The following is a 55857-nucleotide window of genomic DNA, read 5'->3' on the forward strand; positions in this document are numbered from 1 at the left end:
CCTGCCGACCTTGCCAGCTTAAGCGGGGCTTAACCCTTCTCCTCGACGATGACCCGAAACGGAACAGCCGATTCCGGCTAATTGCCTGGCCTGCCGAGGTTTCATGTCCGCAACCATCCTCGTCGTCGACGACGATCCCGTGCAGCGCAGGCTGCTCGATGCGATGCTGAAGCGCTTCGGCTACGACGTCGCGCTGGCGGAAGGTGGCGAGCAGGCGCTGGCTGCCCTCGTCGACGAATCGCGGCGCATCGACTGCCTCATCCTCGACCTCGTCATGCCCGGCCTCGACGGCATGGGCGTGCTCGCGGCACTGCGCGAGCGCGGCAGCGAGGTGCCGGTGATCGTGCAGACCGCCAACGGCTCGATCGAGACCGTCGTCGCGGCGATGCGTGCCGGCGCGGTCGACTTCGTGGTCAAGCCGGCCGGTGCCGAACGCCTGCAGGTCTCGCTCAAGAATGCCCTCAAGCTCGGCGCTCTCGAGCACGAGATCCGCTACATGAAGCGGCGCGCCTCCGGGCAGCTCGGCTTCCGCGACCTCGCCAGCAAGAGCCAGGACATGGGCCGCGTCGTCCAGCTCGCCGAGCGCGCCGCTCGCTCCAACATCCCGATCCTGATCGAAGGCGAGTCCGGCGTCGGCAAGGAGGTGCTGGCCCGCGCCATCCAGGGCTCTAGCGACCGCAAGGGCAAGCCCTTCGTCACCGTCAATTGCGGCGCGATCCCGCACAACCTTGTTGAATCCATCCTGTTCGGCCACGAGAAGGGTGCCTTCACCGGCGCGACCGAGCGCCATATCGGCAAGTTCGTCGAGGCCAATGGCGGCACGCTCTTCCTCGATGAGGTCGGCGAATTGCCGCTCGATGCGCAGGTCAAGCTGCTGCGCGCCATCCAGGAGAGCGAGGTCGATCCGGTCGGCGGCAAGAAGTCGGTGCGCGTCGACATCCGTATCATTTCGGCGACCAACAAGAGCCTGCTGGAGCAGGTCAAGCGCGGCGAGTTCCGCGAGGACCTGTATTACCGCCTCAACGTCTTTCCGATCACCCTGCCGCCCTTGCGCCGCCGCCGCGAGGATGTCGCCGATCTCGCCCGCGGCTTCCTCGCCCGCTTCGCCGCCGAGGAAGGCCGCAAGCTGCGCGGCATCAGCGCCGAAGCGCTCTCCCTGCTCGCCGACTATGACTGGCCCGGCAACGTCCGCCAGCTCGAGAACGCGATGTTCCGCGCCGTCGTGCTCTCCGATGGCGACGAACTCACCGTCGCCGAATTCCCTCAGATCGCCGCCCAGATGGACGGCTTCGACGTCCGCATTCCGCCGGCGCCGGCCTCCGTCGCCAGCGAGCCGCGCGGCGAGGCGCCGCCGCGCGTCATCCAGGTGCCGGTCCGCGATCCCAACGCGCTCGATCTCGTCGCCGGCTCCGATATGCGCACGCTCGACGAGCTGGAGCGCGAGATCATCCGCTTCGCGCTCGCTCACTATCGCGGCCACATGTCCGAGATCTCGCGCAAGCTCGGCATCGGCCGTTCGACGCTCTATCGCAAGCTCAAGGACTACGGGCTGATCGAGGGCGAGGACGCCGCCGACGGCGTCGACGCGGCTTAAGCCGGTTCACAGCGAAACGCGCTCTGCAGCCGACAGGGGACGGGTTGCAGAGGGCGAAATATCGGCCGCTGTTGCAGGGCGGCATCTTGTCGAAGCAGGTCGAGTCACGCAGTTATCGGCGTGGATCGGCAAGGACCGGGGAAGTTCATCGATGTGCCTTCGCCGCCTGGCGGAAACCGTCTCAACCGCCGCTCTGGGCCTTTCGCTCGCGCTCGTCGCCGCGACTGCGCAGGAGACGGCAAGCGGGATCGGTCAGCCGCTGCCCGAGCAGCCCGCTCTGGTCATTCTCAAGACTGACGCCGAGCCGCAGCAGCTCGACATCCCTGCCCCGGCGCAAGTCACGCTCGATCTGCGCCCATCAGCCGACCTGCAATCGGCCGAAGCTGCCGAGACCAAGGAAATCGTCACCGGCGCGCTCTCGACGAGGCCGGACCGGATCGAGGCCGAGCCTGATCTCGACCCGCCGGAGATGCCGCCGGTCGATCCGGCCCTGACGAAACCGGCAGAGGCACCGCAACCGCAACTGGCCAAGCCGTCTGCCCCGCAGATCGATCTGCCACCCCTGCCTGAGGTTGCGGTCGCGCTGCCGGCCGGGCTCGAACTCTCCGGCCGGATCGCGGCCCAGGCCGAGATCGCGGCGGCCCTGCCGCGTCTCTCCGCCCGCGAGCGCGCCGACATCGTCGCCGCCTACGCCGCCAACGAGAACCGCCCGTTCTGGATCGACGGCAAGGATCTCGGTGCCGCCGGCAAGCAGCTCGTCGCCCAACTCGGCCGCGCCGGCGATGACGGCCTGCGCACCGGCGACTATCTGCTCCCGGTCTTCGAGGCCAGCGACAAGGACAGCCTTGCCGCCGCCGATATCAGGCTTTCGGCGCTCGCCGTGCTCTATGCCCGCGACGCCCGCGGCGGCCGCATCGACCCGCGCCGCCTCTCCAAGCTGATCACGCCGAAGCTCGAACTGCCCTCGGCGACGGAGGTCCTGTCGGAACTGACCGGCGCCGCCGATGCCGGCACGGTGCTTGCCGCTTATAATCCCCGGCATACGGGCTACCGGCACCTGAAGGCCAAGCTCGCCGAATTGCGCGCCGACAAGCCCGAGACGCCGGTCGCCCGCATCCCGGCCGGCCCCGCTCTCAAGGTCGGCATGCGCGATGCCCGCGTGCCGCTGGTCCGCGCCCGGCTCGGCCTCGGCGCGAGCGAAGAGCCGATCTATGACCGCTCGACCGCGCTGGCTCTGGCGGACTTCCAGAAGCAGGCCGGCCTGCGCGCCGACGGCGTGCTCAGCGACCAGACCGTCGCCGCGCTCGCCATGCCGCGTTCGACGCGGCTGGAGAGCGACATCATCGCCCAGATGGAGCGCTGGCGCTGGCTGCCGAGCGATCTCGGCGAGAACCGCATCGTCGTGAATATTCCCGAGTACAGGATGCGCGTCATGCACGGCGACAAGCTCGCCTATGAGGCGCGCGTGATCGTCGGCAAGCCGGAATCGGCGACTCCGGTCTTCTCGCACCGGATGGAGCACGTCGTCGTCAACCCGTCCTGGTTCGTGCCGCCCTCGATCCTGAAGAAGGAGTTCCTGCCCGGGCTCGCCAACGATCCGAATTATGCCGCCAGGCGCGGCTATGTCGTGACGCGGGCCAAGAACGGCAGCATCTCGGTGCGCCAGCCGCCGGGCGAGCGCAACGCACTCGGCTGGATCAAGTTCATGTTCCCGAACGACCACGCCGTCTACCTGCACGACACACCGAATCGCAGCCTGTTCGGCGCCGGCAAGCGCGCCTTCAGCCATGGCTGCGTTCGCGTCGAGAACCCCTTCGCCCTCGCCGACCAAGTCCTCGGACCGGAGTGGACGAGCGAGCGGCTGAAGCGGCTGATCGGCTCCGGCGAGCGCACGATCAAGCTGCCGCAGCCGCTGCCGATCCACCTCGTCTACGAAACCATCGTCGTCAACGAGGCCGGCGCCGTCTCGACATTCGACGACATCTACGGTTTCCACAGGCTGGTCAGGAACGCGCTCGAACAACGTTCCTGACCGACTCCGCAGCGAAAAAGTCCCATTCGGCACGGTTTCGCCACGATCAGCCGGTAGCGAGCAATCTTGCTTGCCGGAATCCGGCGGGGGAGTTGTCTCGCCGGTAACCTCCCGTTAAGCCTTCTCGGCAACTGTTCCTTCACGTTTACCGCTCCGGCTCGCCCCGGCGCTTCGAGACGGGTCTGACAGAGTGAGCAGGTTGAAGGCCGAGATCGCAGCACGGCTCCCGCGTCCTTTGCGGATGAGCGCGCGCGCCGGCTTCCTGCTGGCCGCCAGTGCAAGCTTCCTGATCCTTGGCGTTCGCGGGACGCAGAACGCCGTCGCCAACGGCGACACCCGCACCATCACCATCAAGCACATGCACACCAAGGAGGAGACGACCGTCACCTTCAAGCGTGACGGCCGCTATGATTCCTCGGGGCTGGAGAAGCTCAACTGGGCACTGCGCGACTGGCGCACAGATGAGCCGATCCGGATGGATCCGCGCCTGTTCGACATCGCCTGGGAGGTCCATCGCAAGGTCGGCTCCGACCAGCCCTTCCACGTCGTCTCAGCCTATCGCTCGCCCGGCACCAATTCGATGCTGCGCCGGCGCTCGCGTGGCGTCGCCAAGCACAGCCAGCACATGCTCGGCAAGGCGATGGACTTCTATCTGCCCGATACCCCGACCGCCCGCATGCGCGAGACCGCGATGCGGATGCAGCGCGGCGGCGTCGGCTTCTATCCCGGTGCCCATACGCCCTTCGTCCATCTCGACGCCGGCTCCGTCCGCTCCTGGCCGCGCATGACCCGCGACCAGCTCGTACGCCTCTTCCCCGATGAGAGGACCGTACATCTGCCGGCCGACGGCAAGCCGCTCAGCGGCTACGAGGTCGCCAAGGCCGAGATCCTCTCCGGCGGTGGCTCCGTGATGGGCTATGGCGCCGGGGATTACGACGAAGGCGCGATCATGGCCTCGAGCAGCGGCGGCAAGAGCTTCTGGGCCGCACTGTTCGGCGGCGACGACGAAGAGGCTGACGCCCGTCCGACCCGCGGCCGTGCAGCCGCACGCCGCACGCCGACCCCGCAGCCGACCGTCATGGCCTATGCCGGCGACAGCAACAGCGGCGATGGCGGCCGCTTCGCCGTCTTCAACGCGCAGCCGGCCCAGCCCGAGCCCACCGGCCGGGCAGTCTTGCGCGACCGCTCAAACCGCGCGACGACGACCCAGCCGCCCGAGGAGACGCAGGTCGCAGCGCTGGCTCCCGCGCAGGCCGCTCCGCCCGAGCCGCCGAAGCCGGCCCCAATCGCGACCGCGCTGCCCGTCGCGCGCCCGACTGGCCTGACGCCGCCCGCGCCGCCTCTCCCAGCCGGCTCGCCACAGCTTGCCGCCATCGCGGCCGAGGCCACTGCCCTGCCGCTGCCCGCAGCCGAGCAGAAACTGATCCTCGCCTCGCTGCCGCCACGCCGGCCGAGCGATCTTCCGGGCCCCGCGCTCGAAACCATCCTGACCGGTCGGCCGGTCTCGGCGCCGCTGCCGCCGTCCCGCCCGGTCGCGCTGGCGAGCCTGTCGACCGAGGGTCTCCGGCTTGGCGAGGCCGACGACGACGCCGTTCCCGCCGGCGCCAAGCTCGTCAGCGTCAGCCACCCGCTGCCCCCGATCCGCCCGCGTCCGCCAGGCGCCGCACCGGAGCACTCGGGCACGACGCAGATCGCCGCGCAGCCGCGCACACCGATCACCGCCGAATACGACGCCGACCGTGCCGGCCTCGATTCGCTCTTCGCCGCGGTGGCGGCGCCGAGCGCTTCGCCGACTCGCCGCGCGACGGTCGCGACCGCCAAGGCAAGAGTCGGTTCGGAAGCTCAGGCCAAGGGTTGGGTCGCTGGTGCGAATCCAGCCGCGGCGCTCGGCTTCTCCGCGGCCGAACCTAGCGATGTCGGCACCAGTGGCTTCACCGGGCCGGCGGTCAAAGCTCTCCCGACGACCTTTGTGCAGAATTAACCGACGGGTCCGGCTTGCATCTTTCGTCATCACGTTGACGTAGCGCGCCCCGAAGAAAACACGCAGAATGCAACTCGCCGCTGCATCTTGCCGCGGCCGTAATGCACTGGCGGGGGCCTCATGCTCGACGGTTTGCACTCGAAATTGCCGGGCGTTCGGCGCTCGCTGTGGCTGGGCTCCCTGCTGGTCTGCGCCTTTGCCGTTTCCTCGAACACCACGCTCGCACAGCAGCCGGCGCCGACCGCCGTCCCGGTCGGCACCGTCGCGGCCGAGAAGCGCGCGATCACGCAGACCGCCGATTTCGTCGGGCGCATCGAAGCGGTCAACCGCGTCGATATCCGTGCCCGCGTCACCGGTTACCTCGAGGATGTGCTGTTCAAGGACGGAACGACCGTCGCTGAGGGCGCGCCGCTCTTCCGCATCGAGCGTGCCCCGTTCGAAGCAGCAGTCGAGCAGGCGCAAGGCGCGCTGGAGCGAGCCCAGGGCACCCTGCAGAACGCCACCCTCCAGCGCGTGCGCGCCGAGGACCTCCTGCGTACCAACGCCGGTTCGGTCGCGATCCGCGACCAGCGCGTCGCCGAAGAGAAGGGCGCGCAGGGCGACGAGACCACCGCCGCCGCCAATCTGAAGACCGCCCAGATCAATCTCGGCTACACCGAGATCAAGGCGCCGATTGCCGGCCGGATCGGCCGCACCAAGCTGACCAAGGGCAATGTCGTCGGGCCTGATACCGGCGTGCTCGTCCAGATCGTCAGCGACGATCCGATGTACGTCACCTTCCCGGTCAGCCAGCGCGAATTCCTGGCCCTCAAGACGAACCGTTTGCCGACGGACGGCTCCGCTCCGCTCGTCTCCCTCAAATTCTCCGACGGCTCGACCTATGACCAGAAGGGCCGCGTCGACTTCATCGACGTCTCCGTCGAGCGCGGCACCGACACCGTGCTGGTGCGCGCGACCCTGCCCAATCCGAACGGCAAGCTTCTCGACGGCACGCTGGTGCGCGTCGCCGTCCAGGCGCCCCAAAGCGAGGAGAAGGTGCTGGTGCCGCAATCGGCTTTGATTGCCGACCAGCAGGGCTCCTACGTCTTCGCCGTAGAGGACGGCAAGGCGGTGGCCAAGCGCATCAAGGTCGGCGCCGAGGTCGGCGCCTATGTCGTGGTCGATCAGGGCCTGGCCGGCAATGAACAGATCGTCATCCAGGGCCTGCAGAATCTCCGGCCCGGCGTGCCGGTGCTCGCCTCGCCCGTGACCCCGCCGGTCGGCCGGAGCTGAACCGATGCTGAGCTCCGTCTTCGTCGACCGGCCCCGGCTGGCGATCGTCATCGCGCTCGTCACCACGATCGCCGGCCTGATCTCGCTCTTCGCGATTCCGGTCGCGCAGTATCCCGACATCGTGCCGCCGCAGATCTCGGTGCGAGCCGTCTATCCTGGCGCCTCGGCCGCCGTGGTCGAGCAGACCGTGGCCCAGCCCATCGAGGCCCAGATCGTCGGCACCGACAAGATGCTCTACATGAAGAGCGTCAGCGGCAATGACGGCAGCTATTCGCTGCAGGTCTCGTTCGAACTCGGCACCAATCCCGACATCAACAACGTCAACGTCAACAACCGCGTCCAGCTCGCTCTGTCGAAGCTGCCGCAGGAGGTTCAGCGCAGCGGCGTGACGGTCAAGAAGCAGTCCTCGGCGCTGCTCGGCGTCATCGCGGTCTACGCGCCGAAGGGCAATTACGACACGCTGTTCGTCTCGAACTACGTCACGATCAATCTGCTCGACGCGATCAAGTCCACCGCCGGCGTCGGCGACGCCTCGCTCTTCGGCGCGCAGGACTACGCCATCCGCGCCTGGGTCCGCACCGACAGCCTGACCGGCCTCAACCTCACCACCGGCGACATCATCGCCGCCATCCAGGGCCAGAACGCGCAGGCCGCGGTCGGGCGCATCGGCGCGCGTCCGATCTCCGATGACCAGCAATTGCAGCTCAACATCCAGACCAAGGGCCGCCTGACCTCGCCGGAGGAATTCGGCAAGATCGTGCTGCGCACCAACGCCGACGGCTCGGTGCTGCGGCTCTCGGACGTCGCGCGCCTCGAGCTCGGCGCGGCCAATCTCGACCGCGACACCAGGCTGAACGGCGGCCCGGCCGTACTGATCGGCGTCTACCAGGCGCCGGGCGCCAACGCCCTCACCGCCCTCGAATCCGTCAAGAAGACGATCGGCGATCTCGAGAAATCCTTCCCCGAGGGCCTCGCCTGGAAGGTCGTCTACGATCCGACCGCCTTCGTCACCGCCACGATCCACGAGGTGCAGAAGACGCTGATCGAGGCCTTCGTCCTCGTCGTGCTCGTCGTTTACCTGTTCCTCGGCAATCTGCGGGCGACACTGATCCCGACCATCGCCGTGCCGGTGAGTCTGATCGGCGCCTTCATCGTGCTCAACGCGATCGGCTATTCCGCCAACACCGTCTCGCTGCTCGCCGTCGTCCTCGCCATCGGCATCGTCGTCGACGACGCGATCGTCGTCATCGAGAACGTCGAACGTGTGATGGAGGAGCACCCCGAGCTGACGCCGGCGGAAGCGACCAAGCGCGCCATGGGCGAGATCGTCGCGCCGATCATCGCGATCACGCTGGTGCTGCTCTCGGTCTTCGTGCCGGTCGCCTTCATCCCCGGCATCTCCGGCGAGCTCTTCCGGCAATTCGCCGTCACCGTCGCCGTCGCGATGGTGCTCTCGGCGATCAATGCACTGACGCTGTCGCCGGCGCTCTGCGCCATCCTGCTCAGGCCCCATCACGGGCCGCGGCGCGGGCCGATCGGCTATGTCATGCGCGGCATCGACTGGACGCGCGACCGATACGGCGCAGGCGTGGCACGCCTCGTGCGCATCTCGCTCATCAGCCTTGCCCTGACCGCAGCCTTCGGCGCCGGCATCTATGCGATGGGGCGGATCACGCCGACCGGCTTCCTGCCGGAGGACGATCAGGGCGCCTTCTTCGTCGTCGCCCAATTGCCCGACGGTGCCTCGATCGGGCGGACCTCGGCACTCGCAGCCGAGGTCGAGGGCATCCTCAAGACCGAGAACGCGATCGCGGACTATTCCACGGTCATCGGCCTCAACTTCATCGACAACTATTCCCAGCCCAATGCCGGCTTCTTCGTGGTGACGCTGAAACCGTTCGACCAGCGCACCAGCCCGGAGGACACGGCCCCGGCGGTCATCGCGCGGCTGGCCCAGAAGTTCCGCGCGGTGCGAGACGGCAATGTCGTACCGGTCGCTCCCCCGCCGATCATCGGCCTCGGCACTGGCGGCGGCTTCAGCTACGTCCTGATGGACATGGGCTCATCGGACCCCAAGGCGCTCGGCCGGGCGCTGCGCGGCCTCACCGTCGCCGCCAACCAGGACCCGCAATTGCGGCGGGTGTTCTCGACCTTCTCGGATTCGGCGCCCTCGATCTATCTCGATATCGACCGCGACAAGGTCCAGATCCTCGGCGTCGCGCTCAGCGATGTCTTCCAGGCCCTGCAGGCTTCGCTCGGCGGCTACTACGTCAACGACATGAACCTGTTCGGCCGCACCTGGCAGGTCCAGGTCCAGGCTGAGGGCACCGACCGCGCCTCGGTCAACGACATCTACCGCATCAATGTCCGCAACAAGTCCGGCGACATGGTGCCGCTGCGCTCCTTCGTCGAGGCCAGGGTCGAGGTCGGCCCGCAGGCGCTGATCCGCTACAACAACCGCCTGGCGGTGACGCTCCAGGGCTCGCCCGCCCCGGGCGTCTCCTCCGGCCAGGCGCTGAAGGCGATGGAGACGGTCGCGGCCAAGACCCTGTCGTCCGGCTATCGCGGCGAATGGACCGACGTCTCCTTCCAGGAGAAGCGAGCCGAAGGGCAGACGGGGATGATCCTCGCCTTCGCCCTGCTCTTCGCCTACCTGTTCCTGGTCGCGCTCTACGAGAGCTGGACGATCCCGGTGCCGGTGCTGCTCTCGGTCGCGGTCGGCGTGCTCGGCGCCTTCGTCGCGATCGTCCTCGCCAAGCTGACGCTCGATCTCTACGCCCAGATCGGCATCGTCGTCCTGATCGGCCTCGCCGCCAAGAACGGCATCCTGATCGTCGAGTTCGCCAAGGAGCTGCGCGAGAAGGGGCATCCGCTCCTGCACGCGGCGACCGAGGGCGCGCGCCTGCGCTTCCGCCCGGTGATGATGACGTCCTTCGCCTTCATCCTCGGCCTCCTGCCGCTCGTCATCGCGGAAGGACCGTCGAAGCTCGCAAGGCGCGACGTCGGCACGCCGGTCTTCGGCGGCATGCTGTTCGCGTCCATCCTCGGCATCTTCGTGATCCCGGCGCTCTATGTCGTCTTCCAGGGTCTGCGCGAGCGCCTGCGGCCGGGAGCTAGGCCGAAGGTCGAGCAGACGCCGACGCCGGCCGAATAGCGGGGCCTACTCCCGGTCGATCGGCCAGGCCTTGAAGACGTCGAGCACCTCGCAGGCGGCGGCCTGGCGCGCCAGCGCCGGCCAGCGTTCCGCCGGGGCGAATTCCGGGATGACGAAGCGGCAGAAGCCCCAGGCGATCGCTGCGGCGATGTCGCCCGGCCTGAGCTCAGGCCCCGCCCCGATCTCGCCACGCTCGGCCGCCCGGTCGAGCAAATCGAGCGCCGTATGGAGCTGCGCCAGGATGCGTTCCTGCCAGCCCTCGTAGCGCTTCTCCTCCGGCCGCTTGCGCTCGTATTCGACCGAGACCGCCTTGTCGGCCGCGACGATGCCGATGCCGGTCAGGCTGAGGTCCCTGACCCGTGCCGCCCTGTCGGCCGGACGCAATGAACGGCCGGCAACATCCTCGAAATGCTGGATGATCAGCAGGGATTCACTGATCACCGTGCCATCATCGCCGACCAGCGTCGGCGCCTTGATCAGCGGGTTGATCTTGCGGAACTCCGGCATGTGCCGGAACACCGAGACCGAACGATGCTCGAAATCGAGGCCGAGCAGGGTTCCGGTGATGGCGGCGCGCCGCACATAAGGGCTGTCGAGCATTCCAACCAGCAGCATCGCGATCTCCCATCGTCGTGGGCGGAACACTGGCTGCTGGCGGCGCCCTTGCCACGTGAATTCGCGTGAAGCGCAACTTCACGCCATTTGATGCTCGTCGGCGGGGTAGTCCTCGGGCGCCAGTTCGCCTGCAGCAATTTTCGCCTGAACAGCCGCCTGGCAAGGATCCCAGGCCGGCGTGTTGCCGAAGCGCTCGAGCATCAGGTCGATCAGCACCCGCACCTTGCCGGGCACATAAGGCCCCGGCGGGCGCACGACATGAAGCGCGCTCTCGCGCATCGGATAGCGCCAGAGGATGTGCTCGACCGTCCCGGCACGGATCGCGTCGCTGGCGATGAAGGTCGGCAGGACCGTGATGCCCAGCCCGGCTTCGGCCCAGCGCAGGAGCGTGTCGCCATTGTCGGAGCGCAAGCGGCTGGAGGGGCGCACGGAGACCCAGCGCCGGTTCACGCGGAAGCCCCAGTCGACGACGCTGTTGCCCGAATAGACCAGGCATTCGTGGTGGGCGAGATCGAGCGGCGTCTCCGGCCTGCCGCAGCGGGCGAGATAATCCGGACTGGCCAGCACCGCGCCCTTCACTGGCGCGATGCGGCGCGCGACCAGGCTGGAATCCTTGAGCGTCCCGATCCGGATCGCGGCATCGAAACGCTCGCCGATCAGGTCGACCTGGCGATCGCTGGCCTCGACATCGAGCCCCAGCCGGGGATGGCGCTGCGCGAGTTCCGCCAGCACCGGGGCAAGGTGGCGATAGCCGAAGGAGAGCGGCATCGACAGCCTGAGCCGGCCAGTGACGCCATCGCTCTGCTGCGCCACCGCCTCGCGCGCCTCGGCGAGCTCGGACAGGATGCGCTCGCCACGCGCCTTGAATTCCAGCCCGGCCTCGGTGGCGGCGACACCGCGCGTCGTCCGGCTGAGCAGCCTTGTACCGAGATCGGACTCAAGCCGGGCGATGCGGCGGCTGACGATCGATTTCGCCAGGCCGAGACTATGGGCGGCCCGGCCGAAGCCGCCGGCGTCGACAACGGCGACGAAGCTCCGGATATCGTCGATCTCGGACATGAAGCGTTCCTGCTTGAGCAACAGAGTGGTGCCCAATATGGGCATTCTGGTGCGGCAAGTGAACCGCTACCTCTCCCTCATCGAAATCCCGCTCTCGCAGGAAGGGCGCCTGAAGGGGTGCTCCGAGAAAACCACCCGTTTCTTCGGCCTGCCGGTGTGACACGCGTTCACAGATGAGGAAGCCATGCTCGACAAGCTTAAGCGGCGCCGTACGCAATATGCCCTCGGCAAGAATCTGCCGATCTCCGAAACGCAGGTGGATGGCCTGATCCGGGAGGCGATCCGCCTGTCGCCCTCCAGCTTCAACTCGCAGAGCTCTCGCGCCGTCATTCTCTTCGGCAGGGAGAGCGACAAGTTCTGGAGCATCGCCAAGGAAACGCTTCAGGCGATCGTACCGGCTGCTGACTTCCCCGCGACAGCCAAGAAGATCGAGGGCTTCGCGAGCGGCGCCGGGACGGTGCTGTTCTATGAGGATCAGGAGCCGGTGAAGGCCCTGCAGGCGAACTTCCCGCTCTACGCGCACAACTTCCCGATCTGGTCGGAGCATTCGACCGGCATGGCGCAGCTGGCCGTGTGGACCGCGCTCGCCGACGCCGGTATCGGCGCCAGCCTCCAGCACTACCATCCGCTCGTCGACGCGGAAGTGGCCAAGACCTGGAACATCCCTGCGTCCTGGAAGCTCACCGCGCAGATGCCTTTTGGCTCCAACGAGGCAGCCTTCCAGGAGAAGACCTTCATCGATGACGAGCTGCGGTTCCGCACCCATCGGTGACCGCAGCTCGGAGACGAGCAGCGCCAGGTCCAAGCTCATCGCCTGGGCAACATCCTGAAAAGCAAAAACGCCGCCCGAGGATCCCTCGGGCGGCGTTTTGATGTTCGCTAGCTCAGTATCAGGCGCTCTCGCCGACCGCTTGCAGATAGAGTTCGAGGATCGCTTCCTCTTCCTGGCGCTCGTTGAGGTCGCGCTTGCGCAGCGCAATCACCTTGCGCAGGACCTTGACGTCATAGCCATTGGCCTTGGCCTCGGAATAGACCTCCTTGATATCGTCGGAGATCGTCTTCTTCTCTTCCTCAAGCCGCTCGATGCGCTGCACGATGCTCTTGAGCTGGTCGCCTGCAACCGGATCGTCCATTCTCATAACCCTTCTTCGAAATTCGGCCGCAGGGGTTCGCAAGGATGGGCGGCAAGGTCAAGCGAGAAGCGGCCTGAGTTCACATCTCTCGTGCCGCAGAGAGCGCTCCCGGCAGCAATCTGGCCAGCCTGAAACCCCAGGCGCGGGCCGCATGCGGCTCGCCGATCAAGTCCTGGCGGATCTCGATCAACGCGTCGAGCAGGCCGCGGCGCGTCGCATGGCGGTCGATCGTGTCGCCGGGCAAGCCACCATTATAGGGCTCGTTGTCGCCGACGATCAGATCGCCCTCGGCCTGCAGCGCCGCGATCAGCGCCTGCGCCAGCCGGCCCTCCCTGTCCCAGAGCACGCCGGCATGCCAGGGCCGCGGCACGCCCTTCCAGAACGGCGTGAAGGAATGCAGCGAGACGATCGCCGGCGGATGGCCCGCTGCGATCGCCGTTCCGACCGCAGCATCGATCGCCGCATCATAGGGCGCATAGTAGCGCGCAATCCGTTCAGCGATGCCGGCGTCGTCGATCCGGGCATTGCCGGGCACGATCGCGCCGTCCGAGATCCGCATCACCAGGGTCGGGTCGTCGCGGCCGCGATTGGGATCGATCAGCAGCCGCGAGAAATTGCTGAGCACGGCGGGAGCACCCAGCGCTTGCGCCATCGCCCGCGTCATCTCGGCGGCGCCGATATCATAGGCGATGTGGCGTTCGAGCTGCTGCGGCGGCAGGCCGAGCAGATTCAGTTCGGGCGGGATCGCATTGGTGGCGTGATCGCAAAGCAGCAGGATGCCTGCGGCCGGATCGCCGGCGATGATCTCGACATCGCCGGGCTGCCGCACCGGAGCATTGCTCTGCAAGCCCTCGTCCGCACGCATCATGACCTCGGACTACATCATCAAATCGCGGGTGACGCCCACGCCGACGCGGCATAGAAGGGGCTGAGACGAAAGTCGATCGCCGACGGCAGATTCGCAAGAGGAAGACGCTTGGAGCAGCGGCAGGACGCAATCGCAGGGCAGCGGCAGGTTGCGCGGCGGATCTTCGACGCTGCCGTGGCCAGGGCCCATCCGCAGAGCTGGCTTGCCGCGCATCTGCCCCCTCCGCCACCGAACGGCCGCCTGATCCTGCTCGCCGCTGGCAAGGCGGCCGGCAGCATGACGGTGCTGGCGGAAGCCCATTATCTCGACACGCTGAAGCTCCCGCCCGAGCGCTTCCTCGGTCATGCCGTCGCCCGCCATGGCTACGAGGCGCAGACCCGCCATATCCCGATGCTCGCAGCCGGCCATCCCGTGCCCGACGAAGGCAGCATCGCCAGTGCGACGCGGGCGCTCGAGCTTGCAGCCTCCGCCACGGCCGACGATCTGGTGCTGGTGCTGCTCTCCGGCGGCGGCTCGGCCAATTGGGTCGCGCCGGCCGGCTCCCTGACGCTTGCCGAGAAGCAGGCTGTCAACAAGGCGCTGCTCCGTTCCGGCGCGCCGATCGGCGAGATGAACATCGTCCGCAAGCGGCTCTCGCGCATCAAGGGCGGCCGGCTCGCGCTCGCCGCCGCACCGGCGAAGCTGCTCACGCTCGCCGTCTCCGACGTGCCGCATGACGATCCCGCTGCGATCGCTTCGGGCCCGACCGTGCCCGATCCCAGCAGCATGGCCGATGCCCGCACCATCGTCGCCCGCTACGGGCTGACGCTGCCGCCGGCGGCGCAGGCGCTGCTAGCCGACGATGCCAGCGAGACGCCGAAGCCCGGCGATCCCGCCTTTGCCAACAGCGAATACCGCATCGTCGCCCGCCCCGCTGACGCCATCGCCGCCGCGGTCAAGGCCGCCGCCGAAGCCGGATACGAGCCGATCGACCTCGGCCCCGATCTCGAAGGCGAGGCGCGTGAGGTCGCCGCCGCCCAGGCGGCGCGTGCGAGGGAACTTAAAGCCGCGGGCCGCCGCGCCGCGCTGATCTCAGGCGGCGAGCTCACCGTCACCATCGCCGGCAATGGCCGCGGCGGGCCGAACCAGGAATTCGCCCTGGCACTGGCGATCGCACTCGCCGGCGAACCCGGCATCGTCGCGCTCTCCGGCGACACTGACGGCACCGATGGCGGCGGCGGCGAGGCGACCGACCCGGCTGGTGCGCTTGTCGACGAGACCACGCTGGCGCGCGCCAGCGATCTTAGCCTCGATCCCGCCCAATCGCTGGCTCAGAACGATTCGACCGGCTTCTTCACCCCGCTCGGCGATTTGTTGCAGACCGGCCCGACCCTGACCAATGTCAACGATTGCCGCGTGATTCTGATCGATCCATGAAACGGGCCATGAGCCGAAGCGGATTTTGTCTTCCAGCAATGCTTGCCGCCGGGCTGCTTTTGGCCGGCGCCGGCCCGGCGCTGGCGGACTTACGCATGTGCAACACCACCGGCAGCCGCGTCGGCGTCGCGCTCGGCTATCGCGATGCGCAGGGCTGGATCACCGAAGGCTGGTGGAACCTGGCGCCGCGTGCCTGCGAGACCCTGCTGCGCGGCACGCTCGCGGCGCGCTTCTACTACGTCCATGCCGTCGACTATGACAAAGGCGGCGAATGGACCGGCAAATCCGTCATGTGCACGCGCAACAAGGAATTCACCATTCGCGGCATCGAGGATTGCCTGGCGCGCGGCTATGAGCGCTCCGGTTTCTTCGAGGTCGACACCGGCGAGCAGAAGGGCTGGACCATTCAGCTCACCGACACAGCCGGCGCGGCGCCGCGGCCATGAGTGCGGCGCGGCAAATCGCTTGCCCTAATCGTTTGAATCGGCGAGGCCTGCAGTGAGCAGGCACGATATGGCTTCTCAGGGGAAAATGGCGCGATGAAGCGGGAACGGCGGATCAAGATCATCGCGACGCTGGGGCCGGCCTCGTCCACCTCGGAGATGTGCGCGGCGCTGTTCAAGGCCGGTGTCGACGTCTTCCGCATCAATATGAGCCACACCCAGCGCGAGGACCTGCCGGCCAGGATCGCGATGCTGCGCGGGCTGGAGAAGCAGTTCCGCCGGCCGGTCGGCATCCTCGCCGACCTGCAGGGGCCGAAGCTACGCGTCGGCCAGTTCGGCGGCGATGGCGGCGTCATGCTGGAGAAGGACGCCCGCTTCACCCTCGACGCCGATCCGGCGCCCGGCACGGTCAAGCGCGTGCACCTGCCACATCCGGAGATCCTGACGGCGCTGGAGCCCGGCCATCATCTCATCCTCGACGACGGCAAGATCCGCCTCGTCGTCGAGAAGGCTTCGCCGAAGCAGGCCGTGACCAAGGTCGTCGTCGGCGGCCGGCTCTCCTCGCGCAAGGGCGTCAGCCTGCCCGACACCACGATCCCGGTCTCGGCGATGACGGACAAGGACCGCTCGGACGCGGAAGCCGCGGCCGAGGCTGGCGTCGACTGGATCGCGCTTTCCTTCGTGCAGCGGCCGGAGGACATGGCGGACCTCCGCAAGATCGTGCAGGGCCGGGCGCTGGCGCTCGCCAAGATCGAGAAGCCGCAGGCTGTGCTGCGCCTGCAGGAGATCATCGAAGCCTCCGACGCGATCATGGTGGCGCGCGGCGATCTCGGCGTCGAGATGCCGCTTGAGAAGGTGCCTGGCACGCAAAAGCGCATCACCCGCATGGCGCGGCGCATGGGCAAGCCGGTCGTGGTCGCGACGCAGATGCTCGAGAGCATGATCACCGCGCCGGTCCCGACCCGCGCCGAGGTCTCCGACGTCGCCACCGCCGTCTTCGAGGGCGCCGACGCCGTCATGCTCTCGGCCGAGAGCGCTGCCGGCCAGTACCCGATCGAGGCGGTTGCAATGATGAACCGCATCGCCGAGGAGGTCGAGAGCGAGTCGATCTACCGCTCCATCCTCGAATCGCAGAAGGCCGAACCGGAAGCGACCGGCGCCGACGCCATCGCCAAGGCCTCGCACGAGATTGCCGACGCGCTGCACCTCAAGGCGATCGCCGCCTGGACCTCCTCGGGCTCGACCGCCTTCCGCATCGCCCGCGAGCGACCGAACTCGACCGTGATCGCGCTGACGCCGAACGCAGCCACCGCCCGCCGCCTCACGCTGGTCTGGGGCGTCCATGCCGTCGTCACCAAGGACGCCAGCGACATCGACGACATGGCCTTCCGCGCCTGCAAGTTTTCGGTGCGCGAGGGCTTCGCTGCCGAGGGCGACCGACTCATCGTCGTCGCCGGCGTTCCCTTCGGCACGCCGGGCGCGACCAACATGGTCCGTATCGCCTTCGTCGCCAAGGAGCATGTCGAGCAGGCTTGATCTGCTCGGCATTCCCCTGCGGCCGCCCCTGCTCTACTGCTTGAGCGGTCAGCCTCTGCGAGCCAGCGACGCCCATGGCCCTCACCGACATCGCCACCCGGACCTATAATCACAGCTGGCGGCTCGACCCGATCATCCGCAGCCTGCTCGACACCGATTTCTACAAGCTGCTGATGCTGCAGATGATCAGGAGCTTCCATCCGGAGGTGCAGGTCACCTTCGGCCTGATCAATCGCTCCAAACAGATCCGCCTCGCCGACGTGATCGAGGAAGCCGAGCTGCGTGCCCAGCTCGACCATGCCCGCGAATTGCGCTTCACCAAGAAGGAACTGATCTGGCTCGCCGGCAACAGCTTCTACGGCAAGACCCAGATGTTCACGCCGGACTTCATCGCCTGGCTCGCCGAGTTCCGCCTACCGGATTACGAGCTGCGCAAGGTCGACGGCCAGTACGAGCTGACCTTCGCCGGCCCCTGGACCCATTCGATGATGTGGGAGATCCCGGCGCTCGCCATCGTCAACGAACTGCGCTCGCGCCAGGCGCTGAAGACCTGGGACCGCTTCGCCCTCGACGTGCTCTATGCCCGCGCCAAGTCGAAGCTCTGGGACAAGGTCGAGCGGCTGAAGAAGCTGCCGGACCTGCGCATCTCCGATTTCGGCACGCGCCGCCGCCATGGCCATCTCTGGCAGCGCTGGTGCGTTGAGGCGCTGAAGGAAGGCCTGGGGCCGACCTTCACAGGCACGTCCAACGTCCTGCTCGCCATGGAGAACGACCTCGAAGCGATCGGCACCAACGCCCATGAACTGCCGATGGTGCTGGCTGCGCTGGCGGACAGCGACGAGGAGCTGAAACGGGCGCCCTATCGCGTGCTCGACGAATGGCGCCAGGTCTATGGCGGCAACCTCCTGATCGTGCTGCCGGACGCTTTCGGGACCACGGCTTTCCTGCGCGACGCGCCCGCCTGGCTCGCCGACTGGACCGGCTTTCGCCCCGACAGCGCCCCGCCGATCGAGGCCGGCGAGCAGATCATCGCCTGGTGGCAGTCGCAGGGCCGCGATCCCAAGACAAAGCTACTGATCTTCTCCGACGGCATGGACATCGACTCGATCGAGGAGGCCTATCGGCATTTCCATGGCCGGGTCCGCACCGGTTTCGGCTGGGGCACCAACCTGACCAACGACTTCGTCGGCTGCTCGCCGGTCGGCACGCCCGATCTCGACCCGATCTCGCTGGTCTGCAAGGTCGTCAGCGCCAATGGCCGCCCGGCGGTGAAGCTCTCCGACAACCCCAACAAGGCGACCGGCGATGCAGCCGAGATCGCGCGTTACCTGCGCGTCTTCGGTGGAGCGGATCGGAAGGCGAAGGCGGTGAGAGTTTAGGTCGCAGCCTTGTAGGCGAAGAGTGTGTCTGCCTTCGCACCGACACTCAACCCCGGGGCGCCCGCGCGCTCTGCCAAAACGGCATACTCGAATGCCAAGCGATCAATGATCGCCTGAGACCAGCTCTGCCGAACGCACCCCGCCTGGAGACAGTAATGTCGATGCCGCTTCGGCATGGTCCCGGGCCTGCAGGGCCTCTCCCCAGTCTCTCAAGCTGATCAGCACCGGCTCCAGCGTTCGGCCGAAATCTGTCAGCTCGTACTCAACCCGCGGCGGCACCTCCGGGTAGACAGTGCGGCGCACTATGCCGTCGGCTTCGAGCTCGCGGAGCTGGATCGTCACCATCCGGGGGGTGGCGTTGGCTGTCAGGCGGCACAGCGCATTGAAGCGCAGCCGGCCCTCGAGAAGGTGAAACATCAGCACCGGCTTCCAGATCCCACCGAGGACGCTGAGCGTCGCTTCGACTGCACAACCGGTCCGCGTCGCCTTGCGGCGCGCCTGCCTGACACTATCATTCATGATAGTACATGTTCCTTTTGATCGTACTTACGAAGATATCCTTATAGACCTAGCTCTAGCGCGCCAACCCTGACCAAGGAGACGACGTTGCGCGCTTATCGACTGAACGGACCGAACGCCCCGCTGACGCTGCACGACGAACCGGTATCAAAGCCGGGGCCCGGGGAAGTGCTGGTCGACCTCAAGGCCGCCACCCTCAACTATCGGGACCTGATCGTGCAGGAGGGGCGCTATGGCGGCGACCAGAAGCGCGATCTCGTCCCGCTTTCGGACGGCGCGGGCATTGTCGTGCAGATCGGCGACGGCGTGTCTCGCGACCGGCTCGGCCAGCGTGTCGCGCTCGGCTTCATGCCCGGCTGGCTGGACGGGGCATTCTCGGCCCGCAAGCAGGCGACCGCACTCGGCGGCGGCTTCGTCGATGGCGTGCTTGCCGAGCAGATTGTCGTTCCAGCTGCCGCTGCAGTCGCTTTCCCGGATGCCTGGTCGTTCGAAGAGGCTGCCGCCTACCCTTGCGCCGGAGTCACCGCCTGGAACTGCCTGTTCGGGGGCCGTGGTCTGCGCCCCGGAGACAGCGTCCTGGTCCAGGGCACCGGCGGCGTCTCAACCTTCGCACTGCAGATGGCCAGAGCTGCCGGGGCGCGGGTGATCGTCACCTCCAGCTCCGATGAGAAGCTCGCCTGGGCGCGCGGGCTCGGCGCACATGCGACCATCAATTACTGCACCACGCCGAACTGGGGCGAGGTCGCAGCAAGCATGGCTGGCGGCGAGGGCATCGATCTCGTTGTGGAGGTCGGCGGCTCCGGTACGCTGAACCAGGCGCTTCGCGCCGCCAGGCCCGGAGGCGAAGTTGCGCTGGTCGGTGTTCTCACCGGATTTTCCGGAGAGATCGACACCGGCGCGATCCTGATGAAGGCGATCGACGTTCGCGGAGTCTATGTCGGCTCCGTCGCTGATCTTGAAGCCGCGGTGGCCACGGGCGTCAAACCTCTGATCGACGAGATATTCCCCTTTGAGGTGGCACAGGCAGCCTTCGACCGGCTGCGCAGCGGTCAGCATCGCGGCAAGGTTGCGATCAAGATTGCAGCCTGAACATTCGGACCGAAGGGCACGTCCGCTCCCGTTACCACGGGAGCGGACTCTGAGCGACCTTCTAGACCTCGAGCAGCAGCGGCCTGTGGTCTGAAACCTCAGGGCTTTCGACGACCTCGAAGGCGAGAACATCGACCATCTCGTTCACCAGCATGTAGTCGGCATGGCGGCCGGGCTTCTTGTAGTGCGATGTCCGCGTGCCGGAATGGCCGCGGCCGACAACGAGATCGGTCAGTCCCATCCCTGCCAGAACCTCGAAGGTCTGGCTGCCGGGTTCCACATTGAAGTCGCCGCAGACGACGAGCCTGTCGCCCGGCTGCGCCACCGCCTGCGTCAAGGCAGCCAGGCGATGCGCCTGCTCGAGACGTTCCGGCGTGTCGATCTTGCCCTGAAGGTCTCTCAGCCCGTGCATGTGCGCGATCGTGATCGGCCAGCCACGATCGAAGTCATGGAGCCGAATGACATGGGCATTGCGCGAGCGCGGATGCTCGCCATAGCCGTCAGGCGAAAAGCCCTTGTGAACGAAGCCCTGCGCCTGCGCGACGATCGGGAGCTTGCGATGCACGAAAGTCGCGAGCCCCCATTGCGATGGAACGGTATCCTCGCCATCCCACAGCACGCCCTGCGCCGCCGGGCAGAAGATCGCGACATGCTCCGGCAGGGCCGCGGATACGTCGCGGAAGAAATTGGCGCGCTGCGGCAAGACATGGTCACCGTCGCGGTAGGTCAGCCACTCCTTCGACGTCGCTGGCGTATGGACGACCTCCTGAAGGCAGAGCACGTCGGGCGCTTCGTGCGCGAGATAGGCTTCCGCCTCTTCGTGAAGCGTTCCACCCCAGCCGTTCAGACACATGATACGCAAGGCGATGCTCCGTCGGATGCGGGCCCTATAGGCTGCACTTCATCGACGGACCAGATTGCCTGGTGGCGGGGAGGTCTGCTCGCAGCGCGAGACTGCTCTCCCGCCAGCAAGCCTCGCATCCGCGCGCAACCAAGCCCGTCTACCCGATCCGGAACACCTTCCCCGTCCCGGCCTCGCGGTAGAGATCAACCCGCTCGCCATTCCAGTGATAGTCGAGATGCCGGCCCTGGACGGGATTATTGGCGAGGTCAGGCCAGAACAGCCCGGCGCACTCCCCTCCCCGGCGGCGCACGCTCGGATAGACGACGCCCTCCGACTTGGCAGTGCGCAGCTTCGCTCCCAGTGCCTGGCCCGCCACATAATCGTCCGACTGCAATAGCGCGCTCTCCCCTGCCCGCTCGCTGCGCAGATCATGCAGGGCGGCGTCGACCGACAGCACCAGCTCGCGGAACTGCGAGGTCCAGCCCGGCGGTTCCTGCGTCCGCGCCATGAAGCGGCCATGGTGGTGGATCGTCTCGAACAGCGCCGTCTCGAAACTCTCGGCGACATAGAGCACGCCGAAGCTGCCATCGCTGAAGCGGCTCGGCCGGTCGCGGCTGACATGGGTGAACGGCGCCATCAGCCAGCTCGCGCCTGCCCCAGAGACGCGGCGGGCCGTCGGCACCAGATCGAGATTGCCGATCGTCTCCATCAGGCGCGGATTGGTCTTCATCTCCGCCAGGATCAGCAGCGGCCAGTCGACCGGATCGGCGATGTCCTCGAACAGGTCGATCGGCGGGAAGGCGCTGCGGATGATGCGGATTGCCGCCGGCCATGCGACCTGCGCGACCGGAAAATCATCGGCATTCACCAGAGCCCGCGCTCCGCATCGAGATAGCGCCGCACCCGCATCAGGTCGGTGAGCTCGCCGCCGAGCATCACCTCCAGTGCCGACTGGCCGGTGAAGGCCTCGTTCCCCGCCTTGATCCAGGCATAGCCGCGCTGCGGCTCGCGGAAGATCAGGCGCAGCGCCTTGTGGATGCCCATCAGGTTGGAGAGCCGCGCTTTGGCGTCGCGGTCGATGCGGCCGATATCGCCCGCCTTCCAGCGCCGATAGCTGCGCACCGGCTGGTCGAGCAGCACGGCGGCCTCCTCGTCGGTCAGCCGCCAGAGCCGGAACAGGTTCACGGCGGCGCGGAACATCGCCGCGGCCTCCGCCTCGGTGATCGCCGCGGGCGAGAAGGTATCCGGGGCAGTTGGGACCGGCGAGAGCTGGCTCATCGGGAAATCTCCATTTGGCAGAATATAAGTAAAATGCTGCCAAATGGCAAGATCATGGTTGCGCGTCATTCTCGGACGGAGCGAAGCGCAGATCCAGGAAGCTCAAGACGAGAAGGTGTTGGTTGGGAGACTCATTCGGCTCGAGATGCTCGGGTCAAGCCCGAGCATGACGGGTATGGCATCTCACGCGTCGCGGCCGTCAACCTCGAGCTTGAGCGATTCGACGGCGTCCTTCACCGCTTCCAGCTGCGGGTAGACCTCGAGCGCACGCCGATAGGCGACCATGGCACGCTTGTCGTCGCCCTGCTGGCGCAGGATCGTGCCGAGCCCCATCATCGCGCCGTAATGGCGCGGCTCGCGCTTCAGCGTCTCGGCGATGTCGAGCATCGACCGAATCGGATCACCCTGCAGGAACAGCGCATTGGCCCGCTGATTCCAGCCCTCGGCCCAGTCGGGCTCCAAAGTGATGACCCGGTCGAGCAATTCGATCGCCAGCGGCAATTCACGGGCCTTCAGCGCGTCCTGCGCCCTCGTCATCAGGAGATCGGCCGTGTCAGAACCCGAACGGGCCCAGCGCCGCTGGATCAGATTGGCGATACCCTTGGCCTCTTCGGCCGTCTTGGCCGCGGCGAGTCGCTCAAACAGGCGGTCGAGCGTGGCGGCCGGGCTGCGCGGCGGCGGCGCTTCCGGCAGGTTCGGCTTGTCGTCGCGATCGGCATTCGGCACCGCGCCGTCGCGCAGCGGTGCCTGCTGGGCGACCACTCCCGGCATGGCTGCGAGAAGCAGCCCCGGAATCAGGATGGCACGGGCAAGACGAGACAACCTCATGCCCCCAAGGTGGGCGCGATGAGGCTCAACGTCAATTCACGGCCCAGCGAGATCAGCGCAGGACGGAGCTCGATACACGCCAAAAAAGCGGGCCGCACGATGTGCAGCCCGCTCTTTCAATCTCGACAAGGAAGCTGGTGGCGCGGCCCTGAAGCCGCGCGACGCCTCAGCCCTGACGCGCCTTGAAGCGCTTCTGGACCTTGTTGATGATGTAGACGCGGCCCTTGCGGCGCACGAGCTGGTTGTCGCGATGGCGCGCGCGCAGCGACTTCAGCGAATTGCGGATCTTCATAGCCCGTACTCCCATCGGCCCGCCTCTCGGCGAAACCGGTCAAAAAACTGAAGGCGACGCGAACCGGAAGCCGGCTCTCATCGAGCAAACGACATGCGCGCCTGATGCGATGGCCGGCTGTATAAGGATTTTACCGGGATTGGCAAGGCCCCGGCGCGTTTTTCCGCGACGCGATCGCATGCGTCATGCTCTCGTCGCAATCGCATGGCCGCCCTAGTATCCCGGCTGACGCATACCTAGATTGCGGCGGCGGCAGACCTATCAGGGAGCTCTCTCGATGTTCAACGCCAAGTCCCTCCTCGATGCCCTCGTCAATGCGGGCAGCCAGGCTGGCGCCCAGGGTGGCCAGGCCGGCGGGCTCGGCGGCGTGCTCGGCAACCTCGCCCAGCAGATCCAGCAGGGCGGCGGCGCCGGCGGCCTCGCCGGCATGGCTGGCCAGATCTTCGGCCAAGCCAGCCAGGGTGTGCAGGACGCCGCCCGCAACACCGGGCTGCAGCAAGGCGCGACTGACATCGTCGGCCAGCTCTCCGGCGGCAAGACACCCGAGCAATTGATCGAGCAAGCCAAGGGCATGCTCGGCGGCAACCAGCTCGCCGCCGGCGCCGTGCTCGGCGGCCTCGGCGCGCTGATCTTCGGGACCTCTGCCGGCCGCTCGATCGCCGGTTCCGCGGCCAAGATGGGCGGCCTCGCTTTGATCGGCGGCCTCGCCTACAAAGCCTATCAGAACTATCAGGCCGGCAAGCCACTGCTCGGCGCCGATCAGCAGGCTGCGCTGCCGGCCCCGGCTGGCTCGGGCTTCGAGCCGGAAGCGGCGAAGAACGAGCATGCGCTGCTCTTCATCCGCGCCATGATCGCGGCCTCGGCCTCCGACGGCCATATCGATGATGCCGAGCGCAACGCCATCATGGGCGGCCTGCGCGAAGCCGGTCTCGATGCCGAAGCCAATGAATGGCTTAGCCAGGAGCTGGCCAACCCGGCGAGCGTCGATACGCTGGTCGAAGGCGCCGAGAGCCCCGAGCTCGCCGCACAGATCTATACGGCCGCGCGGATCGCCATCAATCCGGACACCCCGGCCGAGAAGGACTTCCTCGCCGGCCTCGCCGGCTCGCTCGGCCTCGATGCCGAGCTGGTCGCCAACATCGACGCGGCGGCGAGCGCCGCCAAGGCCTGACTACTGACGCAGAGCTGGAGTGCGCCGGGCATGGATTGACCGCCCGGCGCACCCGGCCATCCAATGCGGGATGCAATCATCATCCCCGCATTGGTCGACGCGCCTGCCGTTCTACTATGGCTGGATCGTCATCGGCATCGCCTTCGTCACCATGGCGATCGCCGTCAGCGCGCGCACGGCCTTCTCGCTGCTGCTGCCGCCGCTGATCGACGAGTTCGGCTGGGACCGCGGCCTCGCTTCCGGCGCGTTCTCTTTCGGCTTCCTGCTCTCGGCCGTGACCAGCACCTTCGTCGGCCGCGTCATGGACCGGCACGGTCCGCGCGTCGTCATCGAGATCGGCGTCGCGATGCTGGCGGCGGGCCTATTGATCGCGCCCGCGATCGGGGCCGCCTGGCACCTCTATCTGACGCTCGGCGTCCTCGTCGGCTGCGGCGCCAACCTGATGAGTTTTTCGGCGCAGTCGCTGTTCCTGCCGAACTGGTTCGTGCGCCGACGGGCTTTTGCGATCAGCATCGCCTTTTCCGGCGTCGGCGTCGGCGCGCTGCTGCTCCTGCCCTGGCTGCAATCGATCATCAGCCGGGATGGCTGGCGCGCCGCCTGCTGGATCATGGGCCTGCTCGTGCTTTTCCTGCTCGGCCCGCTCAACCTGCTGGTCCGCCGCAAGCCGCAGGATCTCGGCCTGCAGCCGGATGGTGAAACCGGCCCGGCCGGCGCCGTCGCCGCGCAGCGAAAGGCTGCCGTGGTCGATCCAGCCTGGGTCGCGATTGAATGGACGCTGGCGCGGGCGCTGCGCACGACGCGCTTCTGGTGGATCATGATCGGCTATTTCTGTGCCCTGATCGCCTGGTATGCGGTGCAGGTCCACCAGACCAAATACCTGATCGAAGTCGGCTTTTCCCCGCTCACCGCCGCCTGGGCGTTGGGGCTGGTCAGCGCCGTCGCCATCCCCGGCCAGATCGGCCTCGGCGCCCTGTCAGATCGCATCGGCCGCGAATGGATCTGGATGGCCGGCTGCCTCGGCTTCGCCATCTGCTATGCCGCGCTGATCGCGCTGGAGCATACGCCCTCACCCGTATTGCTCTATGTGATGGTGATCACGCAGGGCCTCCTAGGATATGCGATCACCTCGGTACTGGGCGCGATCGTCTTCGAGATTTTCGAAGGGCCGCATTTCGGCGCGATCTTCGGGACGGTCACGGTGGCGCTGCTCGGCGGCGGCGCAGCCGGCCCCTGGCTTGCTGGCATTATCCACGACGCCACCGGCAGCTACCGCCTCGCCTTCCTGCTGGTCATAGCCTGCTGCTTTGTCTCGGCGGCCGCGATCTGGCAGGCCGCTCCGCGCAAGGTCCGGCTGGTGCCGGGGCGCGTGAAGCCCTCCGGCTGATCAGGGCGCGCGCTTGACGCCCTGATCGTCCTCGAACACCGGCCGGAAGAAGCTGCGCTCATAGCTGATGATGAAGCGGTGCCTATCGTTCTCCGCGACGACCGCAAGGCATTCGGCATCCTTGGACGCGGCCTCGCGATAAGCCTCGTATGTGGCGAATGACGGGAAGCTGAACATCGCCAGTGCCACGTTGGAGGTCCCCTCCGACGGCATGAAATAGCCGTGATGCTTGCCGCCGAATCTTTCGACGAGCCTGATCCAGGCCTTGCCATAGGCCTCGAAGGCCGGGAGCTGGTAAGGGTCGACGATGTAGCGCAGATGGCAGGTAATCATGCTCAGGCAGCCTTCGCGTTCTTGAGGAACTCGCCCATCCGCCCAAGCGCCCGCTCGATATTCTCCAGCGAGTTGGCGTAGGAGAGCCGGATATAGCCTTCGCCATGGACACCGAAATCCGGCCCACCGATCGTGGCGACGCCGGCGTCCTCAAGCAGGGCCGAGGCCAGCTTCTTCGCCTTCCAACCGGTCTGCGAGACGTTCGGGAAGGCATAGAAAGCGCCCTTCGGCACGATGCAGGAGACGCCCGGCAGGGCATTCAGCCCGGCGACCACCGCCTGCCGACGCCGATCGAACTCCGCCAGCATCATCGCGACTGCATCCTGCGGCCCGGTCAGCGCAGCGAGCCCCGCCCATTGCGCCGGAGCGTTGACGCAGGAATGCGAATTCACCGCGAGCTTGCGGGCATTGTCGTAGAGCGGCTTCGGCCAAACCGAGAAGCCCATGCGCCAGCCGGTCATGGCATAGGTCTTCGACCAGCCATTGAGCAGGATCAGCCGGTCGCGGATCTCCGGGTAGCTCAACAGGCAGACATGCTTCTCGCCGTCATAGAGCATCTGGTCGTAGATCTCGTCCGACATGACCGCGACATCGGGGAACTTTGCGAGGCCTGCGACGAGCTTGTCGACTTCGGCCTTGGGCGTGACGCCGCCGGTGGGGTTCGCCGGCGAGTTGACGATCAGCAGCCGCGTCTTCGGCGTGATCAGCGCCAATGTCTCCTCGGCCGAGAAGGCAAAGCCGTTCTCCTCGCGGATCGGCACCGGCACCGGCGTCGCGCCGGTATATTCGATCATCGAGCGATAGATCGGGAAGCCGGGATCGGGATAGAGGATTTCGGCGCCGGGCTCGCCGAACATCAGGATCGCCATGAACATGGTGACCTTGCCGCCCGGCACGATCATCACCTCCTCAGGCGAGACATTGACCGAGAAGCGCTTGTGCAGATCGGCCGCCACAGCCTCGCGCAAAGGCAGGATGCCGTTCGCCGGGGTGTAGCCATGATGGCCGTCGCGCAGCGCCTTCACGGCGGCCTCGACGATATGCTCCGGCGTCGGGAAATCCGGCTGGCCGATGCCGAGATTGATGATGTCCTTGCCCTGGCGCTGCAATTCGGTGGCGCGGGCGAGCACGGCGAAGGCGTTCTCCTCACCGATGCGGCCAAAGGAAGGGACGACGTGCAGCGTCATGGCGATTTCCTCTTCGCTCGCGGCCGGTCTTGCGCCGCCGCGTGTCCAAATCTGTCTTGGCCGCAAAGCCGGCAGCCGCGCAAGCCCGCTTCTTGCGTCCCGGGCCGGACAGGGACGCATTTGGAACACTTGCAAACTGCGCCGCAGCGACCTTTGCTGGCAGCGGTGCCCACCAAGCGATTGGCACGGCGCCACAAGCTGCTGTATGCAGAATACAGCAGCTCCGGCAAGCGCCCTTGCCGATCCGCTTGCGACCGACATGACCTGTCGGTCAAATCGATTTAAAGACGATGCCGAAGCGGCGCGAAAGTCGCCCGGCCGCGAGAGGGAATGACGGGATGGCCAAGACGCCTAATGGGAAGAAGCCGGTGCGGAAGATCAAGCCGGAGCAGTTGCGCTCGAAAGCCTGGTTCGACAATCCCGCCAATGCCGACATGACCGCGCTCTATATCGAGCGCACCATGAATTTCGGCCTGTCGCGCGAGGAACTGCAGTCCGGCCGCCCGATCATCGGCATCGCCCAGACCGGTTCCGACATCGCCCCCTGCAACCGCCATCACCTCGAACTCGCCTCCCGCGTCCGCGACGGCATCCGCGAGATGGGCGGCGTGCCCTTCGAGTTCCCGATCCATCCGATCCAGGAGACCTGCAAGCGGCCGACCGCCTCGCTCGACCGCAACCTGCAATACCTCTCGCTGGTCGAGATCCTTTACGGCTATCCGATCGACGGCGTCGTGCTGACGACCGGCTGCGACAAGACCACGCCGGCCCAGATCATGGCGGCCGCGACGGTCGACATTCCGGCGATCGCCCTGCCCGGCGGGCCGATGCTGAACGGCTCCTTCCGCGGCGAGCGGACCGGCTCGGGCACGATCGTCTGGAAGGCGCGCCAGATGATGGCGGCCGGCGAGATCGACTATCGCGGCTTCGTCGATCTTGTTGCGTCGTCCGCGCCATCCGCGGGTCACTGCAACACCATGGGAACCGCCTCGACCATGAACGCGCTCGCCGAGGCGATGGGCATGACCCTGCCGGGCGCAGCCGCGATCCCGGCGCCCTATCGCGACCGCTACGAGATGGCCTATCTCACCGGCCGCCGCATCGTCGAGATGGTCTGGGAGAACCTGATCCCCTCGAAGATCCTGACGCGCGAGGCCTTCGAGAACACCATCGTCATCAATTCGGCGATCGGCGGCTCGACCAATGCGCCGGTCCACGTCAACGCCATCGCCAAGCATATCGGCGTCAAGCTCGACAACGAGGACTGGACCAAGATCGGCTACGACACGCCGCTGCTGGTCAACATGCAGCCGGCCGGCGAGTATCTCGGCGAAGATTACTACCGCGCCGGTGGCCTGCCCGCCGTGATCGCGGAGCTGCTCGAGAAGGGCAAGCTCAAGCCGGCGATCACCGCCAACGGCCGCACCCACGAGGAGAACTGCAAGGGCTTCTTCGCGATCAACCGCAACGTCATCAAGAGCTATGACGAGCCAATGAAGAAGGAGGCCGGGTTCCTAAATCTCTCCGGCAACCTGTTCGACTCGGCGATCATGAAGACCTCGGTGATCACGCCGGAATTCCGCAAGCGCTATCTCGAGAACCCGAAGGACCCGATGGCCTTCGAGGGCCGGGCGATCGTCTTCGACGGGCCGGAGGACTATCACCACCGCATCGACGATCCGGCGCTCGCCATCGACGAGCACTGTGTCCTGTTCATCCGCGGCGTCGGGCCGATCGGGTATCCCGGCGCAGCCGAGGTCGTGAACATGCGGCCACCGGATTACCTGATCAAGAAAGGCGTCACCGCGCTCGCCTGTGTCGGCGACGGCCGTCAGTCCGGCACCTCGGGCTCGCCCTCGATCCTCAACGCCTCGCCGGAAGCGGCGACTGGCGGCGGGCTCGCCTTGCTCAAGACCGGCGACAAGGTCCGCATCGATCTTAAGAAGCGCACGGCCAACATCCTGATCTCGGATGAGGAACTGGCGCAGCGCCGCACCGAGTTCAAGGCCAATGGCGGCTACAAGTATCCGAAGAGCCAGACGCCCTGGCAGGAGATCCAGCGCAAGATCGTCGGCGAACTCTCCGAGGGCATGGTGCTGAAGCCGGCGGTCAAGTACCAGAAGATCCACAAGAAGTTCGGCGTGCCGCGCGACAACCACTGACACGGCACAGGTCCGGCGGCAGAACTCCTGCCGCCGGCCATTCCCGCCGCGCATCGCGCCTCGCCGGCAGATGCGTGGGAGCGGGGCTGACAAATCGGCTCAGGGACGACAGTATGACGCCCCTGAGCTCATTTGAAACGATTTAAAATGACTTACAGCCCGCAAGTCGACGCGTTTCGCAAACTTCACGAATCCGGCTGCTTCGTCATGCCGAACCCTTGGGATGAGGGCTCGGCCCGCTGGCTGCGTGGTCAGGGCTTCAAGGCGCTGGCCTCGACCAGCGCCGGCTTCGCCTTCACGAAAGGACGCGCCGACCAGGACGTGCCGCGCGACATGATGCTGGCCCATCTCGCCGAGCTGGTGAAGGTGGTACCCGATCTGCCGATCAACGCCGATTTCGAGAACGGCTATGCCGACACGCCCGACGGCGTCGCCGCCAACGTCAAGCTCTGCATCGCGACAGGCGTCGCCGGCCTCTCGATCGAGGATGCTACCGGGCGCGAGGACGAGCCGCTCTACCCATTCGAGCTCGCCCTCGAGCGCGTCAAGGCGGCGCGCCGCGCCGTCGATGAGACCGGCTCCGGCGTATTGCTGACAGCCCGGGCCGAAGCTTTCCTCACCGGCCATCCCAAGCCACTGCAAGAAGCAGTCAAGCGCATCACCGCCTTCGCCGATGCCGGAGCCGATGTCCTCTATGCACCGGGGGTCAAGACGCCGGACGAGATCCGCGCGATCGTCTCGGCCGCGGGCGGCAAGCCGATCAACGTGGTGGCCTTCGCTGATTTCGGACTGTCCGTGTCCGACTTCGAGGCGCTGGGCGTGCGCCGCCTCTCGACAGGTTCGGCCTCGGCGCGCTCGGCCTGGGCCGGCTTCGTCGAGTCGACGCGGATGATCAAGGAGGAAGGCAGCTTCCGCGGCTTTTCCGGCAATGCGCCGAGCCGGCAGATCGATCCCTTCTTCACAGAAGATCTCAAGGCGCGCTCGTGAGCGGGCAGCTTCTCATCGCACCGGAATGGCTCGGCAAGAGCGGGCTCTGGCAAATCGACGCCAAAGGCAAGCGCAAGCCGGTCGACGCCGACGACATCGGCCTGTCGGACGAGCTCGCCGACCGGCTGGAAAGCTGGATGGACACCTTCGACGCGATCTATGACGAGGCGAACGAAGCTGCCTCCGACTTCACCAGTGAAACCGACCGCGCCGCCTGGGAGACCGAGGGCGCGGCACTCGCCGCCGCCATCGCCGCCGAGCTCGGCCCGGACTGGCAGATCGGCCACGACTTCACCGCCTGGCGCAGGACGATCAAGGCATGACGACGTTGAATTGGACGCCCCGTTCCTTCCCACCGGCCAAGGTGCTGCAGGGCCGCTATTGCCGGCTGGAGCCGCTCGATCCGGCCCGCCATCTCGACGATATCTGGCAGGCCATGGACGGCCACCCATCCGTCTGGGATTGGCTGCCCGCGACGCTTCCGCCGAGCCGAGAGGCCTATCGCGAACTGCTGACGACGATGGCAAGTAAGGCCGGCATTATCCCCTTCGCCGTGATCGACGAGGCCGATGGCAAGGCCAAGGGCCATCTCTGGATGATGGAAATCAGGCCCGAGCACGGCGTCTTCGAAGTCGGTTGGATCACCTATTCCCCGTCGCTGCAGCGCACCCGCATGGCGACGGAAGCGGTCTATCTCGTCGGCGAATACGGCTTCTCGCTCGGCTATCGCCGCTATGAGTGGAAGTGCAACAATCGCAACGAGCCCTCCAAGCGCGCCGCTTTGCGCTTCGGCTTCCAGTACGAAGGCCTCTTCCGCCAGCATCAGGTGGTCAAGGGCGAGAACCGCGACACCGCCTGGTTCTCGATCCTCGACAGCGAGTGGCCCAAGGTCGGACAAGCCTTCCGCAACTGGCTCGCGCCGGAGAACTTCGACGCGCGGGGTCAGCAGAAGACCTCGCTGGGCGACTTCATGAAAACCGCCGGAGCCGCCTGACATGGCCCTGCGGCGCGCCTCGACGGACGATATCCCGGCGATCGTCGCGCTGACTGAGGCCGCTTATCTGCCCAATGAGAGCATCATCGGCGTGCCCTCGCTGCCACGCATCGCCGACTATCATCAGGTGCTGGCGGAGCACGAAGTCTGGCTCGCCGAAAGCGACGGGGCGCTCGACGGCGTCCTCGTGCTCGAGGAGGAACCGGCAAAGTTCACGCTCTGGAGCATCGCCGTCTCGCCCGCCGCCACAGGCCGAAAAATCGGCTCGCAATTGATGGACTTCACCGAGGAGCGGGCCAGGGCGCTCGGCCACGACGCGGTGCATCTCTACACCCACGTCAAGCTCGCCGACCGCATCGGCTGGTATGAGCGGCTCGGCTACCGGACCACCCATTACGAGGATCTGCCGGATCGCCGGCTGATCCATATGCGCAAGAGCCTTAGGTAACCAGCCTCCGATAATCGGAAAAAAGGGAAGAAACGAGATGGCAGGACGTTTGAAGGGCAAGGTCGCGGTCGTCACCGCCGCCGGACAGGGCATCGGCCGGGCGATCGCCGAGGCTTTCGTCGCCGAGGGCGCGACCGTCTGGGCGACCGACAAGGACGTCGCCTTGCTCGACGGCATCCCGAAGGCGAAGAAGCGCAAGCTCGACGTGCTCTCGACCAAGGCGGTCGAGGCCTTCGCCGAGAAGGTCGGCCCGATCGACATCCTCGTCAACGCCGCCGGCTTCGTCCATCACGGCACCGTGCTCGACTGCGACGACAAGGCCTGGGAGTTCTCCTTCGACCTCAACGTCAAGTCGATGCACCGCACGATCAAGGCCTTCGTCCCCGGCATGCTCGCCGCCGGCAAGGGCTCGATCGTCAACATCGCCTCGGGCGCCGGCTCGGTACGCGGCATCCCGAACCGCTATGTCTACGGCGCCACCAAGGCGGCGGTGATCGGCCTGACGAAGGCGGTCGCGGCCGACTTCATCAAGAAGGGCATCCGCGCCAACGCGGTCTGCCCCGGCACGATCCAGTCGCCCTCGCTCGACCAACGTATCGTCGACCTCGCCAAGGCGACCAAGACGAGCGAGGCGGCCGCCCGCCAGGCCTTCATCGACCGCCAGCCCATGGGCCGGCTCGGCACCGCCGAGGAGATCGCCATGCTCACGGTCTATCTCGCTTCTGACGAGGCGAGCTACAGCACCGGCCAGATCTATCTCGCCGATGGCGGCTTCGCGCTCTGAATAGCGCAGGAGAAGCGCCATGCACGTCCTGATCAGCGGCGCCGCCGGCATGATCGGCTCGCGGCTCGCCGCGCGCATCGCCCGCGAGGGCGCCTGCGCCGGCAAGCCGCTCACGCGGTTGACGCTGACCGACGTCGTGGCGCCGCCGCGGCCGGCCGGCTTCGACGGGCCGATCGCGGCCCGCACCGAGGATTCGAGTTCGGCTGCAGTGGCGGCCGAGCTCGCAGCCCTGCGGCCCGACATCATCTTCCACCTCGCCGCGATCATCTCCGGCGAGGCGGAGCGCGATTTCGATAAGGGCTACCGCATCAATCTCGACGGCATGCGCAATCTGCTGGATGCGATCCGGCAGGAGAGCGCACGCAACGGCGCCTACGTGCCCAAGCTCGTCTTCTCCTCGTCGAGTGGCATCTTCGGCGCGCCCTTCCCGCCGGCGATCTCCGACGAATTCCACGTCACGCCGCTGACCAGCTACGGCGCGCAAAAGGCGATCGGCGAACTCCTGCTCGCCGACTACAGCCGCCGAGGCTTCGTCGACGGCGTCGGCATCCGCTTCCCCTCGATCGTGATCCGGCCAGGCAAGCCCAACGCTTCAGCCGGCGGCTTCTTCTCCGGCATCATCCGTGAGCCCTTGCAGGGCCAGGAGGCGCTGCTGCCGGTCGAGGATAGCGTCATCTTCACCCATGCCTCGCCGCGCTCCGCCGTCGGCTTCCTGCTGCACGGGGCGTCGCTGAGCCGCGAGCAGCTCGGCCCGCGCATCAACCTCAGCATGCCCGGCGTCTGCGTCACTGTCGGCGAGCAGATCGAGGCGCTGCGCCGCATCGCCGGCGACAAAGCGGTGAAGCTGATCCGGCGCGCGCCCGACAAGGCCGCCGCCGACATCGTCAAGGGCTGGCCGACCCGCTTCGACGCGAAGCGCGCACTGTCGCTCGGCTTCAAGGCCGAACGGGATTTCGACGAGATCATCCGCGTCCATATCGAGGACGATCTCGGCGGCCGCCTCCCCAACTGAACGTCAAGAAGCGAAAGATCGGACAAAGACATGCATATCCTCGTCATCGGCGGCGCCGGCATGGTCGGCCGCAAGTTCATCGAGCGCCTGGCGCGCGACGGCGGCCTCGGCGGCAAGGCGATCGACAAGGTGACGGCGCAGGACGTTTTCCCGGCCTCGGCGCCGGCAAACGCGCCCTTCGCCTTCGAGTCGCTGACCTCCGATCTGTCGCAGCCCGGCGAAGCCGAGAAGCTGATCGCCTCGCGCCCCGAGCTGATCGTCCACCTCGCGGCGATCGTCTCCGGCGAGGCCGAGGCCGATTTCGACAAGGGCTACCGCATCAATCTCGACGGCACGCGCTATCTCTTCGACGCGATCCGCCTCACCGGCGACGGCTACAAGCCGCGGGTGATCTTCACATCCTCGATCGCCGTCTTCGGCGCGCCCTTCCACGACAAGATCGAGGACGAGTTCTTCACCACGCCGCTGACCAGCTACGGCACACAGAAGGCGATCGGCGAGCTCCTGCTCAGCGACTACTCCCGCCGCGGCTTCTTCGATGGTGTCGGTATCCGCCTGCCGACGATCTGCGTGCGGCCAGGCGCGCCGAACAAGGCCGCCTCCGGCTTCTTCTCCAACATCATCCGCGAGCCGCTCAACGGCCAGGACGCCGTGCTGCCGGTCTCCGACCAGGTCCGCCACTGGCACGCCTCGCCGCGCTCGGCCGTCGGCTTCCTCGTCCATGCCGCGACGATGGATACCAATGCGATCGGCCCGCGCCGCGCCCTGACCATGCCCGGCTATTCCGCCACCGTCGCCGAGCAGATCGAGGCTTTGCGCAAGGTCGCCGGCGAGAACGTGGTCAAGCGCATCAAGCGCGTGCCCGATCCCGTGATCGACGCCATCGTCGCCGGCTGGCCGCGCAATTTCGATGCGAAGCGCGCCCCTGCGCTCGGCTTCAAGGCGGAATCGAGCTTCGAGGAGATCATCCGCGCCCATATCGACGACGAGCTCGGCGGGACGTTCGTCGCGTGATCGCGTAAGCGCGATACAACTCCACCGTCATGCTCGCCCTTGCGGCGAGCATCCACGTCTTGAACACCGCATTGCAGGAAGGAAGACGTGGGTGGTCGGGACAAGCCCGACCATGACGGAGAAGGCGTCGATCCGAAACGCGGCTCGCTTTAGGGTAGCTTCTTCAGCATCAGCGGCGCGCCGACCGCCGGATCCTTGCGCCACTGCCCGCCCTCGAAGACCAACTCGATCTTGTGGCCCTTACGGGCGATCAATTCGAGCCGGCCCGCCTCATAGCGCCAGGCGATAGGCGAAAAGATCGTCAGCCCGGTATCGGGGCAGAGCCCATCGAAGCTCGTCGTGAAGGCGCCGGCATTGCCGGAGGGGCTGGTCGAGAGCACGAGCTTGCAGATGTCGCGCCCCGCCTGCCGCATCACCGCATAACGGCCGGGTACACTCCCCGCCGCTGGTGCGGTTGCCGGATCGACCGCCGTCGGGCGTGCTGCTGCCGTCGCCGCGAGCTCCGCTCGGCCCGGCGTCGGACGCTGTGCCGCTCGCACATACCCCGCCGGATCGAGCCCATATTGTGCGCCGTCGCCGCCCTTTCCCCGGCGCCCGGGATCGGCCTTCTCCTCGAAGGAGACGACGGCTTTCCCCGCGCCATCGAGCAGGCGCGGCGCGCCGCCCGACACATCCCAGGCAACGACATCGTCCAGGATCGGCAGGGCCCGCCTGCAGGTCGCCGGGAAGCGTACCTGCCGGCCTTTTCCCGCGGCCTCGGCGCCGAAGGTCACGGTACATTTTCGCGACGCGCCGAGTTTCTCGATGTCCCAGGCACCGATGAACGGCTTCAGCGCCTCGGGCGCCTGTTCGGCGCCCCGCGGAAGCGGCACCGTCTGCGCTCCGGCCGGCAAAATCGGCAGCAGCGCCAGAACGGCGACCGCTGCGCCTTGCCGCATCCGGCTCATTCCCATCGTGATCAGGCTTTTTTCCATGGCGTCTCGACAACCGGCGTCAAAGGACCCTTGCCATCGAACCATGAAACCAGATTGTCGACCAGAAGCTGGCCCATCTGTTCGCGCGTGTGCACCGATGCCGAACCGACATGCGGCAGCAGCACGACATGATCCATCGCGATCAGCTCGGCCGGCACGCGCGGCTCATCCTCGAAGACGTCGAGGCCGGCGGAGAGGATCGTCTTGGACTTCAGCGCCTCGATCAGCGCCTGCTCGTCGACCACCGTGCCGCGGCCGACATTGACGACGATGCCGTTCGTCCCGAGTGCCTTCAGCACCTCGGCATTGATGATGTGATAGGTCGAATCGCCGCCCGGTGCGACCGAGACTAGCGTGTCGACATCCCCGGCCATCTCGACCAGCGAAGGATAATAGCGGTAGGCGACATCGGCCTGGCGCGAGCGGCCGTGATAGGCGATCGGCACGTCGAAGGCTTCGAGCCGGCGCGCCACGGCCTTGCCGATCCGGCCGAGGCCGACGATGCCGATCTTGCGCTTGCGCAGCGAGGTGGTGAGCGGATAGGCGCCCTGCAGCCACTTGCCGGCGCGCAGATAGCGGTCGACCTGCGGCAACTGGCGCACGGTCGAGAGCAGGAGGCCGATGGCGAGATCGGCGACCTCATCGGTCAGCACATCAGGCGTATTGGTGACGATGAGGCCGCGCTTGCCGGCGGCCTTGGCATCGACATTGTCGTAACCGACGCCGAAATTCGAGACGACTTCCAGCTTGGGAAGCGCATCGAACAGCGCGTCGTCGATGCGCACATGCGCCCCGCCGCCGGCGACGCCACGGACGCGATCCTTCACGGCGGCCAGCGCCGCCGGGCGATCCTGCTCCTTCCAGAGTTCGTGCACGGTGAAGCGCGCCTTCAGCTGGTCGGCGGCATAGGCCATCAGCGGCCCGGTCATGATGATCTCGATCTTGTTCTGCGCGGTCATGGCCCTGCTTTCGTGGAACGCCTGCTGGCTTGATTTCAAATTCTTAAAACGATTAAATCAACCTAGCTGCTCAAGCGCCGACAGGGAATTCCCGGGTGCGCAAGCAGGGGCTGCTTGTGGAGCCGGTTATGACATCCCGGCTCGGCTGTCGATTCAGCCCGATATAGTATGACTTAATCACGCGCTTTTCGCCGCTTCCGCCTGCGCTCGCGCCGCGAGCAGACCCAAAGTGCTGTTCAGACTGTCGATCACCAGCCCGCTCATCCGCGCTGCGGCGAGGTCGCCATCGCGCTGCACGATCGCATCGAGAACGCGCTCGTGATCGATCAATGAAGCCGTGAAGAAGAACTGGTCGTCCGGAGCCTTGAGAAACAGCGACCACTGGATCGTCGCGCAGACGGCAGGCGCGAGGCATTGCAGCGGAGGGTTGCGGGTGGCCGCGAAGATCGCCTCGTGGAAGGCGAGATCGGCATTGACGGTCGGCTCGGCATAGGGCGGGTTCTCGGCCATGCCGCGAAAGGCCGCCTCGATCCGGCGCAGGTCGGCAGCCTCGCGCCGCTGCGCCGCCAGCCGTGCTGCGCTCGGCTCGACGAAAAGCCGAAGCTCGAACAGATCTCGGATGAATTTCTCATTCGGGTCGGCCTTGAAATGCCAGGCCAGCACATCCGGGTCGAGCAGGTTCCAGGCTTCTCGCGGCGCCACCCGCGTACCACTTTTCGGCTTGGCCTCGACCAACCCCTTGCCGCTCAGGAACTTGACCGCCTCGCGATAGGCAGTACGGGAGACCGAAATCTCGTCCTTCAGATCGTCCTCGTTTGGCAGCAATGCGCCGGCCGGCGACGCTCCGGTGATGATCGCGACCGCGAGCCTCTGCGCTACCTGGCCGAAGAGTCGGTCTGGATTGAGCCTCGTCGCGCGTGCATGGACATGGAGCTGCATCGAACCGCGCTTTTTCCTCCGTGATCGGCGGCTTCGGAGAGGTCATCCCGCGGCCTGCCCGGCGCTTGACACGCCCGTTTCTATCGTATGACTTTATCCGGGAACGAGGTTGACGCAACAGGCAGCTCGCCTGGATTGCGTGACCTCGTATCGATCGGTCGTCAGAAACCGATATCTGCAGCGCCGCCGGCGGGGATTGTGTCAGGCACCCCGGGGCAAACCAAAGTGCGGGAGAAACAACCAAGATGGCATCCGTCCAGATCGCCGACGTGCGCAAGGCCTATGGCTCGACGCAGGTCATCCACGGCGTCGACATCGACATCAACGATGGCGAGTTCGTCATTCTCGTCGGCCCCTCGGGCTGCGGAAAATCGACCCTGCTGCGCATGATCGCCGGCCTCGAGAACATCTCGGGCGGCGAGATCCGGATCGGCCCGCGCGTCGTCAACGACGTGCCGCCGAAAGAGCGCGACATCGCCATGGTGTTCCAGAACTATGCGCTCTATCCGCATATGACGGTGGCCGACAACATGGCCTTCTCGATGAAGCTGCGGAAGGCGCCGAAAGCCGAGATCGACGAGCGCGTCAGCAAGGCCGCCGGCATTCTCGGCCTCACCAATCTGCTCGACCGCTTTCCGCGCCAGCTTTCGGGCGGCCAGCGGCAGCGCGTCGCGATGGGCCGCGCCATCGTGCGCGATCCGCAGGTCTTCCTGTTCGACGAACCGCTCTCGAACCTCGACGCCAAGCTGCGCGTGCAGATGCGCACCGAGATCAAGGAACTGCACCAGCGCCTCAAGACCACCACGGTCTACGTCACCCACGACCAGATCGAGGCCATGACCATGGCCGACAAGATCGTCGTGATGCATGACGGCATCGTCGAGCAGATGGGCGCGCCGCTCGATCTTTACGACAACCCCGCCAACCTCTTCGTCGCCGCCTTCATCGGCTCGCCGTCGATGAACCTGCTGAAGGGCACGATCCGCGCCAACGGCTTCGAGACCGAAGGTGGCGTGATCTGGCCGATCGGCAAGCACCCCACCGATTCGAACGACCGGGCAGCCGTGCTCGGCATCCGCCCCGAACATCTCATTCTCGACCCCGCCGGCCTGCCGGCCGAGGTCGTGGTCATCGAGCCGATGGGTTCGGAAACGCAGGTCGTCGTCCGCTGCGGCGGCCAGGACCTGACCTGCATCTTCCGCGAGCGCATCACCGCCAGGCCCGGCGAAACCATCAATATCCGGCCCGATACCTCGGTGACCCATCTCTTCGACGCCGCGACGAGCAAGCGTATCTGAACTCCCGCGGAGGGCCGCACGGGGAACACCCCGGCGGCCCGGCACCCGTACTGCCTACAATATCCGACGAGGCTCCCATGCAGGGCCTCGCGACAACCCGGAGGAGACAAGCGATGAGCATTTCCAGACGTGACGTATTGATTGGCGGCGCGGGTCTCGCCGCCGGCGCCACCCTTGCCGCACCGTCGATCGCCCAGACCGCCAATATCGAGAAGGGCGCGACGCTGCGCGTGCTGCGTCCGACCAAGTTCGTCGACCCCGACCAGACGATCTTCAACGAGAACACCGAAGCCTTCACCAAGGCGACCGGCGTCCAGGTCCGTGTCGACTATGCCAGCTGGGAGGATCTGCGCCCGCAGACCGCCGTCACCGCCAATACCGGCGCCGGCCCCGACGTCGTCGTCGGCTGGGCCGACGATCCGCACATCTTCGCCGACAAGCTGATCGACCTGACACAGGTCGCCGAAGATCTCGGCAAGAAATATGGTGGCTGGTACCCTGTCGCCGAGAAATACGGCAAGAAGGACAAGACCAATACCTGGATCTCGATCCCGATGGGCGGCTCCGGCGGCCCGGCGGTCTATCGCGAATCCTGGGTCAAGGAAGCGGGCTTCGACAAGTTCCCGACCGATCATGCCGGCTTCCTAGACCTCTGCCGCAAGCTCAAGGCCAAGGGCCATCCGCCCGGCTTCGCTCTGGGCAACGCCGTCGGCGACGGCAACTCGTTCTGCAACTGGCTGGTCTGGTCGCATGGCGGCTACATGGTCGACGAGAACAACAAGGTCGCGATCAACAGCAAGGAGACGATCGAGGCGTTGAAATACGCCAAGGCGCTCTACGAGACCTTCATCCCCGGCACGCTGTCCTGGCTCGACATCAGCAACAACAAGGCGCTGACCGCCGGTGAAATCGGCCTGACCCAGAACGGCGTCTCGCTCTATTTCTCGATCAAGAACTCGAAGGACGAGAAGACCGCGGAGATCGGCAAGGATCTCAACCATGCACCGATGCCGGTCGGCGCCGGTGTCGGGCGGCCGACCGAGACGGCGCTGGTGATCAACGCCATGGTGTTCAAGCACACCAAGTTCCCGAACGCGGCCAAGGAATACCTCCGCTTCATGATGGAGAAAGAACAGTACGACAAGTGGCTGACCGGCTGCTTCGGCTACTGGACGCAGCCGCTGAAGGGCTATGCGAAGAGCAAGGTCTGGGAAGGCGATCCCAAGATCCTGGTCTACCGCGACACCTGGGAGCGGGCTCTCTGGAGCGGCTACAAGGGCGCGATCACCGAGGCTGCCGGCACCGTCAACGCCGAATATGTCATGGTCCAGATGGTCGCTTCCGTCTGCGCCGGCCAGGCGACGCCCGAGCAGGCGGCCGCTGAAGCCGAGCGCCGCGCCAAGCGCTACTACCGCACCTGATCCGTAGACACCGCGCCGCCGGTTTGTCCGGCGGCGCGGCTCCATCACGGGATAAAGCGCCATGACGATTGCGGCGGAGGCCCGGCCCAGACCCCAGCTCGAACAGAGCTGGCTGGTCAGGCTGTTCGACTACAAGCCATTCCTGATCTTCATCTGCCTGCTGCCGGCACTCGGCCTGCTTTTGGTCTTCCTGAGCTATCCGCTCGGCCTCGGCGTCTGGCTCGCCTTCACCGATACGCGCATCGGTCGCAGCGGCATCTTCATCGGCTTCGAGAATTTCGAGTCGCTCTGGCACGACCCGGTCTTCATGACCTCGGTCTGGAACACGCTGCTCTATACGGGCGTCGCGACGGTCGGAAAATTCGGGCTCGGCCTCTGGCTCGCACTCCTGCTCAACAACCACCTGCCGTTCAAGTCGCTGCTGCGCGCGCTGATCCTGGTGCCATGGATCGTGCCGACCGTGCTCTCGGCGATCGCCTTCTGGTGGATCTATGATCCGCAGTTCTCGATCATCTCTTATGTGCTGGTCGACGTGCTGGGCTGGCGCGACACCTATATCGACTTCCTCGGCTCGCCCTGGCCGGCGCGCTGGTCGCTGATCGCCGCCAATGTCTGGCGCGGCATCCCCTTCGTTGCGATCTCGCTGCTCGCCGGTCTGCAGACAATCTCGCCGACGCTCTACGAAGCGGCGATGCTCGACGGCGCCAATGCCTGGCAGCGCTTCCGGCATGTCACCCTGCCGATGCTGATGCCGATCCTGGCGATCGTGCTGACCTTCTCGGTGCTGTTCACCTTCACCGACTTCCAGCTGGTCTATGCCATCACTCGCGGCGGCCCGATCAACTCGACCCATCTGATGGCCACCCTCGCCTTCCAGCGCGGCATCCCCGGCGGCCAGCTCGGCGAGGGCGCGGCGATCGCGGTGGCGATGATCCCCTTCCTCGTGATGGCGACGCTGTTCAGCTACTTCGCGCTCGCCCGCCGCAAATGGCAGCAGGGAGAAGACAATGACTGACCAGGCTGCCCCTGCCCCGCGCCCGCATCTCGTCGACGAGGAGCGGACCGGAGTGATCGACTGGTCCTCGGGACCACGCCGCTTCATCACGCTCTATCTGCCGCTCTCGCTCTTCGTGATCGTGCTGCTCTTTCCGTTCTACTGGATGGCGATCACGGCGATCAAACCGAATGGCGAATTGCTCGACTACAAGAACAACAACCCGTTCTGGGTGAAGTCGCCGACGCTGGACAACATCAACAAGCTGCTGTTCCAGACCGACTACCCGCAATGGCTGCTGACGACGATGACGGTCGCGACCGTCGCGACGGCGCTTTCGCTCTTCGCCAGCGTGCTCGCCGCCTATGCGATCCAGCGCCTGAAGTTCAAGGGCTCGCAATATGTCGGCCTCGCCATCTACCTGGCCTATCTTGTGCCGCCCTCGATCCTGTTCATCCCGCTGGCGACACTGATCTTCCAGTTCGGGCTGTACGACTCGCAGCTCGCGCTGATCCTGACCTACCCGACCTTCCTGATCCCGTTCTGCACCTGGCTCCTGATCGGCTACTTCAAGTCGATCCCCTACGAGCTCGAGGAATGCGCCATGATCGACGGCGCGACCCGTCTGCAGACACTCTGGAAGATCACCCTGCCACTGGCGCTGCCCGGGCTGATCTCGGCCGGCATCTTCGCCTTCACGCTGTCCTGGAACGAGTTCATCTACGCGCTCGCCTTCATCCAGTCGGCCGAGAAAAAAACCGTGCCGGTCGCGGTGCTGACCCAGCTGGTCGAGGGCGACGTCTACCATTGGGGTTCGCTGATGGCCGGCGCGCTGCTCGGCTCGATCCCGGTCGCGATCCTCTATTCGTTCTTCGTCGACTACTACGTCGCCTCGATGACGGGTGCGGTAAAGGAGTAACTCCCGGCGGGCGGCTGGGCCGCCCGCCTTCCAACCAAGGCAAATATCCGTGACTTCCATCGCCTTCGTCGGTCTCGGCGCCATGGGCGCGCCGATGGCCGAGAATCTCGTCAAACGCCAGTTCCGCGTCACCGGTTTCGATATGCGCGAGAGTGCTCGCGCCGCGCTCATAGCGGCCGGCGGCCAGGCCGCCGAAAGCGCCGCCGCAGCGGCTGAAGGAGCCGAGACGCTCGTCCTGATGGTGGTGAACGCCGCACAGGCCCGCTCGGTCCTGTTCGAGGCCAGTGCGCTCGATGCGCTGGCTCCGGGCGCCACCGTCATCCTGATGGCGACCTGCCCGCCCGGCGAGATCGAGGCCATCGCCGACGCCGTGACGAAGACCGGCCGGCATTTCGTCGATGCGCCGGTCTCGGGCGGCGTGAAGGGCGCGCAGGGCGGCACGCTGACCATCATGGTCGGTACCCCCACGGAGAGCTTCGCCAAGGCCAAGCCCGTGCTCGACGCCATGGGCGACAAGGTCTTCCATGTCGGCGAGAAACCGGGTCAGGGTGCGACGGTGAAGACCGTCAACCAGCTTCTCTGCGGCGTCCATATCGCGGTCGCGGCAGAGGCGCTCTCGCTGGCGCAGAAGGCCGGCATCGACGGCACCCTGCTGTTCGAGATCATGGGCGGCTCGGCCGCCTCGTCCTGGATGCTGAGGGATCGCGGCCCGCGCATGCTCGAAGACGAGCCGCCGGTCGCCAGCGCCGTCGACATCTTCGTCAAGGACCTCGGCATCGTTCTCGATGCCGGCCGCGCCGCCAAGGCGGCCCTGCCGCTCGCCGCGGCCGCGCACCAGATGTTCCTCGCCGCCTCGGGCCTCGGCCATGGCGGGCGCGACGACTCGCATGTGGTGCGCGCCTATCGGGCGCTTAACCGCAAGCCGGACAATGATGCCTGAGCCAAAGCATTTTCGAGCGAAGTGGGCACCGGTTCGCGTGAAGAAAATGCGTCAAAACAAAAGTCCGGGACATCTCCGTGCTTCGGAGAAGCCCGGACATGTCCCAGCCTCAATGCCGCGCCTTCGGCGGCGCCGTCGTCCCGCGCACGACCAGCTCCGGCGTCAGCAGCGCACGCTCCGGCGGCGCCGACGGGTCGGCGATCCGGCGGAGCAGCATCTCTGCCGACTTGCGCCCCATATCGTCCTGGAAGTTCTTCAGCGTCGTCAGGGCCGGGTACCATTGCGACGCTTCCTGGACATCGTCGCAGCCGATGATCGAGAAGTCCGCGCCGGCCTCCATTCCGCGATGGCGCAGGCCGAGCATCGCGCCGAAGGCGGTGAGATCGTTGAAGCAGACCGCGGCGGTCGGCGGGTTTGCGGCGTCGAGCACCTTCTGGACGCCCTTCAGCCCGTTCTCGCGCGTGCCATAGGCCGAGTAGACGATCGAAGGATCGAGCGGCAGGCCGTGCTTGGCCAGCGTCTCGCAATAGCCGCGATAGCGGTTGCGACCGGTCGAGATCAGCGGGCTTTCGCCAAGGAAGGCGATGCGGCGATGGCCGAGGCCGAGCAGATGCTCGACCGCGAGCACGGTGCCATGCCGGTCGTCCGAGCCGACGAAGTCGAGCCCGATGCCGGGAATCTCGCGCGAGAGCTGCACCAGCGGCACCTGTGCCGCCATCAGATGCTGCAGCGTCTCGGCCGTGGTGCCGCCGGCCGGGCAGATGATCATGCCGTCGGGGCGATATTCCTTGAGCGTGTTGAGGACGCGGTCCTGCCGCTCGAGATTCTCGGCATAGGTGCCGAGCAGGATCGAGCGACCATGCGCCGTCGCCGTCTCCTCGATCGCAGCAAGCAACTCGGCGAAATACGGGTTGGTGATGTCGTGGAAGCCGACGCCGAGGATATTGGTCCGGTCGGTGCGCAACGATGCCGCGCTGCGGTTGTAGCTGTAGCCCATTTCTCGGGCGATCTGCTGTACGCGCAGGCGCGTGCCGTCGGCCACCAGTGGGCTCTCGCGCAAAGCGAGCGAGACTGTCGCAGTCGAGACCTCCAGCCGATCGGCGATGATCTGCAAGGTAACGCGGCCCCGGCCACCGGGTCTTACACCCGCCTTCCCTGCCCCCGAGGGATCGCGCGAGTGTCCATCATTCGCCATCAATCGCTTCTCCTGAAGCCTCGAAGCCGATGCATTCAACCAGTTCTTGGCCAAATCGTTCCGCATTGCCTTTTTCCATCTCATAGAATTCGGAGAAACTGAAGATGAGCGCGACTAAAGAATCGATCGGCTTCATCGGTGTCGGTTACATGGGCCAGGGCATGGCGAGCTGTATTCTCGCCAGAGGCTTCCCTCTCACCGTCATGGGCCATCGCAACCGCAAGCCGGTCGAGGAATTGAAGGCGGCGGGCGCCGCGGAAGCCGCCACGCCCAGGGAGCTCGCCGGGAAGGCCAGCATCATCTTCCTCTGCGTCACCGGATCGCCGCAGGTCGAGCAGGTCGTCAACGGCCCCGACGGCATCGCCGCCGGCGCCAGGCCCGGCACGATCATCGTCGACTGCTCGACCTCCGACCCGGTCTCCACGATCGCTCTGGCGGAACGGCTCTCTGCCATCGGCCTGCACCTCTGCGACGCCCCGCTGGGTGGAACCCCCGCCCAGGCGAAGCTCGGTCAACTCTCGACGATGATTGGCGCCGACAGCGCGGTTTTCGAGCGCATCCGCCCGGTCTGCGAGGCCTGGGCCCAGAAGATCGTCCATCTCGGCCCGGTCGGCGACGGGCACAAGATGAAGCTGCTCAACAACTTCCTCTCGCTCGGCTACGGCGCGATCTATGCCGAGGCGCTCACTCTGGCGCAGAAGGTCGGCATCTCCCCGCAGACCTTCGACAGCGTCATCACGGGCGGGCGCATGGAATGCGGCTTCTACCAGACCTTCATGAAGTACGTGCTGGAGCGCGACCGCGACGCCCACAAGTTCACGCTCTCCAACGCCCTCAAGGACGTCCGCTATCTGGAGAGCCTGGCCAACGCCGCCGGCGTCCCCAACCCGGTCGGCGGCGCGGTCAAGAACGTCTATGCGGCGGCCGTCGCGAGCGGCAAGGGCGAGGACTATGTGCCGATGCTCTCTGACTTCGTCGCCGCCCAGAGCAAGGTCACGCTCGGCTGACACCCGTGCGCGTTCCATAGCAAGACACGCCCGGACCACAACTGTGCCGAACGGGGCCGCCGATAGCCAGTTGCGGTGCAAAACCGTCATCATGGCCTCCATCCACGGGTGGAGGCTTCAAGAGCGGTGCCAGCCGAGCCGGATCAATCGAGCCGGGCCGAGCCCTCGGGCACATGCCGGATGCGCTCGCGATAGAGCAGGTAGAGCCCCGACGCGATCACGATCGCGGCGCCGATGAAGGTGAAACGGTCAGGGATCTGGCCGAAGACGAACCAGCCGAGCAGGATCATCCAGACGATCTGGGAATAGATGAACGGCGCCAGGATCGTCGCCGGCGCGCGCTGATGCGCCAGGATCAGGAGCCAGTGGCCAAGCGCGCCAAAGAAGCCGGTGCCGCACATCAAGAGCCAGCTCTGCCAGTCCGCCGGCCATAACCAGTACAGCGGCAGCAACGGCAGCATGATTACCACCCCGCCGATGCCGGAATAGAACATCGTCGTCTGTGGCGAGTCGCTCGAGGCCAGCATGCGCGTCGACAGGCTGTAGAAGGCATAGCAGAAGCAGCCGCAGACGCTGAGCAAGGCCGCTGGATGCAGGCCGCCCAGTCCCGGCCGCGTCACCACCAGCACGCCGAGGAAGCCGACGCCGATCGCGATCAGCCGGCGCGGCCCGGCCCACTCTCCGAGCAATGGCCCGGCCAGCAGCGCGACCAGCAGCGGCGCAGCGAACATGATCGAGACGGTTTCGGCGAGCTGCAGATATTGCAGCGCCACGAAGTTGAGCGCGGTCGAGCCGAGCAGCAGCAATGAGCGAAAGCCCTGCAGCCAGGGCCGCTTGGTCCGGGTAATGCCGGGATGGCTCCAGGGATTGAGCAGGAGCGAGACCAGGGCGACACTGATCACGTAGCGCGCCAGTACGACCTGCATAGGGTGCATCGTCCCGCCCAGCCATTTTGCGCAGCTGTCGAGCAGGGAAAAGCAGATGATCGCCCCGCTCATCAGGGCGATGGCAGTCAGGCGTGTCCGGCGCGTATCCGGAAGCGGAGCGGGAGCGGCCGACAAGGCTGAGCGTCTCGTCATGCTCTGGAGGAATGACGAGACATCAATGAACCGATTTAAGGCTTGAAACCAGCCTTCCAGCGCATGCGAGTCATGCTGCCGACGCGCCTGATCTCAGGCGGCGTCTTCGGCCTCGTCATCGACCTCGTCGACGTCGGCGCCAGCCTTGGACAGTCCCTTCGACGCCTTGCGCAGCAACTTGCGCAATTGCTTGCGCTCCTTGGCGTCGAGCTTTTCGAGCAGCTCTTCCTCGACCTGGTTCCAGACCGCATCGAGCGCGGCCGCGGTCTTGTGGCCGTTCTCGGTCAGCGCCACCTGCACCAACCGGCCATCGCGGCCGCCGCCCTCGCGGGTGACGAGGCCCTGCAAGGAGAGCCGGCCGATGGTCTTGGAAACAGTTGGCGGCTTGACCCGCAAAAGGGTCGCAAGCTCGCCCATCGTCATCGGCGCGCCCTGCAAGGATTTCAGCGCTTGTTCCTGGCCCGGGAAGAGCCCGAGCGCGTTGAGGCGCTCGCCCATCCGTGCCCTGTGAAGCCGCGCCGTTACGAGCAGGGCACGGCCGACGCTTTTTTCGAGGGACTTGGTCATGAGCCGGCCCTTGGAAAAGGTTGCGGATACTTTTCGCCGGCTGTGCAATCGCCCGCCTTCATGACAGGCCGATGACAATTGTCAGACAGGCTTTTGAATCCGTGCGATTTCCTGTTCAACCCTGACGAGAAAGGCTGCCCGGCTCTGCGGCGTCGAGCGATTCATGTCGTAGTGCGCCAGGTAAGAGACCTGCGCCGCCGGATGGCACACGGCCCGCAATCCACGCTTGATCTGCCGACGCGGCGGATCGCCCATCAGGAAGGTGCGCCAGCGCGAGCCGCCATAGGTCGTCACCGTCGTCAGCCGGCGAATATTCCAGAGATTAGGACGGATCGAGCCGTCGACCAGCTTGAACGAGACACCTGGCAGGAAGACGCGATCGAAATAGCCCTTCATGATCGCCGGATAGCCATAATTCCAGACCGGGAAGCACAGGAACAGCGCCTCAGCCCCCAACAGGCGCTCGACATAGCCGGCTACTGAATTTCGGTTACTGGAAAGATCATGATAGCCGACGCGCTCCTCGCGGCTCAGCACCGGATCGAAGCCCTCGGCATAGAGATCGCAATCGTCGACTTCGTGCCCGGCGCAGCGCAGTGCCGAGACGAGCGTCTCATGCACCGCCGCCCCGAAGCTCTTGGGATCGGGATGGGCATAGAGGACGAGTGCGCGCATCGCTGAGCTCAGGCGCCGACGCCGGCTTCGCCGAGCGCCTTAAACAGGAAGGTCTTGCCCGAGCGGTAGTCGTAGTTCGGGTCTTCCCAGGCGATCATCTTGCCGGGGTTGAGCAGCCCCTGCGGATCGGCCTCGCGCTTGAAGGCGAGCTGAACCTCGTCGGTCTGCTTCATCCCGCCCTCTTCCAGCGTGTAGCGATGCGGGTTGAAGATCGGCGCGCCCATCTCCTCATGGATCGCCATGATCTCCTCCAGCCGCTCCTCGCTGGTGAAGCGCACCAGCGGCAGGCCGAAGCAGGTGATCTTGCCGTCGAAGCGGACGAATTCGAGATGGCAGGTGACCTCGTCCCCGAAGCGGGTATGGATCTTGTCGACCAGCTCGACCTGGTTGGGGAACGGATAGAGCACCTGCAGATAGGTGATCGAGGGATCGACGCGCAGAGCCCGCAGGGTGGTGTGGTTCCAGCCGAGCTCGAAGGTCGGTGGCAGGCCCTTGGCCTCCTCCGCCGTCAGTCTGTCGGAGCGCATCAGCAATTGCGAGCCGCCGAAGCGGCGGGCGAAGGCGAGCATCGATTCGACCGCGAAATCGGCGACCATCACCATCACGCAATGGCTGTCGCGCGGCAGGAACTTCCGGTGGCGCAGGAAATAGTCGTGCGGCGCGGGCGCGGCGACCACAGCGAGGTTCTTCAGCGCCAGCCCATCCTGCTCGCCGAGCGCATTGGCGAATTCGGCGGCGGCGCGCAAATCGCCAAAACCGAGGATGACGTCGACCCACGCATAGGCCGGGCCGAGCGGCATCTCGACCTCAGTGATGATACCGTTGGTGCCGTAGGCATGGGCGACCTTGTGCAGGTCCTCGCCCTGGAGCTCGAGGATACGCGGCGTGCCCTCCATCGTCGCGACGCGCAGCGAGATGATGTTGCCCCAGTCGCGCAGGCCGCCCCATTTGATCGAGCCGACGCCGCCCGAGCCGCCGGCGATGAAGCCGCCGACCGAAGCGGTGTGATAGGTCGACGGATGCAACCTGATCTCCTGACGCGAATGAGCCCGCGTCTCCTGGTCGATCTTGGCCAGCACGGCGCCGGGCTCGGCGACATAGCGCCCGGCCTCGATGCTCGTCACCTTGTTGAAACCGGAAAGGTCGAGAACGACGCCGCCCGAGAGCGGCATGGCCTGGCCGTAATTGCCGGTGCCGGTGCCGCGCGGTGTCACCGGGATGCCGAGCGCATGCGCCGCCGAGAGCGTCTCCAGCACCTGCGCCTCGCTGGTCGGCGAGACGATAATGTCGGCGACGACATGGTCGAGCTGGCGCTTCAGCTTCGGCGAGTACCAGAAGAAGTCGCGGCTCTTCTGCTTGACCAGCGCCGGATTGTCCTCGGTGCGGATGCCGTTCAGGCGGCGCTTCAGGGCGTCGATATCGTAGCGTGCGGTCATGCGGAGCGGCTCATGAGGTGATCGAGTTCGCGGTAATCGGGCAAGATGCGGTCGATGGTGCGGCCATCGACCAGAACGGTCCGGTCGGCCTGCGGCCGGGCGAAGAATTCGGTCCAGTCGCGGGCGCGGGTTAGGATCAGGTCGGCAGGGCCGCCAGGCACGAGACGGCCAGCACTGGAAAGCCCCATCAGCTCGGCCGGCGTCGTCGCAACCGCCCTCGCCCAGTCCCGGTCGGAATGGTCGAGCTGGAGGATGCGGGTGCCCTCGCGCAGCGTCTCGACGAGGTCGAGATCGCCATAGGCGTAGAACGGGTCGCGGGTGTTGTCGGAGGCGATCGCCACCGGCACGCCGGCCGCCTTGAGCTCGTGCAGCGCCGTGACACCGCGCCAACGCGGCGTGCGACCGCGCTGGCGGTCTTGCAGATACATGTTGCACATCGGCAGCGAGACCACGGCGATGCCGGCTTCGCGCACCTTCCCGATGATCCGCGCCTCGTCCTGCGGCTGCTGCAGCGAGAGCGAGCAGCAATGCCCGGCCAGGATCCTGCCCTCGAAGCGATAACGCAGCGCCGCATCGGCGATGTGCTCGAGCGAGCGCGCCGCCGGGTCGTTGGTCTCGTCGACATGGAAGTCGAGATCGAAGCCATGCTCGATCGCGGTCCGGAACAGTGTGTCGAGCGCGGCGTCGAGCTCCGGCACCATATAGGTTACGGCCCCGAGCAGCCTGTCGCCATGATCGGTCACGGCCTGCGTGATCGCCTGCATATGCGCGGGGTCGGCGACCGCATCGATGCCGAACAAGGGCGAAGCCTGCAGCGCGATCCGCCCGGCCCATTCCGCGCGCAGTTCGGCATAGACTGGCCAGGAGATGCCGATCTGCTTGCCGAGCGAGTCAAGATGGGTGCGGATCGCCGCTGTGCCATGGGCATAGGCGCAGCGCAGGCCGAATTCCATGCGTGCCCGCACGTCGCCAGCCGACCAGTTCGCCTCGCGATCGGCCGCGACCGCGCTGAGCGCGCCCATGAAGCTGCCGTCGGGATTGGGCCGGCGCGGCCAGATATGGCCCTTGTCGAGATGGGTATGAACGTCAACCAGCCGCGGCAGCACGATACCGCCGTCGAGGTCGAGCTCGGGCGTGCCATTGAGGGCCAGTGTGCCCGCCGGCAGGATCGAGATGATGGCGCCGTCCGCGACGGCAATGTCGAGTAGCGCCAGGCCGTCGCGGTCACTCGCCAGGCTGCCGGCCTCGACCAGGCAGGCGGGCGCCCTGGCATTGCGCAGCACATAGCTGCCGGAGGCCGGGATTGCCGCAAAACCGGTGGTCACGTCGCTGTCTCTCCTACCGGCCGCTGCTGCACCTTGGTCGATACAGGCCGACTCGGACGAGAACAAGCAAGCGCGACGCAGATCGGCAAGGCGGCGTCGCATCCATACTTGCCGCCCGCCCGGTGATCGCGCATGAGGACCGCTCGAATGCGCAGGACGGAGCTGGTCATGACGGCACGCATCATCGACGGCAAGGCGGCGGCAGCGGAGCTGCGCGCCGAGATCGGCCGCGAGGTCACAGCGCTCAAGGCGGCCGGCAAGCCGGTACCTGGCCTCCATGTCGTCCTCGTCGGCGAAGACCCGGCCAGCAAGGTCTATGTCGCCTCCAAGGAGAAGCTCGCGGCCGAGATCGGGATGAACTCGGTCGCTCACCGCCTGCCGGCCGAGACCACGGAAGCGACGCTGCTCGCCAAGATCGCCGAGCTCAACGCCGATGACAGCGTCGACGGCATCCTCGTCCAGCTGCCGCTGCCCAAGCATATCGACACTGGCCGGATCATCGATGCGATCGACCCGGCCAAGGATGTCGACGGCCTCCATCCGATCAATGCCGGTCTGCTCGCCGGCGGCAAGAACGGCCTCGTGCCTTGCACGCCGCTCGGCTGCATGCTGCTGCTGAAGCAGGCGCTGCCGTCGCTGTCGGGGCTGGAGGCAGTCGTCATCGGCCGCTCGGAGCTCGTCGGCCGGCCGGTCGCACAGCTTCTGCTTCAGGCCGACTGCACCGTGACGATCGCCCATTCGCGCACACGCGACCTGCCGGCCGTGGTGAAGCGCGCCGACATCGTCGTCGCGGCGGTGGGCCGGCCGCGCATGGTCAAGGGCGACTGGATCAAGCCGGGCGCCACGGTGATCGACGTCGGCATCAACCGCATGCCTGACGGCAAGCTCGCCGGCGATGTCGACTATGCCGAGGCGACTGAGGTTGCCGGCGCGATCACGCCGGTCCCCGGCGGCGTCGGCCCGATGACGATCGCCTGCCTGCTGCGCAATACGCTGACCGCTTATCGCGCCCGGCGGGGCTGAGCCCAGGGCGTCGCGCGAGCACGACGCCGCTCAAGTTCGTTATGCTCGCCCTTGTGGCGAGCATCCACGTCTTGAACACCGCTTTTAGGCTAGCGAAGCAAAGACGTAGATGGTCGGGACAAGCCCGACCATGACGCGTAGCGGCAGCGATAACGGCTCCGATCACATATGGATCGGACGCTTGTCGACGGCGAGTGCCGCTTCCTTGACCGCCTCGGCCAGCGTCGGATGGGCGTGGCAGGTGCGGGCGAGGTCCTCGGCCGAGCCGCCGAACTCCATCAGCACCGTCACCTCGGCGATCAGGTCGCCGGCATGCGGGCCGATGATGTGGCAGCCGAGCACGCGGTCAGTCGCCGCGTCGGCCAGGAATTTGACGAAGCCGTCGGTGTGCCGCATCGCCCGCGCCCGGCCATTGGCCGTGAACGGGAACTTGCCGACCTTGTAGGCGACGCCCGCGACCTTCAACTCTTCCTCAGTCTTGCCGATCGCGGCGACCTCGGGGGCGGTGTAGACGATGCCGGGAATGGCGTCGTAGTTCACATGGCCGTGCTTGCCGGCGAGGATCTCGGCGACGGCGACGCCCTCATCCTCGGCCTTGTGCGCCAGCATCGGCCCGCGCACCACGTCGCCGATCGCATAGATGCCCGGCACATTGGTCTGGAAATGATCGTCGATGACGACGCGGCCGCGCTCGGTCGCGACGCCGGCCTTGTCGAGGCCAAGTCCGTCTGTGTTCGGGCGCCGGCCGATCGCGACGAGGACAATGTCGGCGTTCAGCGTCTTGGCTTCGCCGCCGGCGGCAGGCTCGACCGTGACGGTAGCGCCGCCCTTCTTGGCGACATCGACCTTGGTGACCTTCGAGCCGAGATGGAAGGTGAAGCCCTGCTTCTGCAGGATGCGCTGGAACTGCTTGGCGATCTCGTCGTCCATGCCGGGCAGGATTCGGTCTAGGAACTCGACCACCGTGACCTTGGCGCCGAGCCGGGCCCAGACCGAGCCGATCTCGAGCCCGATCACGCCGGCGCCGACCACCAGCAGCTCCTTGGGGACGCCAGAAAGCTCGAGCGCGCCGGTCGAGGTCACCACCGTCTTTTCGTCAGTGGTGACGCCCGGCAGCGCCGCCGATTCCGAGCCGGTGGCAATGACGATGTTCTTGGTCGTGAGCTCCTGCGTCTTGCCGTCCTCGGCGGTGACGACGACCTTGCCGGCGGCAGGAATCGAGGCCGTGCCGTGGAACGGGTCGATCTTGTTCTTCTTCAGCAGGAAGGCGACGCCGTTGACGTTGGCATCGATGGTCTCCTGCTTGTGGACCAGCATCTGCTTCAGATCGAGCTTCGGCTTGCCGACGGTAATGCCGAGACTCGGGAAAGTATGGCTGGCCTCCTCGAACATCTCGGAAGCATGCAGCAGCGCCTTGGAGGGGATGCAGCCGACGTTGAGGCAGGTGCCGCCATGGGTCTTGCGCTTCTCGACCACCGCGACCTTGAGGCCGAGCTGGGCGGCGCGGATGGCGCAGACATAGCCGCCGGGGCCGGTTCCGATGACGACGAGATCGTAGGACATGGTCTCTCTTTCAGTCTGTTTTTATGAGTGTTGCGCCAGCGGCGCGTTGAAGGCCCAGATATGGCCGAAGGGATCGCGCAGCCGCGCATAGCGGGCGCCCCAGAACACGTCGGTTGGTTGCAGGATGACATCGGCGCCGGCCGCCGCTGCCCTGGCGATGGCGGTATCGACATCGGCCGGCTGCGGCAGGTTGATGCTGATCGCGATGCTGGCGCCGCTGCGTGAATTCGGCGCCATGACATCGCCGCCGAACTCGGGGAACTCGTCATGAAGCATCACCTCACTGCCGAAGAGTGCGAGATTGGCGTGCATCACGCGCCTACCGTCCTCGGCCATCGCTTTGAAGCTGCACTGCGCGCCCAAGGCCTTCTCATAGAAGGCGATCGCCTCTTCGCCACCCTTGACGCAGATATGCGCCTGGATCAGTGGCGGGTTGGGTCCGAAAGCCATGCTCCGTCTCCTAGGCGGATCGAACGATCACGTCGGACTGCGTGGGCAACTCCGTCACCCCATCCTATCGATGCGACGGCGCCAACCGCGCGAACATTGCCGGCACCAGGGCCAGGAGCCCGATGATGTCGGCGATCACGACCTTCCTGATAGCAGGGCCATAGTCGCCGACGAGGAGCGCGATCACGATGAAGCTCGCCATGCTCGCACCAGCGACGAGCACGGCCACATCGCGCAGCCCGGGCCGGACAGCGGCCACCAGCAGCAAAATGCCCACGAGACCGAAGAGGACGGCACGGTGCCGCAGCAGGATTTCGAGATCGGGACTGGCGATCTCGAAACCATAGAGCGAGCGCAGCCAGCCGGCCCCGGCTACGCCGATCGTCGGCAAAAGGTTGATGATGCCGGCAACGGCGAGGCCAACGGGGACGAGCTGTGCCGGGATCGCCATCTAGACAGGTCTCAGAGGTCGAGCACGAGGCGCGCCGGGTCCTCGAGGCCTTCCTTGATGCGCACGAGGAAGGTCACCGCTTCCTTGCCGTCGATGATGCGGTGGTCGTAGCTGACCGCGAGATACATCATCGGGCGGATCTCGATCTTGCCGGCGACCACCATCGGCCGCTCCTGGATCTTGTGCATGCCCAGGATCGCCGATTGCGGCGCGTTCAGGATCGGGGTCGACATCAGCGAGCCGTAGACGCCGCCATTCGAGATGGTGAAGGTACCGCCCTGCATCTCCTCGATCTTGAGGGCGCCGTCGCGGGCCTTCTTGCCGAACTCGCCGATCTTCTTCTCGACACCGGCGATGGAGAGCTCGTCGGCATCGCGCACCACCGGCACGACCAGGCCCTTGTCGGTGCCGACGGCGACGCCGATGTGGTAGTAGTTCTTGTAGACGATGTCGGTGCCGTCGATCTCGGCGTTGACCGCCGGGATCTCCTTCAGCGCCTGCACGGCCGCCTTCACGAAGAAGCCCATGAAGCCGAGCTTCACACCGTGCTTCTTCTCGAAGATATCCTTGTACTGGTTGCGCAGCGCCATGACGTTGGTCATGTCCACCTCGTTGAAGGTGGTCAGCATCGCGGCGTTGGTCTGGGCTTCCTTCAGGCGGCGCGCGATGGTCTGGCGCAGCTTGGTCATCTTGACCCGCTCTTCGCGCGAGGCGTCGTCCGGAGCGGACGGGGCGCGGACCTGAACCGGAGCGGCAGGCGCGGCAGCGGCGACGGCCGGGCCGGTCGCGATCGCGGCCAGCATGTCGCCCTTGGTGACGCGGCCGTCCTTGCCGGAGGCGGCGACCTTCGACGGATCGACGCCGCTCTCGGCGGCGAGGCGCGAGACCGCCGGGCCGGAATCGGCGGCCTTGGTCGCAGGCGCGCTGGCGACCGGGGCCGCCGCGGCCGGCTTCGGCGCTTCCTCGGCAGCCTTGGCCGGGGCGGCCGCGGCCTTGCCATCGCCGGCGGCGATCGTGCCGAGCAAAGCGCTGACACCGACCGTCTCGCCCTCCTTGGCGACGATCTCGCCGAGCACGCCGGCCGCCGGCGCGTTGACCTCGAGCGTCACCTTGTCGGTCTCGAGCTCGACCAAAGGCTCGTCCGCCTTCACCGCGTCGCCCGGCTTCTTGAACCACTTGCCGATGGTGGCCTCGGAAACGGATTCGCCGAGGGTCGGAACGCGGATTTCGGTCGCCATGTCAGGCCTCTTCTCGTGTCTTCTAGATCAGGCGTAGGGTCAGACCGCGAAGGTCTCGTCCAGGAAGGCGTTGAGCTGGGCGCTGTGCTTCGACATCAGGCCGGTCGCGGTCGCAGCCGAGGCCGGGCGGCCGACATAGCGCGGCCGCTTCGACTTCGAGCCGGCATGACCCAGCACCCACTCCAGATAGGGCTCGACGAAGGTCCAGGAACCCATATTCTTCGGCTCCTCCTGGCACCAGACGACGTCGGCGCTCTTGAAGCGCGCCAGCTCCTGCGCCAGCGACTTCAGCGGGAACGGATAGAGCTGCTCGACGCGCATCAGGTAGACATCGTCGATGCCGCGCTTCTCGCGCTCCTCCAGCAGGTCGAAATAGACCTTGCCGGTGCAGAGCACGACACGGCGGATCTTCGAATCCTTGACCAGCTTGGTGGTCGACTTGCCACGCTCGGCATCATCATGCAGCACGCGGTGGAAGCTCGAGCCCTCGGCCAGCTCGCTGAGGTCGGAGACGCAGCGCTTGTGGCGCAGCAGCGACTTCGGCGTCATCAGGATCAGCGGCTTGCGGAAGTCGCGCTTCAGCTGGCGGCGCAGGA

The 55857-nt window shown here is 66.4% G+C and carries 55 protein-coding genes (1 of these 55 only partly in view); 29 read left to right on the plus strand and 26 right to left on the minus strand.

Going from position 1 to position 55857, the window contains the following annotated elements; translation table 11 throughout:
- The first annotated feature begins 103 nt into the window (after window positions 1–103).
- The 5 genes from ACWIGM_RS06265 (at window position 104) to ACWIGM_RS06285 (ending at window position 10033) form a co-directional block, all read left to right on the plus strand.
- Entirely contained in the window at window positions 104–1594 is a 1491-nt protein-coding gene (locus ACWIGM_RS06265; RefSeq protein WP_454025036.1) for a sigma-54-dependent transcriptional regulator, read from the plus strand.
- Window positions 1595–1745: 151 nt separating this feature from the next.
- Window positions 1746–3626 carry a L,D-transpeptidase family protein gene (locus tag ACWIGM_RS06270; protein WP_454025037.1) on the plus strand — a complete coding sequence of 627 codons (1881 nt, stop codon included), beginning with the start codon at window positions 1746–1748 and terminating at the stop codon, window positions 3624–3626.
- A 241-nt stretch (window positions 3627–3867) separates the two neighbouring features.
- Window positions 3868–5607, plus strand: coding sequence for a peptidoglycan L,D-endopeptidase MepK (locus ACWIGM_RS06275; RefSeq protein WP_454025038.1), 1740 nt, complete (start codon window positions 3868–3870; stop codon window positions 5605–5607).
- A 120-nt stretch (window positions 5608–5727) separates the two neighbouring features.
- A complete protein-coding gene (locus ACWIGM_RS06280) occupies window positions 5728–6879 on the plus strand; it encodes an efflux RND transporter periplasmic adaptor subunit (protein WP_454025039.1) in 1152 nt (383 codons plus the stop codon).
- 4 nt (window positions 6880–6883) lie between these two features.
- Window positions 6884–10033 carry an efflux RND transporter permease subunit gene (locus ACWIGM_RS06285; protein ID WP_454025040.1) on the plus strand — a complete coding sequence of 1050 codons (3150 nt, stop codon included), beginning with the start codon at window positions 6884–6886 and terminating at the stop codon, window positions 10031–10033.
- A gap of 6 nt (window positions 10034–10039) precedes the next feature.
- Here ACWIGM_RS06285 and ACWIGM_RS06290 read toward each other — a convergent pair whose 3' ends face one another.
- Both ACWIGM_RS06290 and ACWIGM_RS06295 read right to left on the minus strand, forming a co-directional pair.
- Window positions 10040–10648, minus strand: coding sequence for a glutathione S-transferase family protein (locus tag ACWIGM_RS06290; protein WP_454025041.1), 609 nt, complete (start codon window positions 10646–10648; stop codon window positions 10040–10042).
- A 78-nt stretch (window positions 10649–10726) separates the two neighbouring features.
- On the minus strand, window positions 10727–11707 hold the full coding sequence (locus tag ACWIGM_RS06295; RefSeq protein WP_454025042.1) for a LysR family transcriptional regulator: 981 nt from the start codon (window positions 11705–11707) through the stop codon (window positions 10727–10729).
- Here ACWIGM_RS06295 and ACWIGM_RS06300 point away from each other — a divergent pair.
- The gene (locus ACWIGM_RS06300; RefSeq protein WP_454025043.1) at window positions 11706–11867 is read left to right on the plus strand and encodes a hypothetical protein; all 162 of its coding nucleotides are present in this window, start codon (window positions 11706–11708) and stop codon (window positions 11865–11867) included. The two genes, ACWIGM_RS06295 and ACWIGM_RS06300, sit on opposite strands and share 2 nt — an antisense overlap.
- A gap of 24 nt (window positions 11868–11891) precedes the next feature.
- A complete protein-coding gene (locus ACWIGM_RS06305) occupies window positions 11892–12479 on the plus strand; it encodes a nitroreductase family protein (RefSeq protein ID WP_454025044.1) in 588 nt (195 codons plus the stop codon).
- Between the two features lie 118 nt (window positions 12480–12597).
- Here the strand turns inward: ACWIGM_RS06305 and ACWIGM_RS06310 are convergent, their stop codons facing one another.
- Window positions 12598–12846, minus strand: coding sequence for a DUF2312 domain-containing protein (locus ACWIGM_RS06310; RefSeq protein WP_454025045.1), 249 nt, complete (start codon window positions 12844–12846; stop codon window positions 12598–12600).
- A 73-nt stretch (window positions 12847–12919) separates the two neighbouring features.
- Window positions 12920–13705, minus strand: coding sequence for an N-formylglutamate amidohydrolase (locus ACWIGM_RS06315; protein ID WP_454025046.1), 786 nt, complete (start codon window positions 13703–13705; stop codon window positions 12920–12922).
- A gap of 132 nt (window positions 13706–13837) precedes the next feature.
- On the opposite strand from ACWIGM_RS06315, the gene ACWIGM_RS06320 reads away from it, so the two are divergent.
- The 4 genes from ACWIGM_RS06320 (at window position 13838) to pncB (ending at window position 18482) form a co-directional block, all read left to right on the plus strand.
- Entirely contained in the window at window positions 13838–15124 is a 1287-nt protein-coding gene (locus tag ACWIGM_RS06320) for a glycerate kinase type-2 family protein (RefSeq protein WP_454025460.1), read from the plus strand.
- A 38-nt stretch (window positions 15125–15162) separates the two neighbouring features.
- Window positions 15163–15570, plus strand: a complete 408-nt coding sequence (locus ACWIGM_RS06325) for a DUF1036 domain-containing protein (protein ID WP_454025461.1) — start codon at window positions 15163–15165, stop codon at window positions 15568–15570.
- A gap of 93 nt (window positions 15571–15663) precedes the next feature.
- The gene (gene pyk, locus ACWIGM_RS06330; RefSeq protein WP_454025047.1) at window positions 15664–17103 is read left to right on the plus strand and encodes a pyruvate kinase; all 1440 of its coding nucleotides are present in this window, start codon (window positions 15664–15666) and stop codon (window positions 17101–17103) included.
- A gap of 74 nt (window positions 17104–17177) precedes the next feature.
- Window positions 17178–18482 carry a nicotinate phosphoribosyltransferase gene (pncB, locus tag ACWIGM_RS06335; RefSeq protein WP_454025048.1) on the plus strand — a complete coding sequence of 435 codons (1305 nt, stop codon included), beginning with the start codon at window positions 17178–17180 and terminating at the stop codon, window positions 18480–18482.
- Between the two features lie 102 nt (window positions 18483–18584).
- Here pncB and ACWIGM_RS06340 read toward each other — a convergent pair whose 3' ends face one another.
- Complete coding sequence (locus ACWIGM_RS06340) at window positions 18585–19001, minus strand: winged helix-turn-helix transcriptional regulator (protein ID WP_454025049.1); 417 nt, start codon at window positions 18999–19001, stop codon at window positions 18585–18587.
- Window positions 19002–19088: 87 nt separating this feature from the next.
- Here ACWIGM_RS06340 and ACWIGM_RS06345 point away from each other — a divergent pair, with 87 nt between their 5' ends.
- The gene (locus tag ACWIGM_RS06345) at window positions 19089–20090 is read left to right on the plus strand and encodes a zinc-dependent alcohol dehydrogenase family protein (RefSeq protein WP_454025050.1); all 1002 of its coding nucleotides are present in this window, start codon (window positions 19089–19091) and stop codon (window positions 20088–20090) included.
- A 61-nt stretch (window positions 20091–20151) separates the two neighbouring features.
- Here ACWIGM_RS06345 and ACWIGM_RS06350 read toward each other — a convergent pair whose 3' ends face one another.
- The 5 genes from ACWIGM_RS06350 to ykgO form a co-directional block, all read right to left on the minus strand.
- Entirely contained in the window at window positions 20152–20952 is an 801-nt protein-coding gene (locus tag ACWIGM_RS06350; RefSeq protein ID WP_454025051.1) for an endonuclease/exonuclease/phosphatase family protein, read from the minus strand.
- A gap of 139 nt (window positions 20953–21091) precedes the next feature.
- Window positions 21092–21802 carry an RES family NAD+ phosphorylase gene (locus tag ACWIGM_RS06355; protein WP_454025052.1) on the minus strand — a complete coding sequence of 237 codons (711 nt, stop codon included), beginning with the start codon at window positions 21800–21802 and terminating at the stop codon, window positions 21092–21094.
- On the minus strand, window positions 21799–22212 hold the full coding sequence (locus ACWIGM_RS06360; protein WP_454025053.1) for an MbcA/ParS/Xre antitoxin family protein: 414 nt from the start codon (window positions 22210–22212) through the stop codon (window positions 21799–21801). The genes ACWIGM_RS06355 and ACWIGM_RS06360 overlap by 4 nt, the downstream gene beginning before the upstream one ends.
- 183 nt (window positions 22213–22395) lie before the next feature.
- Window positions 22396–23034 carry a tetratricopeptide repeat protein gene (locus ACWIGM_RS06365; RefSeq protein ID WP_454025054.1) on the minus strand — a complete coding sequence of 213 codons (639 nt, stop codon included), beginning with the start codon at window positions 23032–23034 and terminating at the stop codon, window positions 22396–22398.
- Window positions 23035–23206: 172 nt separating this feature from the next.
- Entirely contained in the window at window positions 23207–23332 is a 126-nt protein-coding gene (gene ykgO / locus ACWIGM_RS06370; RefSeq protein WP_038363015.1) for a type B 50S ribosomal protein L36, read from the minus strand.
- Between the two features lie 277 nt (window positions 23333–23609).
- Here ykgO and ACWIGM_RS06375 point away from each other — a divergent pair, with 277 nt between their 5' ends.
- Window positions 23610–24503: a tellurite resistance TerB family protein gene (locus ACWIGM_RS06375; protein ID WP_454025055.1), complete on the plus strand. Its 894-nt coding sequence runs from the start codon at window positions 23610–23612 to the stop codon at window positions 24501–24503.
- A 70-nt stretch (window positions 24504–24573) separates the two neighbouring features.
- The gene (locus tag ACWIGM_RS06380) at window positions 24574–25887 is read left to right on the plus strand and encodes an MFS transporter (RefSeq protein ID WP_454025056.1); all 1314 of its coding nucleotides are present in this window, start codon (window positions 24574–24576) and stop codon (window positions 25885–25887) included.
- Here the strand turns inward: ACWIGM_RS06380 and ACWIGM_RS06385 are convergent, their stop codons facing one another.
- Window positions 25888–26220, minus strand: a complete 333-nt coding sequence (locus tag ACWIGM_RS06385; RefSeq protein ID WP_454025057.1) for an NIPSNAP family protein — start codon at window positions 26218–26220, stop codon at window positions 25888–25890.
- Between the two features lie 2 nt (window positions 26221–26222).
- A complete protein-coding gene (locus tag ACWIGM_RS06390; protein ID WP_454025058.1) occupies window positions 26223–27407 on the minus strand; it encodes a pyridoxal phosphate-dependent aminotransferase in 1185 nt (394 codons plus the stop codon).
- A gap of 338 nt (window positions 27408–27745) precedes the next feature.
- On the opposite strand from ACWIGM_RS06390, the gene ACWIGM_RS06395 reads away from it, so the two are divergent.
- The 8 genes from ACWIGM_RS06395 (at window position 27746) to denD (ACWIGM_RS06430) (ending at window position 34808) form a co-directional block, all read left to right on the plus strand.
- A complete protein-coding gene (locus tag ACWIGM_RS06395) occupies window positions 27746–29569 on the plus strand; it encodes an IlvD/Edd family dehydratase (protein WP_454025059.1) in 1824 nt (607 codons plus the stop codon).
- A 147-nt stretch (window positions 29570–29716) separates the two neighbouring features.
- Entirely contained in the window at window positions 29717–30556 is an 840-nt protein-coding gene (locus ACWIGM_RS06400) for an isocitrate lyase/PEP mutase family protein (RefSeq protein ID WP_454025060.1), read from the plus strand.
- Window positions 30553–30879, plus strand: a complete 327-nt coding sequence (locus tag ACWIGM_RS06405) for a hypothetical protein (RefSeq protein ID WP_454025061.1) — start codon at window positions 30553–30555, stop codon at window positions 30877–30879. Before ACWIGM_RS06400 ends, ACWIGM_RS06405 begins: the two co-directional genes overlap by 4 nt.
- On the plus strand, window positions 30876–31550 hold the full coding sequence (locus tag ACWIGM_RS06410) for a GNAT family N-acetyltransferase (RefSeq protein ID WP_454025062.1): 675 nt from the start codon (window positions 30876–30878) through the stop codon (window positions 31548–31550). The genes ACWIGM_RS06405 and ACWIGM_RS06410 overlap by 4 nt, the downstream gene beginning before the upstream one ends.
- Window position 31551: 1 nt before the next feature.
- Window positions 31552–31998: a GNAT family N-acetyltransferase gene (locus tag ACWIGM_RS06415; RefSeq protein WP_454025063.1), complete on the plus strand. Its 447-nt coding sequence runs from the start codon at window positions 31552–31554 to the stop codon at window positions 31996–31998.
- A gap of 37 nt (window positions 31999–32035) precedes the next feature.
- Window positions 32036–32782 (plus strand): SDR family oxidoreductase, encoded by a 747-nt coding sequence (locus ACWIGM_RS06420; protein WP_454025064.1) that lies wholly within the window; start codon window positions 32036–32038, stop codon window positions 32780–32782.
- A 19-nt stretch (window positions 32783–32801) separates the two neighbouring features.
- The gene (gene denD / locus ACWIGM_RS06425) at window positions 32802–33794 is read left to right on the plus strand and encodes a D-erythronate dehydrogenase (RefSeq protein WP_454025065.1); all 993 of its coding nucleotides are present in this window, start codon (window positions 32802–32804) and stop codon (window positions 33792–33794) included.
- 30 nt (window positions 33795–33824) lie between these two features.
- Complete coding sequence (gene denD / locus ACWIGM_RS06430) at window positions 33825–34808, plus strand: D-erythronate dehydrogenase (RefSeq protein WP_454025066.1); 984 nt, start codon at window positions 33825–33827, stop codon at window positions 34806–34808.
- Between the two features lie 149 nt (window positions 34809–34957).
- Here denD (ACWIGM_RS06430) and ACWIGM_RS06435 read toward each other — a convergent pair whose 3' ends face one another.
- From ACWIGM_RS06435 to ACWIGM_RS06445, 3 genes are all read right to left on the minus strand, one after another.
- On the minus strand, window positions 34958–35782 hold the full coding sequence (locus tag ACWIGM_RS06435; protein ID WP_454025067.1) for an AprI/Inh family metalloprotease inhibitor: 825 nt from the start codon (window positions 35780–35782) through the stop codon (window positions 34958–34960).
- Entirely contained in the window at window positions 35767–36741 is a 975-nt protein-coding gene (locus ACWIGM_RS06440) for a 2-hydroxyacid dehydrogenase (protein ID WP_454025068.1), read from the minus strand. Before ACWIGM_RS06440 ends, ACWIGM_RS06435 begins: the two co-directional genes overlap by 16 nt.
- Window positions 36742–36918: 177 nt before the next feature.
- A complete protein-coding gene (locus ACWIGM_RS06445) occupies window positions 36919–37680 on the minus strand; it encodes a FadR/GntR family transcriptional regulator (RefSeq protein ID WP_454025069.1) in 762 nt (253 codons plus the stop codon).
- A 245-nt stretch (window positions 37681–37925) separates the two neighbouring features.
- On the opposite strand from ACWIGM_RS06445, the gene ACWIGM_RS06450 reads away from it, so the two are divergent.
- From ACWIGM_RS06450 to ACWIGM_RS06470, 5 genes are all read left to right on the plus strand, one after another.
- Window positions 37926–38978, plus strand: coding sequence for an ABC transporter ATP-binding protein (locus ACWIGM_RS06450; RefSeq protein WP_454025070.1), 1053 nt, complete (start codon window positions 37926–37928; stop codon window positions 38976–38978).
- A 113-nt stretch (window positions 38979–39091) separates the two neighbouring features.
- Window positions 39092–40399, plus strand: a complete 1308-nt coding sequence (locus tag ACWIGM_RS06455; RefSeq protein WP_454025071.1) for an ABC transporter substrate-binding protein — start codon at window positions 39092–39094, stop codon at window positions 40397–40399.
- 61 nt (window positions 40400–40460) lie between these two features.
- Window positions 40461–41414 carry a carbohydrate ABC transporter permease gene (locus tag ACWIGM_RS06460; protein ID WP_454025072.1) on the plus strand — a complete coding sequence of 318 codons (954 nt, stop codon included), beginning with the start codon at window positions 40461–40463 and terminating at the stop codon, window positions 41412–41414.
- Entirely contained in the window at window positions 41407–42312 is a 906-nt protein-coding gene (locus ACWIGM_RS06465; RefSeq protein ID WP_454025073.1) for a carbohydrate ABC transporter permease, read from the plus strand. The genes ACWIGM_RS06460 and ACWIGM_RS06465 overlap by 8 nt, the downstream gene beginning before the upstream one ends.
- Before the next feature lie 43 nt (window positions 42313–42355).
- Window positions 42356–43252, plus strand: coding sequence for an NAD(P)-dependent oxidoreductase (locus ACWIGM_RS06470; protein ID WP_454025462.1), 897 nt, complete (start codon window positions 42356–42358; stop codon window positions 43250–43252).
- 109 nt (window positions 43253–43361) lie between these two features.
- Here ACWIGM_RS06470 and ACWIGM_RS06475 read toward each other — a convergent pair whose 3' ends face one another.
- Window positions 43362–44447, minus strand: coding sequence for a LacI family DNA-binding transcriptional regulator (locus tag ACWIGM_RS06475; RefSeq protein WP_454025074.1), 1086 nt, complete (start codon window positions 44445–44447; stop codon window positions 43362–43364).
- 104 nt (window positions 44448–44551) lie between these two features.
- Here ACWIGM_RS06475 and ACWIGM_RS06480 point away from each other — a divergent pair, with 104 nt between their 5' ends.
- Window positions 44552–45454, plus strand: a complete 903-nt coding sequence (locus tag ACWIGM_RS06480) for an NAD(P)-dependent oxidoreductase (protein WP_454025075.1) — start codon at window positions 44552–44554, stop codon at window positions 45452–45454.
- A 143-nt stretch (window positions 45455–45597) separates the two neighbouring features.
- Here the strand turns inward: ACWIGM_RS06480 and ACWIGM_RS06485 are convergent, their stop codons facing one another.
- The 5 genes from ACWIGM_RS06485 to ACWIGM_RS06505 all read right to left on the minus strand — a co-directional run bounded on the left by ACWIGM_RS06485 (window position 45598) and on the right by ACWIGM_RS06505 (window position 50536).
- Window positions 45598–46515 carry a DMT family transporter gene (locus ACWIGM_RS06485; protein ID WP_454025076.1) on the minus strand — a complete coding sequence of 306 codons (918 nt, stop codon included), beginning with the start codon at window positions 46513–46515 and terminating at the stop codon, window positions 45598–45600.
- 111 nt (window positions 46516–46626) lie between these two features.
- Window positions 46627–47100 carry a MarR family winged helix-turn-helix transcriptional regulator gene (locus tag ACWIGM_RS06490; protein ID WP_137883517.1) on the minus strand — a complete coding sequence of 158 codons (474 nt, stop codon included), beginning with the start codon at window positions 47098–47100 and terminating at the stop codon, window positions 46627–46629.
- 81 nt (window positions 47101–47181) lie between these two features.
- On the minus strand, window positions 47182–47775 hold the full coding sequence (locus ACWIGM_RS06495; RefSeq protein ID WP_454025077.1) for an NAD(P)H-dependent oxidoreductase: 594 nt from the start codon (window positions 47773–47775) through the stop codon (window positions 47182–47184).
- Window positions 47776–47783: 8 nt separating this feature from the next.
- A complete protein-coding gene (locus tag ACWIGM_RS06500) occupies window positions 47784–49211 on the minus strand; it encodes an FAD-binding oxidoreductase (RefSeq protein ID WP_454025078.1) in 1428 nt (475 codons plus the stop codon).
- Window positions 49208–50536 (minus strand): cytosine deaminase, encoded by a 1329-nt coding sequence (locus ACWIGM_RS06505; protein ID WP_454025079.1) that lies wholly within the window; start codon window positions 50534–50536, stop codon window positions 49208–49210. Before ACWIGM_RS06505 ends, ACWIGM_RS06500 begins: the two co-directional genes overlap by 4 nt.
- Before the next feature lie 168 nt (window positions 50537–50704).
- Here ACWIGM_RS06505 and folD point away from each other — a divergent pair, with 168 nt between their 5' ends.
- The gene (folD, locus tag ACWIGM_RS06510; protein ID WP_454025080.1) at window positions 50705–51559 is read left to right on the plus strand and encodes a bifunctional methylenetetrahydrofolate dehydrogenase/methenyltetrahydrofolate cyclohydrolase FolD; all 855 of its coding nucleotides are present in this window, start codon (window positions 50705–50707) and stop codon (window positions 51557–51559) included.
- A gap of 162 nt (window positions 51560–51721) precedes the next feature.
- Here the strand turns inward: folD and lpdA are convergent, their stop codons facing one another.
- From lpdA to ACWIGM_RS06535, 5 genes are all read right to left on the minus strand, one after another.
- Entirely contained in the window at window positions 51722–53122 is a 1401-nt protein-coding gene (gene lpdA, locus ACWIGM_RS06515) for a dihydrolipoyl dehydrogenase (protein WP_454025081.1), read from the minus strand.
- A 21-nt stretch (window positions 53123–53143) separates the two neighbouring features.
- Window positions 53144–53572: a VOC family protein gene (locus ACWIGM_RS06520; protein WP_454025082.1), complete on the minus strand. Its 429-nt coding sequence runs from the start codon at window positions 53570–53572 to the stop codon at window positions 53144–53146.
- A 64-nt stretch (window positions 53573–53636) separates the two neighbouring features.
- Window positions 53637–54023, minus strand: a complete 387-nt coding sequence (locus tag ACWIGM_RS06525) for a hypothetical protein (RefSeq protein ID WP_454025083.1) — start codon at window positions 54021–54023, stop codon at window positions 53637–53639.
- 11 nt (window positions 54024–54034) lie between these two features.
- Window positions 54035–55261 carry a 2-oxoglutarate dehydrogenase complex dihydrolipoyllysine-residue succinyltransferase gene (odhB, locus tag ACWIGM_RS06530; protein WP_454025084.1) on the minus strand — a complete coding sequence of 409 codons (1227 nt, stop codon included), beginning with the start codon at window positions 55259–55261 and terminating at the stop codon, window positions 54035–54037.
- Window positions 55262–55300: 39 nt separating this feature from the next.
- Window positions 55301–55857, minus strand: the end of a protein-coding gene (locus ACWIGM_RS06535) for a 2-oxoglutarate dehydrogenase E1 component (RefSeq protein ID WP_454025085.1). 2401 nt of this gene lie beyond the right edge of the window; 557 of the gene's 2958 nt are visible here — the last part of the coding sequence; its start codon lies off the right edge, out of view — the gene reads right to left on this strand; its stop codon occupies window positions 55301–55303.

The sequence above is a fragment of the Allobosea sp. NPDC055332 genome (assembly GCF_053645455.1).

Bases quoted from the DNA above. Each gene is read 5' to 3' on its own strand.
- pyk (WP_454025047.1), top strand. From the start codon at position 15,664: ATGAAGCGGGAACGGCGGATCAAGATCATCGCGACGCTGGGGCCGGCC.
- ACWIGM_RS06420 (WP_454025064.1), top strand. From the start codon at position 32,036: ATGGCAGGACGTTTGAAGGGCAAGGTCGCGGTCGTCACCGCCGCCGGA.
- ACWIGM_RS06310 (WP_454025045.1), bottom strand. From the start codon at position 12,846: ATGAGAATGGACGATCCGGTTGCAGGCGACCAGCTCAAGAGCATCGTG.
- ACWIGM_RS06375 (WP_454025055.1), top strand. From the start codon at position 23,610: ATGTTCAACGCCAAGTCCCTCCTCGATGCCCTCGTCAATGCGGGCAGC.
- ACWIGM_RS06400 (WP_454025060.1), top strand. From the start codon at position 29,717: ATGACTTACAGCCCGCAAGTCGACGCGTTTCGCAAACTTCACGAATCC.
- ACWIGM_RS06265 (WP_454025036.1), top strand. From the start codon at position 104: ATGTCCGCAACCATCCTCGTCGTCGACGACGATCCCGTGCAGCGCAGG.
- ACWIGM_RS06415 (WP_454025063.1), top strand. From the start codon at position 31,552: ATGGCCCTGCGGCGCGCCTCGACGGACGATATCCCGGCGATCGTCGCG.
- ACWIGM_RS06440 (WP_454025068.1), bottom strand. From the start codon at position 36,741: ATGACCGCGCAGAACAAGATCGAGATCATCATGACCGGGCCGCTGATG.
- ACWIGM_RS06445 (WP_454025069.1), bottom strand. From the start codon at position 37,680: ATGCAGCTCCATGTCCATGCACGCGCGACGAGGCTCAATCCAGACCGA.
- ACWIGM_RS06360 (WP_454025053.1), bottom strand. From the start codon at position 22,212: ATGAGCCAGCTCTCGCCGGTCCCAACTGCCCCGGATACCTTCTCGCCC.
- ACWIGM_RS06410 (WP_454025062.1), top strand. From the start codon at position 30,876: ATGACGACGTTGAATTGGACGCCCCGTTCCTTCCCACCGGCCAAGGTG.
- ACWIGM_RS06460 (WP_454025072.1), top strand. From the start codon at position 40,461: ATGACGATTGCGGCGGAGGCCCGGCCCAGACCCCAGCTCGAACAGAGC.
- ACWIGM_RS06270 (WP_454025037.1), top strand. From the start codon at position 1,746: ATGTGCCTTCGCCGCCTGGCGGAAACCGTCTCAACCGCCGCTCTGGGC.
- ACWIGM_RS06275 (WP_454025038.1), top strand. From the start codon at position 3,868: ATGAGCGCGCGCGCCGGCTTCCTGCTGGCCGCCAGTGCAAGCTTCCTG.
- ACWIGM_RS06325 (WP_454025461.1), top strand. From the start codon at position 15,163: ATGCTTGCCGCCGGGCTGCTTTTGGCCGGCGCCGGCCCGGCGCTGGCG.
- ACWIGM_RS06450 (WP_454025070.1), top strand. From the start codon at position 37,926: ATGGCATCCGTCCAGATCGCCGACGTGCGCAAGGCCTATGGCTCGACG.
- ACWIGM_RS06300 (WP_454025043.1), top strand. From the start codon at position 11,706: ATGAAGCGTTCCTGCTTGAGCAACAGAGTGGTGCCCAATATGGGCATT.
- ACWIGM_RS06380 (WP_454025056.1), top strand. From the start codon at position 24,574: ATGCAATCATCATCCCCGCATTGGTCGACGCGCCTGCCGTTCTACTAT.
- ACWIGM_RS06290 (WP_454025041.1), bottom strand. From the start codon at position 10,648: ATGCTGCTGGTTGGAATGCTCGACAGCCCTTATGTGCGGCGCGCCGCC.
- ACWIGM_RS06500 (WP_454025078.1), bottom strand. From the start codon at position 49,211: ATGACCGCACGCTACGATATCGACGCCCTGAAGCGCCGCCTGAACGGC.
- ACWIGM_RS06475 (WP_454025074.1), bottom strand. From the start codon at position 44,447: ATGGCGAATGATGGACACTCGCGCGATCCCTCGGGGGCAGGGAAGGCG.
- ykgO (WP_038363015.1), bottom strand. From the start codon at position 23,332: ATGAAGATCCGCAATTCGCTGAAGTCGCTGCGCGCGCGCCATCGCGAC.
- odhB (WP_454025084.1), bottom strand. From the start codon at position 55,261: ATGGCGACCGAAATCCGCGTTCCGACCCTCGGCGAATCCGTTTCCGAG.
- ACWIGM_RS06390 (WP_454025058.1), bottom strand. From the start codon at position 27,407: ATGACGCTGCACGTCGTCCCTTCCTTTGGCCGCATCGGTGAGGAGAAC.
- ACWIGM_RS06315 (WP_454025046.1), bottom strand. From the start codon at position 13,705: ATGCGTGCGGACGAGGGCTTGCAGAGCAATGCTCCGGTGCGGCAGCCC.
- ACWIGM_RS06395 (WP_454025059.1), top strand. From the start codon at position 27,746: ATGGCCAAGACGCCTAATGGGAAGAAGCCGGTGCGGAAGATCAAGCCG.
- ACWIGM_RS06285 (WP_454025040.1), top strand. From the start codon at position 6,884: ATGCTGAGCTCCGTCTTCGTCGACCGGCCCCGGCTGGCGATCGTCATC.
- ACWIGM_RS06520 (WP_454025082.1), bottom strand. From the start codon at position 53,572: ATGGCTTTCGGACCCAACCCGCCACTGATCCAGGCGCATATCTGCGTC.
- ACWIGM_RS06495 (WP_454025077.1), bottom strand. From the start codon at position 47,775: ATGCGCGCACTCGTCCTCTATGCCCATCCCGATCCCAAGAGCTTCGGG.
- pncB (WP_454025048.1), top strand. From the start codon at position 17,178: ATGGCCCTCACCGACATCGCCACCCGGACCTATAATCACAGCTGGCGG.
- denD (WP_454025066.1), top strand. From the start codon at position 33,825: ATGCATATCCTCGTCATCGGCGGCGCCGGCATGGTCGGCCGCAAGTTC.
- ACWIGM_RS06480 (WP_454025075.1), top strand. From the start codon at position 44,552: ATGAGCGCGACTAAAGAATCGATCGGCTTCATCGGTGTCGGTTACATG.
- ACWIGM_RS06280 (WP_454025039.1), top strand. From the start codon at position 5,728: ATGCTCGACGGTTTGCACTCGAAATTGCCGGGCGTTCGGCGCTCGCTG.
- ACWIGM_RS06525 (WP_454025083.1), bottom strand. From the start codon at position 54,023: ATGGCGATCCCGGCACAGCTCGTCCCCGTTGGCCTCGCCGTTGCCGGC.
- lpdA (WP_454025081.1), bottom strand. From the start codon at position 53,122: ATGTCCTACGATCTCGTCGTCATCGGAACCGGCCCCGGCGGCTATGTC.
- ACWIGM_RS06385 (WP_454025057.1), bottom strand. From the start codon at position 26,220: ATGATTACCTGCCATCTGCGCTACATCGTCGACCCTTACCAGCTCCCG.
- ACWIGM_RS06295 (WP_454025042.1), bottom strand. From the start codon at position 11,707: ATGTCCGAGATCGACGATATCCGGAGCTTCGTCGCCGTTGTCGACGCC.
- folD (WP_454025080.1), top strand. From the start codon at position 50,705: ATGACGGCACGCATCATCGACGGCAAGGCGGCGGCAGCGGAGCTGCGC.
- ACWIGM_RS06455 (WP_454025071.1), top strand. From the start codon at position 39,092: ATGAGCATTTCCAGACGTGACGTATTGATTGGCGGCGCGGGTCTCGCC.
- denD (WP_454025065.1), top strand. From the start codon at position 32,802: ATGCACGTCCTGATCAGCGGCGCCGCCGGCATGATCGGCTCGCGGCTC.
- ACWIGM_RS06490 (WP_137883517.1), bottom strand. From the start codon at position 47,100: ATGACCAAGTCCCTCGAAAAAAGCGTCGGCCGTGCCCTGCTCGTAACG.
- ACWIGM_RS06465 (WP_454025073.1), top strand. From the start codon at position 41,407: ATGACTGACCAGGCTGCCCCTGCCCCGCGCCCGCATCTCGTCGACGAG.
- ACWIGM_RS06340 (WP_454025049.1), bottom strand. From the start codon at position 19,001: ATGAATGATAGTGTCAGGCAGGCGCGCCGCAAGGCGACGCGGACCGGT.
- ACWIGM_RS06305 (WP_454025044.1), top strand. From the start codon at position 11,892: ATGCTCGACAAGCTTAAGCGGCGCCGTACGCAATATGCCCTCGGCAAG.
- ACWIGM_RS06435 (WP_454025067.1), bottom strand. From the start codon at position 35,782: ATGGAAAAAAGCCTGATCACGATGGGAATGAGCCGGATGCGGCAAGGC.